Below are 57,529 nucleotides of genomic sequence, written 5' to 3' on the forward strand. Positions count from 1 at the left end.
AGCCCATCCATTGCTCGTTCCACCACATTTTGTCCATGCGGTTATCGTGGCACCCCGAAGAAGATACGGCTACCTTGTAGAATTCAGGATGAAACAAAAGAGCGCCCGCAGAACTTTGTCCTCCGGCAGAGTTTCCGAAAATCCCGACACGGCTTGTATCCATATAAGGATACTTCCGGGCGGCTTCTTTTATCCAGGAGATCCTGTCCGGGAAACCTGCATCCTTAAGATTCTTCCAGCAAACGTCATGAAATGCTTTTGAACGGTTAGAGGTACCCATCCCATCCATTTGCACTACAATAAAACCCAGTTCCGCCAATTCGTGCAAAAACTGGTACCGGAAATCAGGATTGAATGTTTTCGGCACAAACGAGTCCTGCGGGCCGGCATAGATGTACTCAATCACCGGGTATGTTTTAGAAGCATCAAAGTTTGTGGGCCTGATGATGATTCCCCAAATGTCGGTTTTACCATCTCTGCCTTTCGCCGTGAATACCTCCGGCTTTTTCCAACCGGCACCTTCCAGCTTTGTGATATCTGCCCTTTCCAGTTCCATCAGCACCTTACCGTCGGCGGCACTTCTCAGAACCGTAACCGGCGCCATATCCACCCGCGAATAATTATCTACAAAGTATTTATTATCCGGGGAGTAGGTAGCCGTATGATTCGCGTTTTCAGTAGTTAAGGGGGTAAGTCCGGTGCCATCAAAGTTTACCTTGTAATACTGGATCAGGTATGGGTCCTGCCCCTGTTCCCGGCCGCTGCCTTCAAAAACAATCGTTCTGGAAGGTTCATCCACCTGCACCACGTCACGTACTACCCAATCGCCTTTTGTAATTTGGTTCTTTACTTTCCCGGTTTCACCATTGTACAGGTACAGGTGGTTCCAGCCATCTCTCTCCGAGGCCCATATAATTTCTTTGCCATCTGCTACATCGTAGCGATACTTTTTGCCACTGTAGTCGATAAAAGTTTTGCTGGTTTCTTCTACCAGGTCTTTTACTGCGCCTGTAACAGCATCAACCTCCAGCACTTTGTAAACCTGGTGCCCACGCTGGTTATACTCCACCGTAAAAGCACGGCTGTCTTCCCGCCAGTCTGGGTTTGATATACTATATTGATTCGGAATTAAAGAAGGATCTATACTTATGTGTTTCTTAGTATCAACTAGAAAAAGCTGGGGTGTCTTCTGTGGCAGCGCATCTCCCGGTTTAAGATAATTGCGTGAGTGAAGTTTAGGCTGGAGTTGGTCGTCCGGCGAAGATTCAATCAAATAGACAAGATGCGGCTTATTGGGGCGAACCTTGTTTGTCGCCAATTTCTTGGAATCTGGCGACCAGTTTATAAAAGCGGAGTAATATTCACCTGCTGATCCATCATAACTCAACTGATATTCTTCATTCTTATCAGTGGCAGATTGTATATAGACGTCATAGTTTTTAATATAGGCAATCCACTTGCCGTCAGGTGAAGGCACAGGTTTATTGTTGAGCTCATCAAAACCGTCCCCCCAATATCTGTTGGACCGCTGCCCCGCCGACGCTTTGCCCTTATCCTGAATTTTGTATGAGTTTAAGGTGCTGCGCCACTCTTTCCCGTCTACAGTAAACTCTATGGCTTTACCGTTATCTGCAAAAGTGATAACAGAAAAAGGGAGATTGTACGGTTCTACTTGCCTGTTCAGTGCGGAGGATAAGCTCCTGGCTAATTTCACCTGGTCAAAAGCCGGTTTGCGTGTCTGCTTGTGTGCATCTACCAGAATGAACTCCTTTCCTCTTGGCGTAGGATTCAGATACCAGAATTTGCTATCCTTTTCCAGCCAATGAAAATTGCGGGGGGCATAGAAGACTTTATCTTTTAAGACCTCCTTTAAATCCTCGGCTCTTTGATAATCAGCTTTGGTGCCTTGTGCCTGGATAGTATTTGAAACACCAAGAAGTATAGCTACAATATAGGCGGCTACAACTGCATAGGCCGGCTTATATTGCCAGGCAGTTTCCCTGTTAGGGTTATTAGGACTAGGCATAAAAGATTGTTTTGGATTTCTAATTCATGCAAAAGACGCCTTAAACATTAAAAGCAGCTTGTCATATCATTAAAGTATGGCATTCCCGAGCGAGGCGAAATATTAAGTATAAACAGCTTAAAGCTAAGGCATGCTCAAAAGCTACATGTTTTATACTTTATCTGTTTTCTTCTTATATTCAGCTAACAAAAATCTTTACTCAGGACAAGTATAAAATATAATTATCAGTGCATGTATAAACCTATAAATAATATCTGGCTCGACATGTACACCTTTATACAAGGAAGTCTGCTCACCGCCTCTGTAGTGCGCAGAAGCAAATGAGCAGAAACCAACCATCAACAACAATTAATAACCTGGATTTTGAGTTAAGTTAGGGTTCTTGCTTATTTCACCCTCCGGTATTGGGAACAAGGTTTTTGTTGGATCGCTCGGCCTGTGGTTGAACCATGCTTTAGTTGAAAATACACCAAAACGAATCAGATCCTGCCGGCGATGTGCTTCTGCCGCAAACTCCCAGCCCAGTTCATCCAGAAACCGGCCATACTTAATATCGGCTCCCCCCTGTTTATCCGTAATGCTGCCATCTTCTTCCTGATAGCCATACTCATAAGTGCTTCCCTGCATCAGTTCATCACCCGTTACCACTGCTTTATCAGGGTTGGTAGCCCTGAATGCTCGCTCACGCACCTGGCTTACCAGTTCAGCGGCTTCAGCAGCTCTTCCGGTTCGCAAGAGGCTCTCCGCTTTCATCATGAGCACATCGGCATACCGGAACATGGGATAGTCATTATCAAGGCCGCCTGTTGCACCCATTTTGATAGCATACTTGCCAATGCGGTAGCCATCATTAGACTCTGTTCCGGCCATACTTGGCACATCTTTCTGATAGTCAATCACTACTTCGCCGGTTGTAGCACTTTTTTGCGGGCCCATAATCCAGGTATCCCCTAGCCGGCCATCTTCCTCATCGTAGGTATCGATAAACTGTGGTACGGCACAATTACCACCCCAGGGGCCTGCCTGCATGGCATACACAAACCGGCTCAGCGGGTCCAGCGTTTTCATATGAACCTGGTTCTGAGGACCGTAAATTTCGTCATAAGGTACCGCGAAAATAATCTCTTTTGAATTCTGATTAGTCCAGGTAAATACGTCCGAGTAGTTCGGGTCAAGCACATACTTGCCACTGCTGATAATGTCATTACATTCCTGTATGCATTTTTCCCATTGTGGCGTACCGGTATATACTTCCGCATTCAGATAAATTTTTGCCAGCAGGGCTTTAACTCCCCACTTGTTAAGCTGGCCGTAAGTACTGGATGGATCGTCGCTCAAGAGTGGCAATGCATCTGTCAGCTCCTTTATCACAAAGTCATATACCTCCTGCCGTGTACTCTGCTTAGGAAGGCTTGCATCTCTGTAATCTGTCACGATAGGCACATTGCCGTGGTTATCCAACAAAAGATAATAAGCAAAAGCCCTGGCAGCTTTCAGTTCCGCCATTAAGCTCTCTTTGCCATTTTCGATGGCAATGTCGCCATCTTCAATCTGTGATATCACCCGGTTAGCCGTTGTTATACTGCGATAAGCGCTCTGCCAGGTGTTTTCGGGTTGCCATTGCAAAGGGTCCCACCTGTGCTCGTGCATTCGCAGGTACGTACCGCCATCGTACCATCCGTTGGGGCGGGCAGGAGTTATAATGGCATCCGCACTTTCTTCCTGCAAATCAAAATATCCCTGCCAGCCCATCATTAATCCCCGGAACGACGCATAAACCGGTGCAACAATAGCGGGAATATCTTTTTCGGTGGGGTGAAAGCTACTGGCAAGTACTTCTGAGTATACTTCCTCGTCCAGGTCAGTACAAGAGCTTATCAGGCCTGTTGCCCCTATCGAAGCAACCAGCATATATAAAGTAAGTTTCTTTTTCATAAATATGCATTAAAATTAAAACCTTAAAATCTTACACTCAGACCAGCTGTAAACGTGCGGGTTGTAGGATATTTATCACGTTCATCGTTGCCAGGGTTGAAGCCTGTATAATTTACGCCTTCCGGATCGATGCCCTTATATCCTGTGATAGTAACCAGATTGAGGCCGGATACATAAATTCTGGCATTCTTGACAAAACTTAGCAGATCAGATGGCAAGGTGTACCCCAGGGTCACATTATCTATTTTCCAGTAATCGCCTTTCTCAATGTACTCGCTTACGTACACCAAATCGCTATTGAGTCGCTGGCCATAAACCGGATCATAGGCGGTTTTAAGCATATTGTAGGCTGGGTTCTTAGGGTTTTCGTAAAACATTCGCTGGAAGTTGAGGATTTCATATCCAAATGCACCACGCATGTTTACAGCCAAATCGAAGCTCTTAATTGTGAAGGAGTTATTCCAACCTACTATGTGTTTGGGTATGCCGTTGCCATAGTATTGTCTGTCTTCCTGCTTGGCATCGTTGATAGGAATTACTTCCCCGTCTTTGCTTTCAATTAACCAGCCTCCGTTCTCGTCAACGCCGACAGTTTTCCATACATAAAAGTTCCCGATAGGCTCCCCAACTTCTACCCGGTGTGTATAATCCTGAATAGGTTCTCCTGTGTAGCCTGAAGTAAAGAAATCGTTCGTAGCTTCGAATTGGTCGTTTGAAAGTGAAACCAGTTTGTTACGGTTTGTGGAGTAGGTCACATTAGAGTTCCAAGTAAAATCAGTATTCTGAACCGGTACAAAATTTACTAATACTTCCAAACCTTCATTTTGCAGCGTACCGGCGTTAATCAGCATGGAACCAATTAAGTAAGGAGGAGTAGGCACTTCGAAGTTGTACAGCAGGTCATTTACATGTCTGCGATAAACATCTACTGAACCACTGATCCTATTGTTCAAGAATGCAAAATCCAGACCTGCATTATACTCTTCTTTCTTTTCCCAGCGAAGATCGGGGTTGAAATTCCGGGCCGGCACAAAGCCTGGCACCCACTGCCCGCCAATATAAGCTCCGTTGCCCCTCGTAAAATTGTAGCTGATTTGCGACTGGTAAGGATTGCTGGCGATAGTACCTGTTACACCATAGCCTGCTCTTAACTTCAGGTCAGTAATGGCAGAGACATTTTGTAAAAAAGGCTCTTTACTGATGCGCCATCCGGCAGAAACAGCAGGGAAGTTACCCCATTGGCTGTTAACGCCAAACTTTGAGGAGCCTTCACGCCGTAAACTTGCCATAAAGAGGTATTTATCGTCCCAGCTATAGGTAAGCCGGCCAAACACCCCCGCCAACTGCCATTTTTCCTTATAGCTATCCATATCTGCCTGACCAGCCTGAAGTGCCTGTCCGGCTCCCAGGTTGTTCCAGCCATAGGCATCTGTAGGGAAATTCCAGTTACTTGACGAAAAACCCTCGCTTATCTCGTCCTGCCAGCTATAGCCACCCAGGATTGTGAAGCGGTTCCGGCCAATGGATTTAGAGTAGTTGCCTGTTAGTTCCAGCAGGTTTTGCCTGTTTGCGCTAGTTCCCCTTGACGCATTACTGTTTCTGTTATTTAACCAGGTATCGGTATGGTTGAAAGTTGTGGCATAACCACTTAATGAGCTATACTCGTTATGAGAAACCAGCAGCTTTAAATCCAGATCCTTTATGAGTGTATAATCCAAACTACCGCTCATCCTCATTTCTCTGACAACATTCTCCGAATTTGCTTCATAAATCCTGGACACAGGATTTTCGTAGAAGTATCCGTCTCTCTGCTGCCATCCGCCTTCTTCGTTTCTGACATAATCGGTAGGGTTACGAATAATTGCCTGCCGGTATGCATAACCATCTGCGCCGCCCTGTTTGGCCGATGTAATACGATTTATAATCTGAATATTTGCTCTCAGTTTATCATCAAACATAGAGTGATTTAAATCTACCCGCCCTGTGAATCTTTCCTGCCCGGATCTCAGCAGAATACCTTCCCACTTCCGGTAATTAAGGGATGCCGTTAGGTTTGTGTTTGCATTCCCGCCAAAGAACGTTAAATTATGGTTCTGGCTTACAGGAGTTTGCATGATCTCATCCAGCCAGTCCGTATTTCCGCCATAATCTGTATAGTCGATTCCTTCTTCTTGTATAAGCCGGCGGTAGTCATCTCCTGTCAGCAATTCCGGTCTCCTGGCAATTGTCTGCACATTTACATAGGTATTATACTCTATGGAACTACGCTCACCCCGGTTTTTACGGGTAGTAATTAATATTACGCCCCCGGTGGCTCGTGTTCCATAAATAGCAGCTGCGGAACCGTCTTTCAGCACATCCATCGATTCTATGTCTTCGGGCGCTACTGTGTTAAGGCTGCCTGGTATGCCGTCTATCAGCACCAACGGATCTGAGGAACCATTGATAGATGTTATGCCTCTCAGGTTAATCTGGGTGTTAGCGGTAGGGTCTCCACTTGGGGTAGTTACGCGCAAGCCTGCTACTTTTCCCTGTATCAGTTGCGCAGCATCGCGCACAGCCCCTTTTGTAAATTCATCACGTTTTACACTAGCTACCGAACTGGTTACATCGCCTTTCTTCTGCGTACCATAACCTATCACAACTATCTCCTGCAGTTGCTTTTGATCTGGAAGTAACTTTATGTCAAGCTGAGTCCGGCCATTGAGCGGCACTTCCTGGGGAGTAAAGCCAATATAACTAAAAACCAACGTAGCACTTTCAGGAACAGAAATCTCATACCGGCCTTCCGCATCTGTAGCAGTAGCGGTAGTAGAACCTTTTACCAGTACTGTTACTCCCGGCAGGGGATTACCATCTTCAGAAGAGGTAACTACTCCTGAAACCTGTACATCTGCTACTGCGACAAACCGGCTGCCGCCACTGTTAGCCAGAGCTGTTCCGCTCCAAATGCAAGGAACTACGTTATACAATAGTACATAGCTCGACATTGCAAAGATTTGTTTAACCAATTTCCATTTCATATTGTCTTAAAATAAATAATGTTAAAATCTATTTTGAAAAATTACTGAAACAATAGCTTACCCAATGAAAAGAGTATAATACACCCCTTGTTAAACATGCTTAGAAACTGCGGGAAATATGGTGTATATATGTTCAAATAAGGCCGAAGCCACGATAGAAACTAAACAGAAAACCAATGCTTACTATCAGGGGCACAGGCGGCACATACCATATCCTGGCTTGTTTAGTATGTTATCTCTATATAGCTTGCGCCTTGTCCTTCGGTTCTGTTGCCTTTTATAAGCCTGCACTCATCACTTGAGGGCAGTTAAAAGTCAGATGAATATCTTACGGAATAAGTGTTATTGTAACCCTTATTAACTTATGCTAAAGTAGTAAAGAAAATTACCAGCAAATTCATTAATGTTAGCTATTCCTAATACTATATTAACATTTTGGTCATTTTGTAGCTACTTTTAATCTATGAAGTATAAAACAGGGAACAAAAGGCTGGATAATGGCCTTCAAAGCATCAAGGAGGCACTCTTTCAATTATATTCGTTCAGCTGCATCCGGAATACATGATAGTGTTTGCAGAAAAAGCAGGCATCAGGCTGTGTTAATAATTGACGGAATAACATCATTGTTGCAACAATTTACAAGAAGCCTCCATGTAGCCGGAGGATGTTTTACGCCTATCGTTTAAGGTACAGAGACAGCGTTTTATTAATTTAATAAGCTCGTTGCCGTATTATAATTTTTGTAAAGATCTCGTCGATATGGCGGGGTGCCCGGGCGATATTGGAAGAAACCAGCTTCTTTAGCACCAAATTGCCGGATAAGTATAACAAAGGAATTGCTGACAGCTATAAACTTCTACTATGATTGTTGCTTTATAATCATAGTAGAAGTTTCGGTTAACCTCATGGGCATATCATGTACTACCGCAACGTGTTCTTTATTTTTTTATCCATACAATTGAGCTTGGAGTTTTATCAGTTGAATATTGAGGTAACGCAGTCGGTTCGATGCGGTTGAGACGAGTATAATTAGGTATTGCCACAAGTGGGGTTCCGTCGGCCCACGTTCCCTTAATAGTCATAACGCCTCTCAATAAATCGCCGCGCCATTCCAGAGATAGTGGCGTAGTGCCAATGGACTTACTAATATCCTGGTGATCAGCTGTTTCAACATTATACACCAACGGACCATAACGCAGGGCAACCCTATCTTTATCTGCCTCAATTTTATTGCTGGCTGTAATTTTCTGAATTTCCATTGGCAATACCAGATCAATCTTATCGCCCTTCTTCCATTTACGCCTGATGATGGCATATCCTTTTTCAATTTCCGGAGTTACAGGCTTCCCGTTCACTTCCAGTGATGTAAGCCCGCTAACTTGTGGAGTAGGAGTATACAATTCACTCGTCATACGGTTAGGAACACGAACATAAATGGTGAATTCCTTCGATTCCTCAGGATTTACAGTCATAGAAATGTTACCGCTCCACGGGTAGTTGGTTTTTTGAACCATTTCAACGGTTGTGCCTGCAACTTTATCAACTTTGATTGTACTGCCAATAAACATATTTACATACAAGCCATCATTCCCTCTCACATATGTCCAGGTAGGCATCATTAGCAGCGTTCTCGGGATGTTACCTACGCAGCATGGGCAAACATGCCATTTGTAGCGCGCCTGCGAAGAAGAGAGCGGGTTGGTATAAAAGAAATTTTCACCTTCAAGATCCAATGAGCCCAAGAGCGCATTATACATGGTCTCTTCATACAAATCGGCATATTTCGCATCATGGTAAGCGAGGTTCATTTTGTACTGGAAAAAAATCAAACCAGCGCTCGAACACGACTCAGCGTATGCATTGTTACGAAGAGAATAGTTTGGCCCGAAGCCTTCAGAAGTTTCACCGCTTCCGATACCACCTGTTAAATAATATTTTTTGTTCACCATATTATTCCACAGCGACATTACCGCACTTTGGTAATCTATATCACCTGTTTCTGCCGCAACGTCAGCCATACCCGAGTAGTTATAGGTAGCCCGCACCGCATGCCCTACTGCTTCGTACTGCTGCTGTACCGGTACCTGGCTTTGATCATATTCACTGCCATTGTCGCGGTTATCGAGCAGGAACTTGGCAAGGCTTATGTAACTGTCTCCGTGGCTGCCTTTGCCTTCCATGTCGTTCACAAAACGGCCGAAGCGCACCAGCGCCTGCTCCATTTCCTGATGACCGTCATACCACGCTTTCTTAACCGGGCCAGGTCCTATGTTGGCAACCCAGCAGTCGGCCAGCTTCTTTGCAGCATTATATAGCCGCTTATCCTTGCCCTCTGTAAGGGTGTAGTGGTTGATCGCCGATTCTATGAAATAACCTGCAGTATAGCCTTCATGATTGCCACGGTTTTCCGGCGACCACTTGTCATGCCACCGGGCTGTATCGCGAAGCGTATAGGCTGTCTGCAAATAACCATCAGGCTCCTGAGCAGCCAGAATGATGGGAATCCACTCGTCAATGGTCTTCTTCATTTTTTCCTGCGCCGCAATTATTTCCTTATCTCCCTGCGGATCAACCATCAGCGCCTCGCACATGGATTCAACGGTCTGATGAACCCAGGCATTAGAAAAAACATACCCTTTATGCGAAGCGTGTGGTTCCCCGCGCAAGGCTTTACCCGCTTCGATGAAATTATCAATACCGCCTTCTCCTGTCGTAAGATCAGTCCGGTTAATCATATCGATGCAATGAGGTATCCAGTTTACGATCATGGTCTTAGCCCTGTCACTCCACAATTTGCTATCGATTTTATAACGCCTGGTGTATACTACATCAAGACGTGGGGCCGTAGGCGGCTGATGCACCCTGACTTTTAAGGTAGACGAAGAACTCCGTTTACCTTCTGTTGCGGCTAATGTGAGAACATAATCGCCGGGTGTGGAAAACAGAGCGGTAGTTTCTTTCAGACTGGAATTATTGAATTCGACTTCTCCGGGCCCTGATGCTTTGCTCCATAATACTTTATCGACCGGTGTTACAGACTTAACCTCGCCCGTGAGATATGTTCTTCCGCCTGCCATCACGTCGCGATCAACTCCGGCGGTAACCACCGGTGGGTAAGCCGGCGAATTATCAGTTTTTAACACGACCCATTCAAGAACCGCAGCCGATCCCCTGTCAGCTGAATCTAATTGCAATCGCAGCTTTGTTGTTTTTATTTCATCAAAAGTTGTTGTGTTTAACTGTTTATTAATCAAGCCAAGCCCCGCGGCATTTCTAACCGGCACAAAACTTTTACCATCCCAATACTGCACCCCATATGCTTCGGGCAGGCGAATGCCGTTGTTGTAATTCCACCAATATACTGCAATCTCTTTTGTGCTGACAGGCTGAGTCCATTCATATTGCACCCACAGCATCGTGCGCTTTCTGGGCTTGCGACCTCCGCGCATATTTTCAGTATTCGTTTCCATAAGGCCGTCATTCAGCGCATCTAAAGATGGACCGTAGCGGGCAGAACTCGAAGGAGTGGCAACAACAGCAAGGTTCTGATAAGAAGTATGCGTTGCTTTCTTCTGGCCGAATGCAGGTAAAAATGCGCTCACAATCATATAAGCAACGGCAGTGACACGCAAAAGGCGGGATGCTTTCATATGAAAAACCTTTGAAGTAACTGTTATAACTTTCAGTGAGCAAAGTACTTAATAACATTTAGCCGGTTTTTCATTAGCTTACCTAATTGTAATAGTATATTAACAAAAGAGACTGATTGGTAAAGCAAACCCGGTAGATTTTAAAACCTACCGGGTTTAGAAATACTTACGTCTTCTTTATTTCAATTTAGTATAAGTATGGCAGCAAGAGTGTTTTGAGGGCATTATATGCGAAATAACTATCTTGAAGAGGTGAAGGAAAAAGAAACAGAAGAATGGCCCGAAAACGGTTTGCTTTACCCCAAAAGAACAAAACCGTCAAAATGCGATAGGGCGCCTGCCCCTAGCCCTTGAAGCAGCTCAGCACAAAGATGTTGAAGAACTTCAATCTGGAGTCCACAAACGGCCCATTACCATACTTAAGTATGGTAATGGGCCGTTTTTTTGAGAAGACCACATAAAATGCGGCAGTGCATCAATATTGTTCAGCGTCAGTTTTTAGCTACATAGCGATACATCTCAGAGGCTGCCAAAAGGAACGCACCCACACCGAACCCTGATGTAGAGTTAACATCCACTACCTGTCCCGGAATAGCTCTTTCCCCGATTGGTTGCACGTAGCCTATTTTGCCGCTAGGCTGCAAAGCTACTGTAGTCAGGTAACTATATCCTTTGGCAGCAACTGGCAGGTATTTCTCTTCGTCCAGGTAGCCGTTATTGATGCCCCAAAGCAGGCCATAGGTAAAGAAAGCTGTGCCACTTGTTTCCGGTCCCGGAGCATGCGCCGGATCTAAAATGCTTCTGGTCCAGTAGCCCTCCGGCTGCTGAGATTTGGCAATGGCTTCTGCCATACCTTTGTATCTCTCAACAAAGAACTCCCGGTGCGGGGCATTCTTCGGCAAGTCCTGCAGCACTTTGGCCAGGCCGGCAAACACCCAGCCATCGCCACGCGCCCAGAAATCCTTTTTACCGTTGGCGCTTTTGTGCTTCGGGTAAATATATTTTGCATCGCGGTAATAGAGCTGTTCTTCCGGGTCATACATCACAGAGTCGGCATAGCTGTAGTACACATATAGTTTCTCCAGGTACTGCTCGTTGCCTGTTACTTTATAGAGCTTCGTCATCACGGGCATTACCATGTACAGGCCGTCGGCCCACCACCAGTAGTCGTTGTTGGGTGTGCTCATCTGGTACTCCATCACCTCTCTGGCGCGGGCTATCTTTTTCTTATCCTTCACTTTGTCCAGGTTGTACAAGTCTATGTACGTCTGGAAGGCGATTTGCCAGTCGCCAAACAGCACGTGCTCGTCATCCTCACCATAGGAGTACTTCCAGTTTGCCTTGTCGTTAGACTTGGCTCCCATCCATTGGTTTTGCTCCGCCCATGCTTCAGAGTAGTCTTTGTACTCCTCGTTCTTCGTTACTTTGTAAGCTTCCATGTTGCCGGTATGGTAGGCGGCAACATCCCAAAAGGCCCGTCCGGGGTTTGGGTTCGTTTTCTGCCAGTAGGTATTGGCTTTGTTGATGACGTTGATAACAGCCTCTTTCGATTCGGGTATCAGCGGATTCCTGGATTTGGTTACTGTGGGGGTTGCGCATGCATTGAGTAACACCATCCATAGCATGAAATAAGCAGACGTTTTGATCTTCATGTGCAAGTATAATACTGAGGTTATCGTTTTCTTTTATCTTGATCTATAGTATAAGTATAGCATTTCTTTCATCAAAAGGTAGGTTTCCACTCCACCACCTGTATGGGCTGGGGTGGAATATTGGCCTGGCCTTCGCCGTCTACCTGCTCGACTTTTTGCACGAACAGGTTTAGTATCCCCTTTTGTTTCCAGAGCTCTGTATCATACGTTGGCTCCCAGGAGCCCAGCGACTCCTGCGTCAGGTCAACAATATTCCACTTCGGGTTTGCCAGCTTATCAATAACAACTGCAGAAGCTTTGTTGCCTCTTTCCACATCCCGGAAAAGCATCAGCACAGATGTTGCGGCTCCGGCATTCTTTACCAGCACCTGCGGCCTTGCAATAGGTATGCGCTTGGTGCCCGCCCCGCTCAGGCTGAAAGGCGTTGTGCGGAAGTCCAGTTGAAGCGATTGCCAGGCATTGCTGTTGTGGTACACCAGATGATATTGCGGCACCTCAGAACCAGCCTCCCGCCAGTAGGTGGCGATAAAAGGGTTTCCCTTTTCATCGGCTCCCATAGAGGTCTGGTTAATCAGTTCGCTGTTTTGCGGAATAGCCCAGGCTTTTTCTGCGGTAGCTTCTGTGATAGGCAGCGTATACTTTTCCCCATTGGATTTTTCCCAGGTTTTGCCTCCATCCCTGGAGCGGGCGTAGCTCAGGTCGTGGTTGCTGGCTACATCGGGGCTCTCGCGCCACACCCACGATACATGTATGGTGCCCAGCCGGTCGATGTACGCCTGCCAGTAAGCATTACGCTTTCCCTCGCCGTCAATGAGGTTGCTGTGCAGTTGAGTCCACTGTTGTGTTTTGGTGTCGTAGCTATTGATGACCATATTGCCCTGGCCGGAGCCGCCATCGCGGTAAAAGAACATGAGGTTGCCGTTCTGCAGCTTGTAAAACTCCGGGTAAGACACGACATTCTCATTCTGGCCCGTCATGGGCATTTTACCCGTCATCTGCAAAGAGCCGGGGCTCACACTGCGGGCGTAGTTCAGCTTGTTGTTGTGGTGGTCCCAGGAAAGATGCAGGTAGCCGGCTCCATCCACCATCATACTGATGGTATTGTGGGCGTCCGCTGCATTGCCTCTGAAATCTGTCTTCCGGATCTCCCAATTATCGGAGCCGCTTTTTCTTTTGGCTAGCACAACAAACCGGTCGGCATCATACCAGGCAGCGTACTGCGTGTCCTGAAAGGTGACCAGGGAATTCTTACGGAACACCACCACGTTCACAGAATTATTTGCCCAGCCATCCGCCACCGTGGTAATAGTCGGCTCCGACAGGCGGGCTGTTGTGCAGGCTGTAACGAGTAAGCAGGCGCAGCATAATAGCCTCACCAACTGCGGCATCTTATAAAAATCCTTGTGAGTCATGTAATAGATTGTGTTCAAATACCTGTCGCAGTAGTAGCTCCTAAGTTGGTAAAATCACTGAAAGGAAGCTGCTGATCTGAGCACAAATCAGCACCACTTGTAAGCCTATACTATCCTGCAATTACTGTTTTATACTGATAGCTTCTATACCCTGATGGGTAGGCTTCACCTGCTTTATACTACCATCGGGGTTAAACTCCAGTTTGTCTATACTTACCTCACGGTTGTAACCGGCTGCGTCTCCCATGGTAATCCCTTTCGGGTAGTTAAAGCGATGGTAAACAATGTACCATTCATCTTTGCCAGGAATTTGAATTACGGAGTTGTGGCCGGTGGCATAAATGCCTGCCGCTTTGTCCTTGGCTATAACTAAATTATTCTCCGGAACCTTTATCTTCCCCAGTGGAGCATCAGAAGTGCCATAACGTACCCGGTAGTTCTCACTGCGCGTATCGTCTTCAGACCACATGAAATAATAAGTGCCATTCCTGTAAAATACCGTGGTGCCCTCCCGAAAAGTGGCATCAGGCGTGAGAATTTTGGTTGTGCCTGGTTTAATGGAAGTCATATCTTCATTCAGCTCGGCGCCGGCCATATATCCGTTTCCCCAGTACAGATAACTTTTGCCTGTTTCCGGATCAGTAAACACATCCGGGTCTATCTGCTGCCCGTTGTCAATGCCTTCCGGAAACTTATCGATTAATGGCTTTCCGGAATCCACAAAAGGACCGGTGGGATCGTCTGCCACGGCAACGCCAATTTTCTGGGCAGCCGTGAAGTAATAGAAGTATTTATACTTACCGTTAATTTTCTTTTCGATGATGGCGGGAGCCCAGGCATTTCTCTTGGCCCAGCTTACATCTTCGGGCAGGTCCAGAATCACGCCTTCATCTTTCCAGTTCACCAGGTCTTCGGAAGAAAAGGTTTTGAAATAAGTGCCCGACCAGTTGTCAAAACCATCGCTGGTGGGATAGATATAAAACTTACCTGTTTTTTCGGAATACATTACATCGGGGTCGGCGTAAAAGCCTTCCAGCAACGGGTTATGGGCTTCTTTTGCAATTACCTGATATGTATGAGGTTCCTGCCCCTGTATGGCTACCGTATAGTTGACCGACCCCGAGGTAAAATCCTGCGTGCCCTTCGGCGTAACGGATACACCGGGCAGAACAGTGAATTCCGGATCAAACGCCCGCAGGTTAGTTCCGTCTTTTACGGGCAGGTATAATGTATGTGCAGCAGTGTCGAAAGCAATATTTGTCTTTTTCAGTTCGCTCGCCCCGGCCGACTGTATTACATCGTCTGCAGTGCCCCACTTGCTCATCAGCCTGGCCGCTTCCGCTGCGGTTATAGGTAGTACTGTACCGTGCCGGGGATGAAAGTTCATACTTACATCTTCGTCAATGACGCTGAAATTCTGTAGATCTTTGCTCCTCGTAAACTGGTACTTTCCTTTTGTATACACATCATACATCAGGATATAATCTTCGCTGTTGTTAAGCTTAAACACGCCGGACCCTTCTACCGGGTCCTTTGTCTGCTGTACATATTTGTCCTGCAGCACATACCCTCCTGTCAGTTGGTCAGAAGTCGCTACTTTTATTCCGGAGCCACTGCCCTCTGTTTTAAAGAACAAATGATATTTACCGTCTTTGAAAATAATATCGCCATCAATAGCAGCTCCGTTGGTGGGACTATAGAAGAGTTGCCTGGGAGTGGTTTCGAGGCCGGTGAAGTCTTTGTTGGCATACGCATAATAGATCTTGTCCGGCTCTTCGCCATGTTTCATCGAAAAGTAGATCATATACTTTCCGGCTTCCGGATCATAAATTGTTTGCGGCGCCCACACCCGGAGCAGCTTTTCGTTGCCGGGGAACTGCTCCTGAATGTTCACCACACTGGAAGTCCAGTTGATGAGGTCGGTAGACTTTAGCAGTACCATGGCCCTGTTAGAATTCCAGCCATTGGCCGACACCATGTCAGTCACCACCATATAAAAGGTTTCTCCATCTGCACCCCGCAGAATATGCGGGTCGCGCACGCCGCCTGTCGAGCTGATGTCTTTTGAATCAACAACCGGATTGTTGTTATTCAGCGCTCTGAAGGTATACCCGTCATTGCTTAGGGCAAACCGGATTGCTTCTTCGCTTTTTGTGTTGCCGGTGAAGTAAGTAAATAAGTATGCGCTATACTTCCCGTCACCCTTCTTAACTTCAGCGCTGCTGGTCTTGCTATTAAGGGAAGAGTTGCCCGTTAGCTGCTGTCCACAAGCTGACATGAGTATACTTAAAGCTATACAAAGACATTTCTGCTTGTATTGGTAGCTGTTATCCAAAATGCTGTACGCCATCTCTATGTTTTTTATCCGATGTAAGTTCTGAAGCTTTATTGTAACTATCAAAATTTCACAGCCCGAACCCTGTGTAATGCCTGTTGAGCACCATCAATGCAAATCCAGCGCATGATCTGCAGGAAAATCCTGTCCTGTCCAGGCCTTTACCGCTGTCCAGGGAGCAGCTGGCGCTGACCAGAAGGTATCGGTTTCCGGTAAGCCAAGCGGCAGGAAGATAGTGGCGCAGAGGTATAAGCTCCCAGTTGTGATATAAAAGTCTGCCGCATCCGGCTGGTAACCATACAAACCGATATTCAGCCAGCCCTTCTTTGTGAAGGAGGAAGGCGCAGTGAGTGTCTTGTTAATAACTGCTGTTAAGGCGCTCCGAACCTGAGCCGGGCTCAAAGATTCCGGCAGTTGTTGCCTCATTGCCATATCCGCCAGGTGATGAAAAGCGCCGCCCCGATAAGCTATAGAACGGCCAATGACAGGATAAGAGCCGTCTGTATTGATTAGCCGTTCCTGTATCTCCGCATAGCGCTTAGTGATCTTATCGAATTCAGGCGCATAGCCCTTATACCTGTTGCTCTTCTTGCCGGCAACCTCCAGGATGGTAGCCAGGTATGGCTGGATAACGTAGCTGTTGTAATAATCCAGAGCGAAGTTCATCCCATCAGAATACATCCCATCTCCCACATACCAGTGCTCCGAGAATTCCCTGATGCCGTACTCTATCCGGACTGGATCATAGTCCATTCCATAGTTAGCGAAAAAGGCTTCTATCATACCTGAAAACAGAATCCAGTTGCTGTAAACCGGAACTGTGTTTCGCGTAATCTTAAAAGCCGTTATCACCTGTTCCTGCACTTTCCTATCCAGGTGCTCCCACAGCCAGGGGCATTTTATCAAACCCAAAGCAAGGAAAGAAGCATCCACCAAAGGCTGCCCTCCTTCCCACTGCATGTAATCTTTAGCTGACGGGTTCACCGCATTGGCAACAGCTTTTAAAGCCCACTGCCGATACTGGTTCCGCAGGGCCACTTCTTCTTTCGAACCGCCCTCCAGGTTAAGCCAGGGCCCGATGCCACTCATCACCCTGCCAAAAGCCTCCAGGTAAGCGACTTTCTCCCGTGAAGCCTTGTTGTCAATCTTTTCAGACAAGGCTACGGGCATTGTCTCTTTCAGCTGATCCGCAGCCAGGTTAGACAAAACCGGCCTGGCTACTTTATCCATGTAGTGCAGCCATAACTCCCTGTCGCTGCTGCCAGGTTGTTTCTTTTTTTGCGCCACTACCACAGGCACCAGGCTGTCTGGCACACAGAATAAAAGGAGCAGTAAAATAGTGGTTAATAATTTCGCCTTTTCTTTAAAGAACATCATTGTTGCTTAATCAACTAAAAAGTACTGACTCTGTGTTCAGGAAATACTTCTAAACAATCTTCAGAGGCACTTCCCGGACACAGAGTCAGGTTATAGATTTATATACCCTGGAATAGCCAGAATTTAGTAACCCGGGTTCTGCTCCAGCACCGCGTCCTTGTTCAGGTCAATTTCGTTTTGCGGAATAGGCAGCAACAGGTTATTTTCAGTCAATCCTGTAATCGGATTGATGGGAGCGTCGTTGTTCAGCCGCGTCGCACGATCTATCAAAGTACCGGTACGCATAAGGGTGAAACGGCGGTTCTCTTCAGCCAGCAATTCACGTGCTCTTTCATCCAGGATAAAGTCTAACGTAATATCCGCGGCACTTACGTGTGGCGCATGGGCTCTGTCGCGCAGCACGTTAATGGATTCGGCGGCTTCCTCCAGCTTGCCCTGCTTAAACTCCGCCTCTGTGCGGAACAAGTAGGTTTCGCCTAGGCGCATCAGGATAAAGTCCTTCCACATGCCGTAGCCGAACACGTCCAGCGGGTCAAACTGGCCCCATTTCATGGTGTAAGGGCAGATGATATAAAGAGTGTCCGGGCCTTCATAAGGCACTTCCGTTTTATAGATGTTGCTGTATTTTGGGGCTGGGTCATTGTACCAGAGATGCCTGTTGATGTTATACTCTGAATTGCGCATATCGCCCTCCGGATACAGGTCATACAGCACCCAATTGTTCAGCCTGATGCGGGCCACGCCCCTGCCACCGAGTGAATCAGCAGGTACCATGCCAGCCCTGTTGTGGTAAGCAGCCTGCCAGACACGGCGCTGCTGCGGGTTATCCGTCATGCCGCCGGGCACATTTCGGGGGTTCTCCGCCTCCATAACCCAGATAGCCTCGGTGTTGCCCTGGCTTCGGCGCTCGTTGCCATAGATAAACATGTCAGAGAAAGGGTCACCCGGCTGGTTAGCCTTGAGACCATAACGCTGGGTGATGAGGCTGAACCGGCCGCTGTTGATCACAACATCAGCCTGCTCTTCCGCCTTGGCGTTATCGCCGGTGCGAAGGTATACTTCGGACAGCAAGTGGTTGGCCATGTACTTGTTGGCCCGGGCCTGCCTGTCAGCAGGCAAATCAGCTATGTCCGGCAGGTTCTCGGCTGCAAACTGCAGGTCCGACACAATAAGGCTGTTCACATCCTCCAGCGGCGCCCGCACAAAATCTGTCTTTGGGGCGGTAAGCGGCTCGGTAACGATTGGCACCCCGCCAAAGGCGGTAGCCAAAACGTTGTAGGCTAAGCCCCTGAAAAACCGTGCCTCGGCTTCAATACGGCTCTTGTTCTCGTCTGTGATGCTGGTAATGTCTGGATTTTTGATGTTCTGGATGATGATGTTGGCATTGTTGATCATCGTATAGGACCAGTTCCAGGTATAATCTGCGGCACCGTCTGTGGAGTTCAAACGGCCGTAATCAAAGTATGGCGCCTCAATGCCCTGCGGCTGTACGGGCCACACAATGTCGGTGCCCACCTGCCACACAGCCGGCCAGCCCTGCGCCCAGCTCACGGAATAGAACGTGCTGTTGTGATTGTAAAGACCTATAAGCGAGGCCTCAAAGCCCGCCTCATCTGTCAGGGTGGAAGGGGCGTAGTTGCTGAGTACCTCTTCGTCCAGGAAAGAATCATCACAGGCTGTAAACAGTTGCAGCCCCATGCAAGCGCAGACGAATATCTTTATATGCTTTTTCATTTTCGCTATTTTATAACAGTAGTGATTACAGGGCCAGGTTAAGTCCGAAAGAAATGGATCTGACCAGCGGATAGTTGTTTGTCCAATCGCCGGAGCCCCTGGAAGACTGGTTGCTCTCCGGATCCCAGCCGATCCAGTCGGTGAAAGTATACAGGTTACGACCGGCTGCATAAAGCGTCAGCCCCTGCACGTTATACTTGTCCAGGAAAGAGGCCGGAACGGTATAACTCAGCCTGGCATCTTTGATGCGGACATAGCTGGCGTCTCTCGGGAATCCGTAGCCGATGTTGCGATAGCTAAGCGACGGCCACTCGTTGCTTCGGTTTTCCGGGGTCCAGTAACCGATCTCTGCGGGGATGTTTCTGCGGCCGGCCTCATCACCGTAGAAGATGTCCGGGTCGTTTTTCAATGATCCGTGCGACGCCTGCAGGAACACGCTCAGATGGAAGTTGCCATAGTTAAAGGTGTTGGTCAGGCCGCCATACCACTTGGGCAGCGTAGAACCCAGAATCATCTCGTCATCGCTGTTGATCACGCCGTCGCCGTTCACGTCCTCAAACTTCAGGTCGCCCGGCTTGGCGCTCATCGTAGACGGAATGTCATCGCCCTCCTGCCACACACCCAGCCAGTTATAGTCGTATATAATGCCAACAGGTTCGCCTATAAACCATCTGTTGCCCACGTCGCTTTTCTTGTCTCCGTACAGATCCACAATCTCGTTTTTGTTGGAACTGATGTTAAAGTTGGTTTCCCAGGAGAACTTGCCCGACTGTATGTTTATAGTATTAAGCGTCAGCTCAATGCCTTTGTTCTTCAGTTCACCCAGATTGTCCCACACTTGTGAGTAGCCTGTAATGTTAGGGATACCTCTCAGCAACAACAGATCCTCGGTTCTGGCCTTGTACACCTCAATCGTACCATTAATCCTGTTGTTCAGGAAGCCGAAGTCCAGGCCCAGGTTGGCGGAGGTGGTCGTCTCCCAGTTCAGATCCGCATTTCCAAGCCTTCCGGCCAGCACCCCAATAGAGCTGGAACCGCCAAATGGAAAGCGAACGGTGTTTTCCAGAGTAGAAGTCTGGTTAGGCGAAATGGCCTGGTTGCCGGACTGTCCATAAGAGAACCGCAGCTTCAGCTGTGTGATATAGCTGGCGTCCTTCAGGAAATCTTCGTTGGCAATGTTCCAGCCCAACGCCATGGACGGGAAGGTGGCATACTTGTTTGTGTTGACACCGAAGGCGGAATAACCGTCTCTTCGCGCAGTTAAAGTTAGCAAATAGCGGCTGTCATAAGAGTAGTTGATTCTTCCCATCTGAGAAAGCAGGCTTGTTCTGTCACTTCTGGAAGAAGAGGACCTGTTCTCGCCGGCGCCCAGGTTGTAGAAGGACAGCTGGTCGTTGATGAACGTGTTAGCAGAAGCTCCTGACTCAAAATAATCGGTCGCCTGTGCGCTGTAAAGCCCGGTAAAGAAGATGTGGTGCTTGCCGAAGTCTCTCTCATAAGAGAGGATGTTCTCCAGCACCCACTCGTTGGTTTCGTTGTTGTTGGCGTAAGCAGAACCTACCAAATCGTTTGCCTGCCGGCCCGTGTAGCCGTCCTGGCGCCCAATCTCATAAGTATAAGAGGCGTTCAACCGATATTTCAGACCCTTCAGGAAGTTAGGGGCAACCTCTACATAGCCCGTGCCGCTAATGTACTTTCTCCTGTCCACCCGGTCCGTCGTCAGGCCCAGCAGCGGGTTGGCAAACAGCAATTCCGGGTACATCGGGTAAATCTCATACTTGCCAAATTCGTCATATACTTGCCCGTAGGGGCTCATGGCGGTGGCGAGCAGCATGTTGGCGCGGCCGCCGTCGGAGTTGTGGTCTGCAAAGTATAGCGAGGTACCGGCTTTCAGGTAGTCGGTCAATGTTGCGTCGATGTTAGAGCGGATACTCGCCCGCTGAAACTCATACCCTTTGATAACACCCTTTTGGTTCAGGTAGCCGCCTGTTACATAATACTGCAGGTTGTCCGTCCCGCCGGAGATGCTCAGGTTGTGCTCTGTAATCCTGCCGGGTTGGGTGGCCATATCCAGCCAGTCAGTTGTTTTGCCCGCATTGTAGTTTTCCACCTCGTTGGTGTTTGGCAATACCTGCGTCTGCGTCAGCCCCTGGGCAATCAGGTAGTCCTTATACTTCTGCACGTATGCTTCTGCGGTGCCCGGCGTCAGTTCGTGCGAGATATCCTCCACCCCATAGTAGCCGCTGTAGCTGATCCTCGGTTTGCCAGTTGTTCCTCTTTTTGTGGTTATCAGGATCACACCGTTTGATCCCCTGGTTCCGTAAATGGCCACAGCAGAGGCGTCTTTCAGGATCTCGATAGAGGCAATGTCGTTGGCGTTAATGTCATTGATTTCCCCTAAAAACGGTGCCCCATCTACCACAATAAACGGCGATGTATTCGCACTAAGCGAGTTTATCCCTCTTATTCTCATCGAACCGGAACTGCCCGGCACAGAGGAACCCTGCGAGATGTTCAGACCTGCCGTGGTGCCCTGAATGGCTTGTGTCAGGTCTGTTACCGGAAGGTTAGAGAGCCTGTCTTTTGGCACTGAGGCTACCGAGCCGGTGATATCGGATCGCTTCTGCGTGCCGTAGCCCACCACCACTACCTCGTCCAGCGCCTCAGCGTCAGCCCCCATCTGTACATCAATGGTTGCTCTGTTGTTGATGGGTACTTCCTGTGTTTCAAACCCGATATAAGAAAAGCTTAAGGTGCCATTACCGGATGGCACATTGATGGAATACATGCCGTCTGCTCCTGTAGGGGCAGCAATGGTGGTTCCTTTCAGCAGAACAGTTACTCCCGGCAGGCCGGTGCCATTCTCATCCGTTACCTTGCCCTGCACTGTCAGCCCCTGCGCGAATGCCGCAGCAACAGTGAAAAACAATAGCGGTAGAACCAAAAAGTATTTCAGTTCTTTAAGTAAGTAGTGTTGCATAGGTTATTATTGGTTTTGGTTAGTTGATTTTTCAGTAGTAGTGAGTTTAGAATGCTGATTGGTTTGCCTTTAAATGCTTTGCCATAGTATAGAATTACCTTATTTATAAAAGCCCTGTTTAAAGGTCCTGCCCATCCAGAATGGTTAAGCTGCCGAAAGTAGTTTCCTGCTGCTTGTGTCAATTATACCGGCGGCAGTTTATCCGCCCGGCAGCTAACAGGCTGAAGTCTGTGCCTGTCGTCTGCGCCATACTTTCTTCTCAGCTCCAGCCACGCATATCTACAAAGAGATCTTATTCTTAAGGTTTGGACAGACTTATCTGCTTTTTTAATAAAAAATCTGTAGCGCATGAGATCAGCCGCGCTGTAGAAATTGCAAAGCCGCTAAAAAGGGCCTTGCAATTTCTACAGCGCGGGCAAGTCACTACTTTTCTAAGTATAAATGAGTTGCTGTAAAAGTGAAGCTGGAGAAGCTTTAAGAGCAAAGCTATCGGCAAATAGCCTTAGACTGAGAACCTTGCCTTTCTGATCCCGGATTACAAAGGATGCCTCCTTGTCAGAGCTAAACAAGTATAACGCTCTTACTTAAGAAGCTTTCAGGGACTGGCCGGAGGAGTAAATGCAGCAGAAGTATACGCTCAATTAACCAGGAGTTTGCCTGCGCTGTCTGAATGAAATGAAGCTGCTGTAGCAGAGAATAATATACCTTTGTTATAGTGAGAGATGTTTAACTGAATACGTCCTGACTGCTTATCTTTAATCGTCTGATTCATTTTTCTGCATCAGCGTGTCCAATGTCCATTCTTCCTGCCATTTCAGAACAGGTTTGCCGTCCTCAAAAATAAGGGGTAACCAGATATAGCGGCCGTCTATAGGGTTTTTCGGGCGCCATCTATCAGCCATAAAAATAAAGGCATTCTTCTTTCCCTGAACCGGAAGCACGAAGGTGCTTTGAGACGAGAAGGTAGTATTTTTTTCTTCTTCAGTTCCCCGAACAGGATTTCCGAGTTGCTTCCATCCCTCCATCATATGCTCACTTACTGCCGAGCGTGCCGCATTAGGTGCCCACCCCGTTAAACCTGAAGTTATCATGAAGTATTTACCGCCTTTTTTGAAAATAGCCGGGGCTTCATTTCTTCCTCCGGGGAATACACGAACATACTCATCCGTAAATCCTGTATAATCATCCGTCAGCTTGCTGATGTGAAGGGTCCTGTTTTCCTCAGACGCAGCAATATGATAGGCTGTACCGTCGTCGTCCACAAACAGCGTCATATCCCTGGACATTTGCCCGCCTTCAAAATCCCTTTGTAAAAGGGCACCATCCGCCACCTTCTGTTCCCATGCCGGATCATTATCTTTAACTATAACAGGCACCGTTTTATGTGCCTCGGTGGCATTGGCAGGCCATACTCCGGCATGCGGGCGGAAACTTTTCAGATAGGTATAGGGCCCTGTTACTTTGTCTGCAACGGCAACGGCTGTCCGGGCAGCATTATACCCCTGCCCTTTCAGCTCCAGGTGAAACCACATCACAAACTTTTTGGTTTTCTCGTTGTAAATAACCTTCGGGCGCTCAATCACTGCTCCCTTTTCTATTTCGGAGCCGCTGTTTTCTGCCGCAACAGCAAGCGCAATGCCTTCGTTTTTCCAGTTATAGAGGTCTTTTGAGGAGTAGCAGCTAACACCGGCCATGGCTTTGTTACCGTCAGGGCCTGCTACTTTGTGTTCCCCGAACCAGTAGTATTTGCCCTTGTGGAATAAAATTCCGCCGCCATGCGCATTAATGTGTTTGCCATCGGTATCGAGCCAGAGTTCGCCCGGCCTGAACGATTTTTTTACGCTCAGGTGCTGAGCAGTTATTGGTGCAGTCATCCAAAGCAGCATTATCAGTATACAGCTTAGTCTTTTCATCCTCATTAACTTTGTTATTAGCTATGTTGATTTCCTTTGAGTTTAGCTGCAACCATATACGGCTTAGCATAAGCATCTGCTCTCCGGGGTAACCTGCCTTGCTGCCGTATTCTTATTTTGCCGGAATACCGGTAAACACCTGAAGCACAGCAAAACTGAGGTTTTACTCCGGCCGGTTTAATCATTATCCGGGGCTGCATGCGAACATGAGGCAGTATGGCTTTTGTATATCGGAAACAGGCTGGCTTAATCCAGTTTTTTGATTTTTATATTCCGGAACTCTATTCCCTGCCCCTCACTCTGGAGGGCTATATACCCTTGAGTCAGGCGTTTGCCATCCTGCTTTATGGCCGGATCATAGTTATTGGCTACTCCTCCCCCGATTTGTGGATGTGTGTATTGTAACACAGTGTCTCCATTGATAATGTGGGTCACCAGAGAGTCACCGTACACGATAAGTTCTCCCTTTACCCACTGATTCCACGCATACGTGTCTGAAGAAGAATCAATGCAGTGCCGGGGATCCATTTCCCCCTTATAAAACACCTCCGTTCCCGGAGAGCACATATTGCCTGTCGGGCGGGGTTTGCCATCTCCCATACCTGCCAGCAGTTGAAACTCAACGGAAATAGGCCAATCCTGCTCTTTCAGAATCGTCTTCGGGTCTTGGGAATGAAACATAATGCCACTGTTTCTATACGTATAATCAGGCGCATCCTTCAGCCACTGGTCTGTAAACCGATACTCCCAGACGAGGTGGTAAGAGGAAAAAGGTTCTTTGTAAAACAAGTGCCCATAGCGTTCGTCAAATGTTTTATACCCGTCATAGTTTACCTGCAGCACACCATCCTGCACGCGGAAGGTCTGGGCATAGTTATCGCCAACTGCATGATGGTGAATTTTCACAATCCAGTCATCAATGTCTTTGCCATTAAAAAGCGTCTGCCACTCACTTTCCTGCCGCTTCTCCTTGCCCGTGTAACCGGATGAACAGGACATAACAGGCAGCAAAATGACAGCCAACAAAACAACATGTAAATACCTTCGGAATCCGATTTTGAGCGCTGGGATCATGAGTTTCTCATTTTAATTATTGCTACAGACACTATAGCCGACCGGATAGCAGAATCAGTCAACCCATAGAATTAGATAATCATCAAGCCGCCGGAAAGAGAAGCATACAGTATTCACAACAGGCGATTAACAGACTATCTGTATCTCCGCGGTTCTGAACTACTTGCTTTCAGGGTCTTCCATACGGCATCCCTGCTATTTACTTTCGTTGATATACCCTCACGTAATCTACTTCATATTTCCTGGGAAAGTCTGTAGTGGAAGGGTCGCCGCCATTCGCGCCAATAGCAAGATTCAGCAGCACATAATGTGGCTGGTGAAAGGGGTTAAAACCGTCCGGGTTGTGTATCTGGCTCAGATCCACCTCGTTCAGCAGTTCATCATCCAGGTACAACCGGATGTAACCGGCTGTCCAATCCATTTTCCAGACATGAAACTTTTCCGGCCAATCAGGGTCCTTCTTCAGGAAGTGAGAAAGAGAAACCTTGTGCTCATCCCAGGCAGCCCTTTTGCTTTCATGTGCCCAGGCGGCATTCGCCAGGATGGTGGGTTGCCCTTCTACGCGGTAGTACTCCATGATGTCCACCTCTCCATTGGCTGGCCATGCTCTCGATTCGCCCAATGTCCAGATGGCCGGCCATAAGCCCATGGCCGTATCTATCCTGGCTCTGACTTCTATGATACCATACAAGAATGCCTGTTTGCCACTGGTGTTGATACTGGCAGAAGTATATCCGGCATATTCCGTATTCTTTCTCCAGTCTTTACTGGAGGAGTCAAAAAACTCGTTCTTCACCTTCTCCCGCTTTCCCGCTATCACCAACACCCCGTCCCGGATACTGGCGTTCTCCGGCTGGTACCATTGCAGTTCCTGGTTTCGCCTGAATCCCCGTTCATACGACCAATCAGTTTCATCCGGCTTGCCATCCTTGTCAAATTCGTCATGCCAAACCAGGTTAAATCCTTCCGGTGCTGAAGGTGGTACCGCTGTGGGAAAGTAGGGAACCTGTCTCCTGCTACAAGCCAGCATACTTACCAGAAACAGCAGTACCCATTTATTTTTCATCTGTTAGATCAAGTGAATCATATGTGATAATGCTGCGCACGTATAACTGTTTGTTTAATGGCAAGGTACTGATAGTTTATTAATTTTTCACCTGCAGGAATCCGGTAGGCAACGTTCTGCAGTTTTAGTAGCTTCTACCGATTTTTGTATTCTTTCCCAAAGCGCCTCTGTTTGCTTGTTCTGCATCTTAAACTCTTCAGCATTTAACTCCAACACTATCTTTTTTGCACGCGCAATTACCTCCGCTTTATCCGGATTCTCTCTGATAAAATTTTCCCAGAATGCGTCTTGAACCGTGCCTTCTTTAAGAACCCAGGACCAGAAATCTTTGTCCTCTGAAAACTCTTCCGATGAATAGTGTTTGTATTTTAGGTTATTCATTTCCGGCTTACCTCATACTTTCATGTTTCCTACAACCAAAGAGACACTTTGGTTGCTGTTTGGACACCCCTTCCGGGTTTATTTCCATGAAACACGATACTATCTCCGGGAATATATACTTAACCCATTCTATCTCTGATAGAATTTTGCCAGGTTAAAGGCCTTATTGCGTCACGTGCAGGTTTTTAACATTTCTCTTAAGAATTGCCAGTCCCCTGCTGACAAGCTTGTAGATATTGTCCGTGCTCATGTTCATGACACCGGATATCTCCTGGAAGGAAAGGTTCTTGTAAAACTTCAGGAGTATGGCTTGTCGCTGGTTTTCGGAAAGCATATGTAGCCCCTGCTTCAGATAGTCCTCTTGTTGCGCTTTTGCCTGCTTGCTAATGAGTTGCTCCTCGGCAGTGGCGCCGGTTTCTTTCAGGGCCGCCTCCAGAGAGGAATCGTCCGCAAACAGCATATCCTTTCTTTTTGAAAGCTCTTTGTAAAGCCGTCTCTTCACCGACGCATACAAGTAGAAGCGGACAGAGGCAGGCAGCGACAGGTTTTCCTTATTCTTCCATATATCCAGGAAAAGGCTATGGATGCAATCTTCAATCAGCACTTCGTCTGCGGTGAATTTTCTGCAATAGTTGTAGATTACCTGCACGTAGTTTTTGTAAAGAGAAGCAAAAGCATCCTGATCGCCCGACTGGAACAGCTTCCACAATTCTCTTTCTGCCTCGCTCCCGGTGTTATTTGCGGCTACTTTTGCTTCGTTTTCTGCCTGGGCTGCTACTCTCATTTCACTGTCTGCTTTTATGAATCGATCGAAACCTTAAATCACACTCTAAAATGTTGTTATAACACTTAACTGGTACGGCAAATTTTTTAGCTATTCTCCTCTATAGGAGCTTTGTATTTATCCTTCTCCGTGTGGTTTACCGATAGTAGCCAGTATACCCCCGTCCACATACAGTATCTGGCCATTCACAAAATCACTAGCCCTGGATGCCAGAAACACAGTGGCACCTCCCAGCTCATCCGGATCACCCCATTTGCCTGCCGGTGTTCTGTCGAGAATAAATTCATGAAAGGCATTGCCCGCTACGCGCAGAGGCGCTGTCTGGCTGGTGGCAAAATAACCTGGCCCGATGCCGTTTACCTGGATGTTGTATTTTGCCCACTCCGTTGCCATGTTTTTTGTCAGCATTTTAAGGCCTCCTTTGGCTGCGGCATAAGCGCCTACATTCTGGCGCCCTAACTCACTCATCATGGAGCAAACATTGATAATTTTGCCTTGCCTGCGTGCAATCATCCCTTTCACCACTGCCTGCGACACGATAAAAGGGGAAGTCAGGTCCACGTCTATCACTTCCTGCCAGTCTGCCAGTTCCATCTCCACCAAAGGGGTGCGCTTGATAATGCCTGCATTGTTCACCAGAATATCTACCGGGCCAATCTCCCGTTCTATCCTGCCTGCCTCACTTCTTACCTGCTCCTGATCCGTTACATTGCACATAAACCCATATGCCTTGATGCCCAGATCTTCATAGGCTTTCACAGCCTGATTTACTTTTTCCTGAGAGGAGTTCCCGTTCACCACAACGGTTGCGCCTGCCTCTCCAAGCGCCTTCGCCATGGCCATGCCCAAGCCATGCGTGCCTCCCGTTACCCATGCTGTCTTTCCTGTAAGGTCGAATTGCTGTAATATCATCTTCGCGTCTTTTATTTATCTTAATTTAGTTACCTGGCAGTTGTCCATATCATTATAACCGGGGTTCTGCTTTGTTTCAGCGGCACTTAGCACGTACCGTATACTTTTCCCTATGCGTATGCAGCAATCCTGAGAGTCTGTTCACAACAGCATGCAAACGTTTGCATACATAAAGAATAAAAAGCCTGCAAACGTTTGCATGTAGCTGGAAAAAAATTTGCGCTCAGTTCCTTCTTTATACATGCTGTCTGGTCTTGTGAAGCATTCCCGGGTGTTCTATGATAACTCAACAGATGAGTGCTTACTTTTCAATCAGAAAATGTTGATTCTCTGATTGTATTATTTCTAAAAGTATAAAATGTTTTATTGACACCAAAAATATCCGACATTTTTTCAAAAATGATTATCCTGCAACAGCAGCTACCAAACGCACCTTCAGCTCACCGCTTTTATCTGCCTTCCTGGTGATACGGCTTTGTCGTCGGGAACTACTTTTGTTTCGGCCGTGCCGCTGGAGGCCCTTCTGATTAACTCAACCGGGGTAGTTATGGAAACATAGTTGTCTTCCTGCTTTATCTTGTGCCGGAGCAGGTTCATCATCAGGGTGGCCGCCTGGTCGCCTACTTCGTAAGGAAACTGCTCTACAGAAGTTACTGCAGGCTCAGTAATCTCCGAGCGGGGATCATTGGAGTAGCCCGTTAGCATCACATCTTGTGGTATGCGGATGTGATGCTTTCTGGCATATTCCAGCACTGCTATCGCCGTGGTATCGTTGCAGGCAAAAATGGCGTCGGGCAAGGAGGAGCCGGAAAAAATAACCTCACACGTTTTCAGGGCATTTTCCCTTGTAAGCTCATGAAAAAAAACTATTCCTTCGTTTAATGGCACCTCATACTTTTTCAGCGCATCCAGGTATCCATTATATCTGTCCTCGTAAATGTTACAGGTCAAAGGGCCGCTGATATGCGCTATCCTGCGGCAGCCTTGCTGCAGCAGGTGCAGCGTGTTCTGGTATCCGCCGGTATAATCATCCCCCTGCACTTTATGCGCTTCATAATTTTTAGGAAATCTGTCGTAGAAGACCAGGGGTATTTTGCTTTTCGCGAAGATGTCGAAATGAGAAAAATCTGAGGTATACAAGGTAGAAGAAACAATAAGCCCCTCCACCCTTGAAGCATACAGCACATTTACCAGCTCCTTCTCCAGCGCCGGGGAGTCGTTTGACTGACAGATCATGAGGTTGTATCCATACTCATGCAACTTGTTCTGTATGGCAGTGGCTACCGTGGATGGGAAATACTGTGACAGCCGTGGCAGGATCAGCCCGATAGTGTTAGACCTGCTGTTGCGCAGGCTGGCGGCCAGGGCGTTATGCCTGTAGTCATACTTCTCCGCTAGCTCCCGCACCCTCCCCTTTGTCTCCTCGCTTATGTGTGGATGGTCGCTCAACGCCCTCGAAACAGTAGACACAGACACTCCCATCTCAGTTGCTATGTCCTTTATCGTGTACTGTGGCTGTTTGCTCATTAACGTGAAGTTATACTTTTCTTAAACTAAGATCATTTTGCCCGACTGCATGCTACTCCTACGATATTACGATTTTGAAACCGTAACGTGGTGGCGAATCCCTGTTTTTACCTCCTGCTTATAACCGGTATATGCATGCTTTGTTGATTTTCAGAACCTGACCTCTAAAGGTGTAGCTATCCGTTTTGCAAAGTCAGCCAGATACAGATCCCACGCTTCCTTTGATTTGAACTGTCCACTCTTTTCCCAGCCAAAGCCGGCATAGTAGGTCAGGGTGTTGTTATCCGGATTTGTGATGACATAGAGATGACTCTGGTCTTCTGTGTCCACACGGTAATCTTTGTAATCCTCTACAACACCAGGGGCAAGCACAATGCCTGTACCAAGGCTAGAGTCATCCATAGGCTCCCAATAGCGGAACCAACCCTGCTCCGGCTTAGCTTTCACCTCCCCTTTCTTGTCGTGCAGCGTGATGCCTATAGTTACATTTGGCAGGGGCTGATTGGTCTCAAGATGTTCCTCGAAACGCGTAAGATTGCTGCCCAAATCGAGACTGATACGCTTTTTTTCAGTTATAGTGCGTCCGTTTGCCTGCCATGGCGCATACGTAAGCTCAAAAACTGTTCGGATGGGCCCTTCTGCAATAGTTTTATACTTGGTAAAGTTTTTAGATACATACAGCGTATCCTCTTCTAGCACGCCAATACCGCCAATGCCCCTGCTCTTACCCACATGATAAGGATCATAGCCTTCGCCGCGGTCTTTATGATAATAATACGGGTCGTCTTTGTAGCCCTTATACCACTTATTAATGATTGGGTAGTTAACCCGCTTTAACCAGGCATCCATGCCGCTGGTAAGGGTGCCGCCGCTTTTGCCCTCCTCTGCCATTTTCTGCGCCACAGGACCGTAGGTACGAAAAGCTACCCGATCGTTTTCCCAGGTATAGTCGTCCGTACGCTCCGGCACAAAACGCGAGTAAGTTGTCAGTTTGCTTTTCGGCTGCTTTGCTGCGCCATCTTTGGCGCCTGTTATGGCAAACTTTTTTTCGGCCTTTGCTGCAATGTCTGTCTGGAAAAGAATTTCATCAACCGTACCGTTCGCATCACTATCCAGTGCCTGTGTCACGAGCAGGCTGTCTGTTTCCTCGTCCCTGATCAGTAAGTTTTCAGCACCATACTCTTTTACCAAAGCTTCTATCTCATGCACAGGCACGCTCACGGTCTCCGCGTTGCGGTCTATAGCCAGGTTATTTGTTACTGTAAAGGACTTGCTGCTATTGCCTTCCTGCTGGCAGGAGCAGAGCAGAGTTATAGCAAGCACAAAGCTTGCGCACGTTAGTCTTCCTTTTCTCAAGGTATGAATTATCATTTCTGTAAATTTATTTAAGTTAATCTTCCATAAGCAGTGAAAAGCTTAAGATTTCACCTTTAAACCGAACTACTACAGTCAGTACATTATCATCTCAAATCTTCTCATAGCTGTCCTGCGCTTTTCCAGCTTCCGGTTAGCATCCAAAACAGGAATTTTGCGTGTTGTCCCACGGCAAAGCTATAAGTGTTGATACTTTGGGAAAAATAAAGCCGTACAATAGCTGGCAAAAACGCAGCATGTTGCGCCGGCTATACCTATCCTCAGGTATAGAGCAGCAGCAGCGCCGTATTGGACAGAAATGATAAAATTTGTAGCGCAGGCGCTGGCAAGCCGGACAGGGATATTACAGATTGGAAGGTACCTATGGTTATAGCGGCAATTGCGATACACCGCGCTGCCGCTTTTGTTGCATGCCACTACATGCCTGGTACGCTGAGGCGAAGAAACTTCTTCCTGCTTTATTTCTAACAGGCAATATTTAAGCTGATGATGTTAGCAGGCAGGTAAATTTCCCCACAACCACCTCATCAATGTTCATGCTGATAAAATAATGCGGATCAGAAGCGCCGTATGCCACCAGCCAACCATCTTTTACTGAAGCTTAGAGCCTGAAACACTGCCGCCATAAAGTCTTCTTTCCGAATATCGCAGGCAGGGCCGTTGTATGTCAAAAGCTTTTGAAGGAATTGCCTGCTGTGATATCAGGCAATTCATCGCCATACTTTTCGTCATACATCATAAAGCAGCTTTACCAGGCAGCAGCCAGGATGAAACAAACTGCCCAGAAGAAAATAAAGCGGCCTCTCTAAAATTCCCAGTCGTTGTTCAGCCTGCCGATGGCGTGATGCGCGGTCATATCATACTGGCAGGGCACAATAGAAACGTAGTTGTTTACCAGGGCCCACTCATCGGTATCCTCCCCCTTGTCGTAATTCATGAAGCTGCCGGTCATCCAGTAGTATTTGCGGTTGTGCGGGTCCAGGCGCTCATCAAACTCCTCCTGCCACTTGGCCTGCGCCTGCCGGCAGATTTTAATGCCTTTGATTGGCTCCTCGCTCCTCTTTGGGAAGTTTACGTTTAAAGCAATGTTCTGCGGTATCTGGTGCGCAATGGCCTGGCGGATAATCTGCTCCACAAATTCAGGTATATGCGAGAAATCAGCTCCGTGGCCATAGTCGCAGAGCGAAAAGCCAATGGCAGGCAGGCCCTCGATGGCCGCCTCGATGGCCGCCGACATGGTACCGGAATAGAGCACGCTGATGCTGGAGTTTGATCCATGGTTGATGCCGCTCACCACCAAATCCGGCCGCCGGTCTTTCAGGACGTGGTGCTTGGCCAGCTTTACACAGTCGGCGGGCGTGCCGGAGCACTCGTAAGCCTCCACATCCAGGTCGTCCAGCGCGATAGATTTATCCAGCCGCAGCGTGTTGCCAATCGTAATGGCATGCCCCATACCCGACTGCGGGCTGTCAGGTGCCACGACTACCACCTCCCCTACTTTCATTGCCACTTCTACCAGTATCCGGATGCCGGGTGCTGTAATACCATCGTCATTAGAGACCAGGATCAATGGTTTTGCCATTATTATTTTTTGTTGATGTAATGCAGCGGACAAAATTATCCATATAATTTAAACATCAGCAGGCAAGTATAAATACCTGATTACTAATATTTAGAAAGCGGAGAAGCCTTTTACCTGATGTATTACCAGCTGTGCCGTTATACCTACAGCAAAATAAAAGCTTCGGCTTTTCGTGCTAATATACTACAACCTGCGCCTACATAGCAAGGTGTAAAGCCAAAATAACAACCATGAAAAAAAGAACATCCATAGTAAAGCATATACTTTTTGCGATTCTGCTTGGGGTAAGTATGGCCGCCTGCCTGTCGCAAACCGATACGGATACGCCACAAACAGAAGTGCAGGAAACAGCGCCCGCCGAAGCTGTTGCCGAGGAAGCGGTGCCTGTACCCAATCTTGCCAGCTTTGTAATAGCGAAAGGGCGCGTAGGCAATGTCCGCATCGGCATGCCGATAGAAGATATGCGCAGCCGGGTAGCCAAAGGAATCGCCATCGCCGACACCACCCTGACGCAGGAAGGAACACAGGCAACAGCCTACCTGCTGCATCCGCAAAACGAACAAAAGGGCATTCTGGTAGAGCAAACCTGCGAGCCGGCCTGCCGCGTGTGGCGCATTTCGGTGCACAATGCCAGGTATAAAACTATGGCTGGCATTGGCATCGGCTCCAAGTATGGCGAAGTACAGCAGGCGTACCCGATTACGTACTTAGGTATGGGCGAAGGCAATTTTGTGGCTGTGTCGGAGGAGGCAGGCTTGTCGTTTATACTTGACGTGAGCCAGCTGCCCCGAGAAAAATTAGCGCAACTTAAACCTACCGATGTACCTGCCAATACGCAGGTAAAAGGTATGCTGATCTATTGAGGTTTTGCAATACTAAGTATAAATACCTATAATTGTTTCCATGAGTATACTTCGTTCCCGTTACAGGTACCGAGACACGGGCCTTTTGCTGCTACGATTGGGAGTCGGCATTGCATTTATCCTGCATGGCTGGCCCAAACTGGCGGGCGGCCCGGAGAGCTGGGCGCAGATTGGCCAAAGCATGCAATTTCTGGGGATAGGGTTTGCACCCGTTTTCTGGGGATTTATGGCCGGTTTTGCCGAGGCCGTAGGTGGACTGATGCTGCTGCTGGGTTTGTTTTTCCGGCCCTTCTGCGTACTACTGCTATGCACCATGCTGATAGCCATTACCAGCCATATTTCGCGGGGAGATGATTTTGGCGGCTATTCGCACGCTTTGGAGGCTGCGGTACTTTTCTGTTCGCTGCTCTTGATCGGTCCCGGCAAGTATAGCCTCGATGCGGTTATATTCCCTAAAAAGAAAGACCGAAGTACCTTTATAGTTTAGTTGCTGCCGCCTGAACCTTTCATTGAAGCTGGATGGTATGATTTGAGATACTGCTGAAACAGCAGCAAAGCGCCTGCAACATGCTTCGTATCATTTTACCATCTATCAGTAAAATCGCTTTAATCATAAAATCAAAGGTGCAGACGATGTTTTGCGTTCTTACAGCCTGCTTGCCTGATACAATCCCATACTATGTTCACCACGCTACTTCTCTCCGCGCTGCTCGTTACGGCCGGGCCTGCTAAACCCGATCTGAAAACGCCTTTTGAAAAAGGCAATGGCAACCAGACAGCCACCTACGCCGAAGCCATTGACTGGTACCAGAAATTTGATGCGGCTTACGACGAGGTGAAAATGGTGCCCTATGGCATGACGGACGCAGGCCGCCCGCTACACCTGGTGATTGTATCTACGGACAAGGATTTTGATCCCGCATCTATTCATCGGAAAAACAAGCGCATCCTGCTTATCCAGAACGGCATCCACCCGGGCGAGCCGGAAGGGATAGACGCCACTATGATGCTGGCTCGTGATTATCTGCAAAACAAAAAGCTACGCAAACAGCTCGACAACGTGGTACTGATCATCATACCGGTGTACAACATCGGCGGGGCCCTGAACCGGAACAGCCATACCCGCACCAACCAGAACGGGCCGGAAAGCTACGGCTTCAGGGGCAATGCCCGCAACCTGGATCTGAACCGCGATTATATCAAAACAGATTCCCGCAACGCCCAGACTTTTCATGACATTTTCAGGGAGTGGAACCCGGATGTGTTTATGGACAATCATACTTCCAACGGCGCCGATTACCAGCACGTAATGACGCTCATCCCGACACAGCACAACAAAATGAACCCGACGCTGGCCACGTATACCACCGGCAAAATGCTGCCCGCACTTTACGAAGGAATGAAGCAGGACAAATACCCGATGGTGCCTTACATGAACACCAAAGACGAAACCCCGGACAACGGCATCATTGGGTTTATGGAATCGCCGCGCTACGACACGGGCTATACTACATTGTACAACACCATCGGTTTTGTGCCCGAAACGCACATGCTCAAGCCGTTTAACCAGCGTGTGGATGCTACCTATAAGCTGATGGAGAATATGATTGAAACCATACACCGCGATGCCGACGAGATTGGCGAAGCGCGGGCAAAAGCTAATCAGCAGACACTGGTGCAGCAGCAGTTTCCGCTGGGCTGGAAGCTGGACACGACGCAGGTAAAGCAGATTCCGTTTCTGGGCTACGAGGCAAAGTATAAGCCAAGCGAGGTGAGCGGCGCCGAGCGCCTGTACTACGACCGCAAGTCGCCCTATAGTAAAATGATTGACTACTACGATGAGTTTGTGCCGACTGTAACGGTACAGAAACCGGTAGCTTACATTGTGCCGCAGGCATGGCACGAGGTAATTGACCGCCTGAAACAAGACAAAGTAGAGCTAAAACAACTGACCAAAGACACCACCATCGCCCTCGACAGCTATTATATTACCGACTATAAAACCGTACCGCGCGCTTACGAAGGCCATTATTTACACTCGGATGTGCAGTTGCGCACGGAGCACATGCCGCGCCATTTTTTTAAAGGCGACTACGTGGTATACCTCAACCAGCCCACAAACCGCTTTGTGGTAGAAGTGCTGGAGCCCCAGGCCACCGATTCCTACTTTAACTGGAACTTCTTCGACTCTATCCTGATGCAGAAGGAATATTATTCGAGTTATGTGTTTGAGGATTTGGCAGCAGAGATACTGAAGCAGAATCCGGCCCTGCGGAAGCAACTGGAGGAAAAGAAAAAAGCGGATGCCGGCTTTGCCAAAGATCCGCGTGCCCAACTCGACTTTGTATACCGCCATTCCCCGCATTACGAGCCCACGCACATGCTGTATCCAGTTGCCAGGCTGATGCAGGACATGGAGCTGCCACTTTAAAGTATAAATGCCACCTTTCCAGGTGGCATTTATACTTTAAAAGTAATCTCAGTCGTTCGCCCCTCCACCATTAAAAGGCTTCGACATTCTCCGGAATAAAATTTACAACCCCAGGCAACTGATCCTGATTTTTGTTCGTGGTGGCTAAAAAGAGGCTGGCTTTAGCGCAGTTTCTTTTTAGCCACTGCTGCATTTTACCCGGCAGAGACTTTGTACAAGCAGGCAGTTAAATACATTGCCCTTTAGTTCTCCTATATCAGCCAAGGCCGACACCCCTTAACGCCGAAGCGCCCGATTACATACCCCCGTTTGCCCCTTGCAGGCTTTTAAGGCACCTGTTTTTGTTCTGACATATTTAAAGATTGGAAAGGAGGGTTCATTAGTTAGAAAAGAAGTCCGTTCACTACTGCAGGTTTCAGACATACTTAATCAGTTTTAATTAATTTAAACTATCAATCCTATGAAAAGAATCTATTATCACGCGCTTAGCCCCCGCCTGGCCAGGGCTGCCATTCTTTCGCTTATACTTCCTTTGACTTTGATAAGCACAGGTTGTGACCAAATTGATGACTTTTTCTCTGATGACCCGAAAGTCCTGAAGGATTACAAGCAGGTAAACCTGGTGGCCAACACAAGCGAGGAGTATGATGCCGCCAGAGTTGACCCGAAACTGGTAAATGCCTGGGGCATTGCCTTCAGCCCTACCGGAATCGCCTGGGTAAATGCCGCAGGCACAGGGCTTAGCTTCGTTTACGACAAAGACGGTAACGAACTAAGGCCGGCGGTGGCTGTTCCTTCAGCCGATGGATCATCCCCCAGCCCTATCACCGGTATTATTTTTAATGGCTCTACAGATTTTAAGCTTCCCAATGGCGACCCGGCGCGGTTTATATTTGATGGCGTAGATGGCGTTATCACCGGCTGGAACACCGGCAACGAGGCTGTAGTAGTAGTGGACAACTCTGCCACGGCAGCTTACACTGGCCTGGCGTCTGCCACCGCTGGCGGCGCAAGTTTTCTGTATGCAGCCAATTTCAGGTCCGGAAAAATTGATGTCTTTGACGCAAACTTTGCCCCGGTAACAGACAAGCCGTTCACTGACTCCAACCTTCCCGCAGGCTATGCTCCTTTCAACATCCAGAACATAGACAACGAATTGTATGTGCTTTATGCCAAAGTGGGCGCAAATGGCAGAGACGAAGCAGGAGCCGGCCAGGGCTATGTTAGTGTCTTTAACCCTGATGGTCATCTGTTAAAGCGGTTTGCTTCCAAAGGACAACTGAATGCACCTTGGGGCATCGCCAAAGCTCCTGCAGGTTTTATTGGAAATTCCGATGGCGCCATCCTGGTTGGGAATTTCGGGGATGGACGTATCAATGCTTATGCGATGGACGGGGAATTTATCGGGCAAATCAACGACCAGGACGGTCCTATCACGATTGAGGGTTTATGGGCAATTTCGTTTGTACCTGGTACAGCAACAAACATCGACCCCAACCGGCTTTACTTTGCCGCAGGACCAGATGATGAGGAACATGGTTTGTTTGGCTATATTACCAAGTAATTAAGTAGCACCTGCCTCGCGGATCTGGCCATATAGCTTTATCCGCCAGGCAGGTGCTTTTTATACTTATCCGCGTCGGTGTTTTGGAAGCTCCTTGAGCCAATGCCTTCTCTATTTATACAGACGGTATACGTTACAGATCCCGCAATTTCAGGCTATAGTAGGCCAGCAGCAGAAACAAGCCGATATAGCAAAGCGCGGGCAGTGTGGCCCAGGCAGGTGTAAGCAGTTCCGTAGGCGTGGTCATCTGGTCCAGTAGTTCCTGCCCCGGCATGGGCGTCAGGCTTTTAAATACCTTGATAGGCAGATACTGATCAATGACATCACTTAAGCTAAACTGAAGTATAGGTTCCAGCACCTGCGCATACAGTATAAAAACGATAATGGACATGCCGCTGCGCTTCACCAGAAAGCCGCACAGCATCGCCAGCGTCATGTAGCCCACCGCCTGCAAAAAAAAGTAAGAAAGGTGATCTATCTGCCCCAGAATGGCATCTGTACCGGTGTCGGTGCTGTAGCGGAAACCAAAGTATAGCCCCACCAGCAGCAAGAAAAGCGTTGTAACTGCGCCGATACCCAGAATCACGTAAAACTTTGCCAGCACCAGCTCCAACCGCGACATGCCGTCTATTACCTGCTGGCGCAGCGTGCGGTAGCTGTACTCGTCCGTTACCAGCACAATCACCAGTATGCCGAGCAGCAGGTTAAAAAAGCTCGCAATATAAGTAAGCAACTGCCACAATTTTGGGAACTGGTATACCTGTGTGCCGAGCTGGCCGCCGTTGATGGAAATATTGCTGGCTGCCATCATCACCAGCACCAGCAACCCTGCATACACAGCCAGGATAATCCAGAAAGTATAGTAGGGCACTATCTTCTTAAGTTCGATTCGGAGTAAATTCATCAGGATGGCTGTTTAATAATCTCCAGAAACTGCGCTTCCAGGCTTTTGCGCCGTACGACCAGTTGCGTGAGCACAATGCCTGCCGCAAACATGGCCTGGTTTACATCAGCGCTGTTAAAACCATCCTGCAGCGTAAGCACTATGTTTTCTTTTTCAGGATGATACGAGGCAATAAACGGCAGCTGCGCCAACACGTCCAAAGCTTTTTGCTGATTGGCAGCGCTGATGACGATGCTGTCTTTGGCTGAGAGTATCGCGCCTACAGGCCCTTCAGCTTTCAGTACGCCACGTTGAAGTACCGCCACATGCGTGCATACTTTCTCTACCTCATCCAACAGGTGGCTGGCCAGTATAATTGTTTTGCCCTCGGCGGCAATGCGCAGTATAATTTCCCGCACTTCGGCAATGCCTTCCGGGTCCAGGCCATTGGTGGGTTCATCCAGCACCAGCACTTCCGGGTCGTTGAGCATGGCGGAGGCCAGCGCCAGCCGCTGTTTCATACCCAGCGAAAAGCCCTTAAAGGCGGAATTCTTTCGCTGTTCCAGTCCTACCAAATGCAGCACGCGGCTTATCTGGGAAGGCGGCGCACCTTTTATTTCGGCTGCTACTTCCAGGTTGCGTTGGGCGGTGAGGTATGGGTAGAAGTTTGGGGTTTCGAGCAGCGCCCCAATACGCCGCTTGGTGCTGCGGCTCACGGGCTGCCCAAACCAGCTGAAACTACCGGAAGTGGGCTTGATAACATCCAGCGCCATACCCAGCGTGGTAGTTTTGCCACTTCCATTGGGGCCCAGCAAGCCATAGATGCTGCCCTGCTGCACCTGCACGCTGAGCTGGTTCAGCGCCAGCAGGGAGCCGTACTTTTTGGTCAAGCTGTTTGTTTCGAGAATTACTGCCACATGTATAGGATTAGGAGGCAAGGCCCCGGTAGCTGCTGATGTATACTGCCTCACCGGAATATAGAGAACAGCTGATGCAAATAAAAGAAATCTCCTGTAAATTACTATTGCCGCCGGTTTCCGTATGGCTTAAACTATGGCATCTACAGAAAAACTATACATCGGCACTTCCGGCTGGAGTTATCGCTGGCAGGGCATCCTCTATCCCGAAGATATGAAATCGGCGGATTTTTTAAGCTATTATGCTACCCGCTTCAACACCACCGAACTGAACAGGAGCTTTTACCATTTCACGATGCTCAAAACCATCGAAAAATGGCTTGCTACCACACCTGCATCTTTTCGGTTTGCCGCCAAGCTGCACCAGGAAGTAACACATAAACGCCGCCTGGTAGATGCGGAAGAGCCACTAGAGAAATTTATGAGCCGCTTTCTGGCAATGGGCGAACGGTTGGGGCCGGTACTGGTGCAACTGCCCGGCAGCCTGCACTTCGACTTTGGGGTGGCAGCTCCCTTCTTCCGGATGTTGCGCGAAAAATACCTGGCGCCTGTTTTTGCGCTGGAGGCGCGGCACAAGTCATGGTTTACGGATCAGGCCCAGGATCTGCTGCGCGAGTATGACATCAGTTGGGTGATTTCGAGCGCGGGCAAACGTTTTCCCAAACTCGAAACTACCACCACCGACACCGTATACCTGCGCCTGCACGGCGATGAGAAGATGTATGCGGCAGCCTATTCGGAAGAGCAACTGGAGCGCTATGCCTTTATGATTCACGACTGGCTGCTGGCGGACAAAGAAGTATGGGTATACTTTAACAACACCATTCTGGGCCATGCCGTAACCGATGCGCAGAAACTGCGGGAACTGCTGGAGAACATGTAAATTCTTTGTCTTCCCAATTCTGTTATCCTGAAAAGATCTTTATATGATTAGCGGGCAACGCACAAAATCGCCGCAACAAGCGCGGGATTTATACTTGCAGGATAACAGGTTGTAATAAATGTTCCCTTACTTTTGCCTCATCATTTAATACAGAATTAAAGAAAACATCCTGTATTCTGCTACGAACGTCATTTTAATTAAAACCGAACCAACAAATGTTTGAAAATACCGACAGCCTTATATTCGACCTGGATGGCACCCTCTGGAATGCCTCCGCAGTAGTTGCAAAAGGAGTACAGACCGCTACAAAAGAAGCCGGCTATACGCATAAAATTACTGCCGATGACATCAGCAGCCTGGCCGGCCTGCCCCACGACGAAGTATACCGGAAGTTGTTCCCCGACCTAAGCAACGAGCAGCGGGCCGAATTGATGGAAAAGTGTGCGAAAGCCGAGATCGATTTCCTGGAAGCAGAAGGCGGCCAGTTGTACGACAAGCTGGAAGAAACACTGCGCTACCTGCATGGCAAGTATAAACTCTTTATTGTAAGCAACTGCCAGGATGGCTATATCGAGATTTTCCTGCACTACCATCAACTACAGCGTTATTTCGACGGTCACGCCTGCTACGGCGCTGCCGGCAAACCCAAGGCCGATAACATCAAAGCAGTGGTAAAAGACAACGGGCTGCAATCTGCTATATACATAGGCGATACCAAAGGCGATTACGATGCCAGCCAGAAAGCCGGTCTGCCCTTTATTTTTGCCCGCTATGGTTTTGGCCAGGTAGAAGCAGATGTAGCAAGTATAGACAGCTTTTCGGATTTGCAGGAAATATTCTGAGGCAATTTTGCTATACTTTAGTAAATTAGGCTGAACCCGGAATTTCAGCCGGAACAAGCATTCTCTAAAACAACATGAAAAACCTTTTACCTGTACGAAGTATCCTGCTTGCGCTGCTCCTTTTGATGAGCGCCTTAAAAGCTTACAGCCAGGGCTACCTGAAAGCCGACGGGCAAAAGATTGTAAACGGTAAGGGCGAGGAAGTTATACTTCGGGGCATGGGCCTGAGTGGCTGGATGCTGCAGGAAGGCTACATGTTGCGCACCGGCGGCGTGGCCGGCACACAACACCAAATCAGGGCAAAAATAGAGGAACTGGTAGGCCCCGGGCGGACACAGGAATTCTATGATGCCTGGCTGGCCAACCACATGCGCAAAATTGATGTAGATTCGCTGGCTGCCTGGGGCTTTAATTCCATCCGGCTGCCGATACACTACAACCTGTACACTTTGCCCGTAGATCAGGAGCCGGTAAAAGGGAAAAATACCTGGCTCGAAAAAGGCTTTGCCTTAACCGACAGCCTGCTGGCCTGGTGCAAAGCGAATAATATGTACCTCATCCTGGACCTGCACGCCGCCCCTGGCGGACAAGGCAACGACCTCAACATTTCGGACCGTGATCCGGCCAAGCCGTCGTTGTGGGAGAGCGAGGCCAACCAGCAGAAAACCATTGCCCTGTGGCGAAAACTGGCCGAGCGTTACAAAGACGAGCCCTGGATTGGCGGCTACGACATCATCAACGAACCGAACTGGGGCTTCACAAACAAAAATGACAAAAACGGCTGCAATGAAAAGCTGAATGCTCCGCTCAAAAAGCTGATGGTGGATATTACCCAGGCCATCCGCGAAGTAGACAAGAAGCATATCATTGTGATAGAGGGCAATTGCTGGGGCAACAACTACAGCGGCGTGCTGCCATCCTGGGACGATAACATGGTGCTCAGCTTTCACAAATACTGGAACTACAACGACCAGGCTTCCATCAAAAATATACTGGATGCCCGGGCCAAGTATAATATGCCAGTGTGGCTGGGCGAAACAGGCGAAAACTCAAACCTGTGGTTCCGCGATGCCATTTATCTGCTGGAAAACAACCACATTGGCTGGAGCTGGTGGCCCCTCAAAAAGCTGGGCTTCAACAATCCACTGGAAATAAAAGTTAACCCCGGTTATCAGCAGTTATTGAATTACTGGGAAGGCAAAGGCCCGAAACCAACCGCTGACGAAGCATACACCGCCCTGATGCAGTTAGCAGAAAACACCAGGCTCGAAAACTGTATTTACCACAAAGACGTGATTGATGCGATGTTCCGGCAGGTGCATTCGGCGGCTACAGAGCCTTTTGTGCCGCACGATGTATTTGCCGGCGCAGACATACAGGCCGTAGACTATGACCTGGGCCGCAACCGCTATGCCTACTTCGACAAAGACACGGCCAACTACTATATCTCTACCGGCGGCGAGCGCACCTCCTGGAACAAAGGCCATGTGTACCGCAACGACGGCGTAGATATAGCGGTGAACCTGGACGAAAGGGACTTTTACGTGAGCAGCATCGAAGATGGCGAATGGCTGCAATATACGGTGCAGGTGGCCCATAAAGGAAAGTATAAAATATTGCTTAAGGTAGCTTCAGATAATGATAAAGGCCGTGTTGCGCTGCTCCTGAACGGAAAGCCCGTGGCGCCACCTGTAGCCGTGCCAAATACCGGCGGTCCTGTAAACTGGGAGCCGGTACAGGTAGCTACTGTGCAACTCTATAAAGGGCCGACCATACTGCGGGTGCGAGCCGGGAAAGGCGGCTTTAACTTCAGCGCAATTCAGTTCGAGAAAGGCAGCAAAAACACCGCTGGGCGCCAATTTGGCAAAAACAAGTAAGTAAACAGAATATCATACCGATGCCTGGTCAGGAACATCAACGAACGTATGGTGCAGTATAAACTTGTTTTTTATACATTGTAAACTAATAGGCTGGCAGCAACATCGTGGCCGCTTCATGCAACATCAACCATACTTATACTTTAAACATGAGAAAACTCACAGTACTGGCGCTGCTGCTTATGCTGGTGGTTCTTCCGCTGGCAGCACAGCGCCGTGCCATCCCCTTCGATTCCACAGTTATCACCAAACATGAAGTTACCATTAAAGGGCAGCGGGTACCCTATGTGGCCACCACAGGCACACAGCCTGTCTGGGACGAAGACGGCAAGCCTATCGCCGGTTTGTTTTATACTTACTATGAGCGCTCTGATGTAAAAGATCGTGCCGCCCGTCCACTGGTTATCTCCTTTAACGGCGGCCCGGGTTCCGCTTCGGTCTGGATGCACATTGCCTACACCGGCCCGCGCCTGCTCAACATTGATGACGAAGGCTACCCGATACAGCCCTACGGCATCAAAGAAAACCCGTATTCCATTCTCGACATAGCCGATATCGTGTATGTGAACCCGGTCAATACAGCTTATTCAAGAGCAGCCGATACACTGGATCAGGAAAAAGCACGTAAAAATTTTTTTGGCGTAAATGCCGATATCGAGTACCTGGCCGAATGGCTGAATACGTTTGTAACGCGCAAAGGCCGCTGGGCTTCACCCAAGTACCTGATTGGCGAAAGTTATGGCACTACGCGCGTATCAGGGCTGGCGCTGGCACTGCAGGATGCCCAGTGGATGTACCTGAACGGCGTTATATTAGTGTCGCCTACGGATTTGGGTATAGACAGGAGCGGCCCCGTGGATGCAGCCCTGCGCCTGCCCTACTATGCCGCTACCGCCTGGTACCATAAAAAGCTACCCCAGGATCTGCAACAGAAAGACCTGACAGCGGTGTTACCCGAGGTAGAAGCATTTACCATAGATAAGCTGATTCCGGCCATCGTGAAAGGCGGTTTCCTGGAGGAGGACCAAAAGAAACAGATTGCCGCACAGATGGCGCGCTATTCGGGCCTCTCCGAAGAAGTGATACTACAGCACAACCTGGATGTACCTACCAGCTTTTTCTGGAAGGAACTGCTGCGCGACGAGGGCTTTACGGTTGGCCGCCTCGACTCCCGCTACAAAGGCATAGACCGCGAAGATGCCGGCGTGAGGCCGGATTTCAACGCCGAACTTACTGCCTGGCTGCATGCCTTTACACCTGCCATTAATATTTACCTGCGCGACGAGCTCAGGTATAAAACCGACGTGAAGTATAATATGTTCGGCCCCGTGCATCCCTGGGATAACAGCAACGACCAGACCGGCGAAAACCTGCGACAGGCCATGGCCCAGAACCCCTACCTGCACGTGATGATACAATCCGGCTACTACGACGGCGCCTGCGATTACTTTAACGCCAAGTATAGCATATGGCAGATGGACCCGAGCGGCAGGCTGCAAGACCGGCTGAGTTGGAAAGGCTACCGCAGCGGCCACATGATGTACCTCCGCACCGAAGATCTAAAAACGGGCAATGAAGATATCCGCGATTTTATCCGCGCCTCTCTGCCCAAAAAAGGAGAGCCGGCTAAGTATTAAGCTGAAGTATAAAAGATGCTTATAAAGATATTTTACACCTTCTGGTATTTACAACCTTTTATAGAAAGGGATGCCTAAACCAGAATTAAAGTAAACCTGGCAGGTTTTAAAACCTGCCGGGTTTAACCCAATGGAAGTATATGTAGGTGACTTGGTATCTTATTCCGGGTGAGTTCTTGCAGAGTAATAACAGCAAGTATAATATACCTGGCTGATGCCGCTTATTCCGGATATTACCTGAATGAAGCACAAAAATAAAGAAACCCTGCACCGGAAATCTGTTATCCGGTGCAGGGTTTCTTAAGTATAAAACAGCATGCCGTGAGTTATCAGGAATAAGCAAGTATAGATTCCTGTTTTACAGCTGGCTTCTATTTATTCAAAGTAGCGGATTTCAGGATTTCATGGCCCAACTTGTCGCGTTTGGTGGTCAGGTACTTTTGGTTGTGCTCGTTAGGCTTTATCTCAATCGGCACACACGCTACCACTTCCAGCCCATAGCCCATCAGCCCGGAGCGTTTTTTCGGATTATTGGAGATAAGTTTCATTTTGGTTACACCCAAATCACGCAGAATCTGAGCTCCTACGCCATAATCCCTTTCATCCATCCCAAAGCCCAGTTCTAAGTTTGCCTCTACCGTGTCGCGGCCCTGCTCCTGCAGCTTGTAAGCTTTTAGCTTGTTAAGCAGCCCGATGCCGCGCCCTTCCTGGTTCATGTATACGATAACGCCTTTGCCGGCTTCCTCCACCATGCGCATGGCTTCGTGCAGTTGCGGGCCGCAATCGCAGCGGCACGACCCGAAAATATCGCCCGTTACGCAGGACGAATGCACACGCACCAGTACAGGTTCGCCTTCCTCCCAGGTGCCTTTTACCAGGGCGAGGTGCTGGGCGCCGTTGCTGCGCTGTGTAAAAGCATATAAATCGAACGTACCGAAGTCGGTTGGCAGTTGTACCACTATTTCGCGATCTATCAGGCTTTCCTTCTGCAAACGGTACGCAATCAGATCTTTAATGGAGATCAGCTTCAGGTCGAACCGCTCTGCTACTTTTATCAGATCCGGCAGGCGCGCCATACTTCCGTCTTCGTTCATAATCTCAACCAGCACACCGGCAGGCGCCAGTCCGGCCAGCAAGGCCAGATCTACAGCTGCCTCGGTGTGGCCTGTGCGGCGCAGCACGCCTTCTTTCTTGGATTTCAGCGGAAAAATATGCCCCGGCTTGCCCAACGATTGGGGATCAGTATTGGGGTTTACCAGCGCCTGAATAGTTTTGGCCCGATCGGAAGCGGAGATACCTGTGGTGCAGCCATGCCCGATTAAATCTACTGATACCGTGAACGGGGTGCCGTGCAGTGCCGTGTTGCGGCCCACCATCAGCTCCAGTCCCAGCTCGTCACAGCGCTCTTCAGTCAGGGGTACGCAAATCAGGCCACGGCCGTGCGTTGCCATAAAGTTTACTATTTCCGGCGTTATTTTCTCGGCAGCGCAAATAAAATCGCCCTCATTTTCACGATCATCGTCATCTACCACAATCACCACTTTGCCCTGGCGTATATCTTCGATGGCAGATGCGATGGTGTCTAAAGGCCTTAATGCCTCCGTTGTATTGCTTTCCATACTTTTCTTATTTGATTCCTGCTCCGCACCTAAGCGCCGGCAGCAGGCTGTTGTTCTTTTCTAAAGCGGCACAAAATTAAAGCTTTTACACCGCAATCCTGTTTTTATTTGAATAACACTTTTAGCAAGCATTTAGTTGAAGATGAGGTGAGATTTGAAAATTTGAAGATATGTGAATTCAAAGATGCAGTGCTGGTATTGATACTTTACTAAACAAAGGAACTGCCGTAAATAGAAAAACTCTGCTGGTGCGAGCTTGTAGCTCGTACTTTTTCCCTGTAGATGTATAAAGGTACGAGCTGCAAGCTCGCACCAGCAGAAGCCTCTCAGTTTAGGCATAAGTTTCCTCTCCTACCTAGGTATGGCTCCCGAAAAATGAAAGAAAAGATAAAGATTTACTTATTTACCACAATGCCGAGCATATCGCCCAGTTGGCTGTGCAGGGATTTCAGCATCATAATATTGCCTAACTGCCTGTCCTGCTCCTGCGGGTCTGTTACCAGGCGCAGCTTCTCTATTTCTCCTTTCAGCAGCAGTTCTACGTTGCGCCACTTCAGCCGCAGCACCGCCCGTTCAGCGCCATAGGGCAGCAAATCAGTTTCGCGTGGCACAAAAATATGATGGGTTTCCCAGTTGTGGCTTAGCTCATGCTGCTCCGAGAGCAGGTTGGTGGCTGCAGTGCGTATTTCCTGGTCCGGATAATTGATAAAATCTTCGGCTGTGGGCAGCACGCCGGTGCAGAGTTTTTCTTTAACCAGCTCCAGCAGGCGTGCATAAAGCGGTGTTCTGAATTCCACATCTTCCAGTTGCTCCGACATATACTGGCAGGTAGTAATGCCTTCTTCCAGTATGTTATCAGGGTAATTGAGCAGCATCCGCACAATCTCCCGCTCATAACGCGCCAGTATGTCGGCATCAGAAGCAGGCTTTTCAGGTTGGGGGGCAGCAACAGGCATCTCATGGAATGAGGCCGTTCCGCCGGACCTTTGCTGCTGCCGCCCCTCCAGGTGCATTTTATTGTACTCCGAGATGAGCACCTGCTCGTCGATATCAAAAATCAGACTGCAACTGCGGAAGAAAACCGTCCGCTTAATGGCATCCGGAATTTTAGCAATAGAGGCCACTACTTCCTTTATCGCCTCTGCCTTTTTCACCGGGTTGCCTTTGGCCTCTTCGGCAAACAAGCTGGTTTTAAAGGAGATAAAATCCTGCGATTTTTCTTTGATGTAAGCTTTGAAGGCGGTATCGCCTACCTTTTGAATGTATGAATCAGGATCTTCTCCTTCCGGAAACGTGATTACATCCACGTTCAGCCCGTTTTCCAGGATCAGGTCGATGCCGCGCAGCGAGGCTTTGATACCTGCAGCATCGCCATCGTAAAGCACCGCAATGTTCTGGGTATAACGCGAGATAAGCTTGATCTGGCCTTCGGTAAGCGAGGTACCCGACGAAGCTACCACGTTTTCCACCCCGCCCTGGTGCAGCGAGAGCACATCCAGGTAGCCTTCCACCAGGTAGCACATGTCCTGCATGCGCATGGCCTGCTTCGCCTGAAACAAACCATACAGCACATTGCTCTTGTGGTAAATGTCCGACTCTGGCGAGTTGAGGTACTTGGGGCTTTTCTTGTCGTTAGGCTTCAGCGTTCTCGCACCAAAACCCACCACGCGGCCCGAAATATTATGAATCGGGAACATGACACGGCCTCGGAAACGATCGTAGCGCTTGCCGTCTTCCTTTACGACCGTAAGGCCGGCTGCTTCCAGGTACTTCTGCTGATAACCTGCTTTCAGGGCCGTATCGGTCAGGTCAGCCCATGCATCCAGGCTGTAGCCCAGTTCATACTTGCGGATGGTGGCGCTGCTCAGACCCCGCTGCTTCAGGTATGACTGCCCTATACTTCCCTGTTCGTGTGCATGCAGGTTGTGCTGAAAGTGCTTGTTGGCAAAATCAGAAACGATAAAGAGGCTGTCGCGCTCACTTTGCTCCCGGGCCAGTTCGGGGGTTTGTTCCTCTTCCGGAATCTCGATGCCATACTTGCGGGCCAGGTACCTGATAGCCTCCGGAAAGCCGGTGCCCTCCACATCCATGATAAACTGCACTGCATTGCCCGCCTTGCCGCAGCCAAAACACTTGTAAATGCCTTTGGCCGGCGAAACAGAAAAGGAAGGCGATTTCTCGTGGTGGAAGGGGCAGCAAGCCCACATGTTCTGTCCCTTTTTCTTCAAAGACACAAAGTCGCCCACCACCTCCGTGATATCAGCCTGGGCAATTACCTGGTCAACGGTTTCTTTGGGTATCAGCGACATGAGCAAAAACAATAGCGGATAACAAAGATAAGAATTAATTGCTGGTTGTTGCCTGCTGATTGCTTATTGTCAGCACCCGCGCGGACAGGTCGCGATCTGTCCCTATAAAGTATACCTGCCAAGATTCACTTATGCAGGATAGTCCTGTATAGCCGGTAATTCTCCTCATCAAAACAGACAAACACAACCTGCTTTATACTTGTTTCGCGCTCCTGCAAGTATGAATTTACCGCCTGCAACGCCACCTCAGCCGCTTTCTGTTTCGGATAGCCGTATACGCCCGTGCTGATGTTGGGGAAAGCTATACTTTGCAGTTGCTGCTCTGAAGCAATACGCAGGCTGTTGCGGTAGCAGCTGGCCAGCAGTTCTGGCTCGCCCTCGCGGCCACCATGCCACACCGGCCCAACCGTATGAATAACGTACTTTGCCGGCAGATTGCCACCGGTTGTGATTACGGCTTCCCCGGCTGGACAGCCGCCTTGCCGCGCCCTGATTTCTTTACATGCTGCAAGTATTGCCGGGCCTCCTGCCCTGTGGATAGCGCCATCTACGCCACCGCCACCCAGCAAACTGCTGTTTGCCGCATTCACTACAGCATCTACTTTTTGTATGGTAATGTCGCCTTTCACCACTTCTATTGCTGTTCCTTTCATTATTATACTTTTTTACCCATACGCGAAAGTATTGTAAGAAGCCTGCAGGCAAAATATTTCACAGCCGCTGGCAAGCCGGAAGTATGTTTTCAGTTCCGGCACAAAATCCTGTTTTCATTGCTTACTTTCAGGAATCCTGGAGTCTAAAGATCATTGTTCAAACTTATACTACCTATTCTGTGTTGCTCTCTAAAGGCATTGCGTGCGATTGGGGAATTTTGTTTGTATCTTTGCAAAGCATCAGTGCAAGCTTTTTATACTATGGCTATTACTAAAGAAGATATATTAAAAGCACTCAGTTATGTGGAGGAACCGGATCTGGGCAAAGATCTGGTTACGCTGAACATGGTTGACAACGTGCAGGTAGATGGTAAAAACATCAGCTTCACGGTTATCCTGACGACGCCTGCCTGCCCGCTGAAAGATTTGATCCGCAACGCCTGCGTTACCGCCATTCATACGATGGTAGATAAGGAGGCTGACGTGACGGTGAACATGACCTCGCGTGTAACCTCAGGCCGTGGCGATACATCCGAAGTGCTGACCGGTGTGAAAAACATCATTGCCGTGGCTTCAGGCAAAGGGGGCGTAGGCAAATCTACCGTTACCACCAACCTGGCTATTGCTTTGGCGCAGTCGGGTGCCCGGGTAGGATTGATTGACGCTGATATTTCCGGACCTTCTATCCCTACCATGTTCGGCACCGAAGACGAGCATCCGCGCATGATCCAGGGCGATCATGGCAAAAACTACATTGTGCCGGTAGAGAAGTATGGCGTTAAGATGATGTCCATTGGTTTTCTGACACCTGCAGATGGCGCTGTGGTCTGGCGTGGCCCGATGGCCAGCTCTGCGCTGCGCCAGTTTATTTCTGACGTTGACTGGGGCGAGCTGGATTACCTGCTGCTCGATCTGCCGCCCGGAACCTCCGACATCCACCTGACGATGGTGCAGGCTTTGCCTGTAACCGGCGCTGTGATTGTAACTACTCCGCAGAAGGTAGCCCTGGCCGATGCGGTGAGAGGGCTGCAGATGTTCCGCCAGCCACAAATTAACGTACCGGTATTAGGTGTGGTAGAAAATATGGCTTATTTTACGCCTGCTGAGCTTCCGGAGAACAAATATTATATATTCGGAGAAGGTGGCGGAAAAGCGCTGGCTGCCAAGTATGATGTCGCTTTGCTGGGCCAGGTACCCCTGGTGCAGGGCATCCGCGAAAGCGGTGATGACGGCATACCGGTAGTGTTGCAGAACGATTCTCCGGCTTCCGGTGTTTTCAGGGAACTGGCACAGGCTGTGGCACAGCAGGTATCGCTTCGGAATGCCACACTGGCACAAACCAAACCTGTACAAATTAAAAGCTAAGACAGATGACAGCCGCAAACATAGATCAAGACTTTTTGCTCCGCATTGAGAGCGCCCTCGACCAGATCAGGCCTTACCTTGAAGCTGATGGCGGCAACGTGAAAGTACTGGAGGTAACCGATGAGATGGTGCTGAAACTGGAACTGCTGGGCGCCTGCGGCTCCTGCCCCATGTCTACCATGACGCTGAAAGCGGGCGTAGAGCAGTCGGTACTAAAGGCTGTACCGGAAATAAAGGCTGTGGAAGCCATTAACGTGACTTCTTTCCCATCCTGAGAATAAAATACTTATCTTATATCTACCTGAAGCGGGCATGGCTGGTAAAACAGCATGCCCGCTATGCTTTTCAGGGCTGCTGTATGGTGACTTACTTTGTTGAGGCGCACGTGCCCTGGTGTTGTTTATAGTATAGAACTGCTGACAGGCGCCCTTCTAAACCTGGCAGATGATTTTGATGCAGTACGTGTAGGTTACATTAACCCGGCTTATACTTTCTGGTTAAGGCAAAAAAGCTATATTTGTATACAGAACCTGTACTACATCCAACATGCTAAAAGCCAACGACCCCGGTCTGCACTCCTGGATTGAGATTGCTGCAGATAGCGACTTTCCGATACAGAACCTGCCCTTTGGCATATTTACAACGCCCGATCGCGATCCACGTGTAGGTGTAGCCATCGGCGAGTATATCCTGGATCTTTGCGTGGTGGCGCAGCACAACATGTTTGAGCTAATCGATCTGGACCCGAATGTTTTCCACCGCCCCTATCTGAACGAGTTTATCGCACTGGGCAAGCCTATCTGGCGTGCTGTCCGGAACCGCGTGTCGGAGCTGCTGCGCAACCATAACGAAGAAATCAGCGGCAACAGCGACCTGATCCGGGAGTGCCTGGTAGAGCAGTACAAAGCCCAAATGCTGATACCGGTTCAGGTTCCCAACTATACTGACTTTTACAGCAGCATAGAACACGCCACCAATGTAGGCACGATGTTCCGCGATCCTGCAAACGCCTTGTCCCCCAACTGGAAGCATCTTCCTGTCGGCTATCATGGCCGGGCCTCCTCTATTGTTGTTTCAGGCACCAACATCCACCGGCCCAAAGGGCAAACCAAAGCTCCGCAGGCCGACGCGCCAGCCTTTGGCTCCTGCAGGCAGCTGGACTTTGAACTGGAGGTAGCTTTTATTACCGGCCGAGAAACAGCGCTGGGGCAAAGTATCACCCCGGATCAGGCAGACGATTATATTTTCGGCCTGGTGCTTTTTAACGACTGGTCGGCACGTGACATACAAACATGGGAATACGTGCCTTTGGGCCCCTTCCTGGCTAAAAGCTTTGGATCTTCTATTTCGCCGTGGGTAGTTACCCTGGATGCTTTGGAGCCTTTCAAAGTTAAAGGCCCCGAACAAGACCCAAGGCCACTTTCATACCTGGAATTCACCGGAAATCATCACTATGATATCAACCTGGAGGTGCTGCTACAACCGGCAGGCGGACGGGCAAACTGCATCAGTCGCTCCAATTACAAATATATGTACTGGAACATGAACCAACAGCTGGCGCACCAGAGCAGCAATGGCTGCAACATACAGGTAGGCGATGTGTATGCCTCCGGCACGATTAGCGGGTCTACAAGAGAATCTTACGGATCTATGCTGGAACTAACCTGGGGCGGCACGCAGCCCATCACCTTGCCGGATGGAACACAGCGCAGGTTCATCAACGATCATGACACGATTATCATGCGCGGCTATGCCGGGCGCAACGGCACCCGCATCGGTTTTGGAGAAGTGAGAACGAAAATTTTACCGGCGATTTAGTATATATGGGTCATCGCACCATAAAGTAGTCAGGCAGGAAATATACCTTTCTGACAGGCCCCTAAGGTATATGATATAATAAAAGAAACAGTGCCAAATGTTAAAGCAAAAGCCCCGGACTAGCATAAACTGCACATCCGGGGCTTTTGGCTTAAATAATTTTAATATTCTAAATCAGTTCTTAATTAGCTATCAGGCAAACTTATCGCTCTTATGCAGCAGCCTACAAGCTATCCAGGGTAAATACCACCCGAATGGTCTGAAGAATAATCTTAAAGTCTAAAGAATGAGAAGCATTTTTAACATAAAACAAATCATACTCTAATTTTTGAAGACTTTGCTCAGGCGTAGCAGTTGGGTAGTTAACCTGGGCCCAACCCGTTACACCAGGCCGGATGGAATGCCGGAGGTTATAATATGGCGCATCTTCGACAAGCTTTGCCACAATTTCTTCTTTTTCCGGCCTTGGCCCTATCAGGCTCATGTCTCCATTCAGGATGTTAAACAACTGCGGCAGCTCATCTATTTTAGTCTTCCGTAATATGTGGCCTATCGGCGTTATTCTGGCATCATTCTTAACAGTGTGGCTGGCATTAACATTATCAGGCATGTGCCTCATGGTACGCAACTTAAAAATTTTGAAGGTGCGTCCTTTAATTCCTACCCTTTTTTGAATAAAGAAAACAGGGCCCCTGGAAGTACACATAATACCTAATATGGCCAGTAAAACCAGCATTAGAGCAAAAGGCGCAAGCATCAGGCTGACCAAAATATCAATCATGCGCTTCTGAAACAGGAACACTGTTCGTGAATTCACAAAAAACATGTCACTGTTTATAAGCCACGACTGGAAATGCGCAAGCGGGATACGCTTTGAAAAATTTTCATGGAAAGAAGCCAGATTATACACTGAAACCTGGTTTACCCGCAGATTATTTATATGTTTTAACTGAACTTTATCTAAAGAAATGGTGGAACTAGGGTCCAGCAGTACCACGTCATAATTATTAGTCGCTAAAGTTGTTGCCAAATCCTTCTGGCTTGTTCCGTCCCAGAAGTCTACTGTATAGAAATTTGATAAACCAGGTTCTTTCACAAATTCTGATGCCATTTCGCCAGGGTGAACGATCAGGCATTTCTTAAGCTTTACATTGTAATCTTTAAATACCTTAAGAGTGGTACGATTGGAAACAAGTTTATTAGGTAAAGATATTTGCATACCCATAAGATTAACTACTTTATTAGGTTATTAGAATCACACAAGACAAAAATCAATATTATTCAAAACGATAAATCTATATACGCCTTCAGTTCTTTTAGGTATGTGTTTTATCGTTTATTAATTAATTATCTTTCTTTTACATTTAGCTAAGGCTATTATTATTTGGCAAATAATTATTAAGCCTGTTGAGTGTCTTATACATTTGCTGCTAGAGCGTTTTTATTGTATAATGTTGTAATAATATTTTGAAGAATAAACTCTTTCATTATATTGCCGGCTCTCTGCCTCTCTTACCGTTCACGATAGAGAACATTATGTTATCACAAAGATACAGTTTACTTAGCCGCATTGCACATATCAACCTATTCTTTAACGTACAATACCCAATTTTTTATCCATAAAAGCTTATTTCGGGATAAAAAGGTATAAATTGGGGGCGAATGTTCCTAATCTATAAGTTAACCCCTTAAAAACGCCAGGTGAACTACTCATGATAGATGAAACTGTACGAAGCTATTGATGATAACGTTTAATAAACAGCCCTATAATAGGGATATAAAAAAGAAAAATTTTAACGAATCGTATAGAAAACAGGTATTTTCAGCAACAACATACTTGTAAATTACACTCCCTGCGGCTGCCCCTCCTTGCTATAAAATAGGGCATGTTAGCTCCTAGAGCCATGACACAGGTATGGGCTTTTAAGTTATATTATTGCTACACAAATCTATTTAGACGCGTGTACCTCTTCCAGAATTTTCAGCATTTTATCAGCCAAGTAATCCTTGTCAAAAAATCTGGTGGCTACATTCAACGCATTTGTTCCCATGTGCTGCACTTGGCCAGGATTGTCCTTCATCCAGATGAGCGTTTCCGCCAATTCCTTTGGATCATTCGGATCCAACGTAAATCCAACCTCATGCTCCACCATAAATTCTTTTATCCAACCCCGTGTATTTTGAATTATTGGCACACCAGCTGCAAGCGACTCATAAAATTTATTCGGAGAACATGTGTCTAGCACCAGTGATTCCCTGGTAGAACTTATTGAAACAAGTGATTTCTGCAAATAGCCTATTAAGTCTTTTTTGGGCATCAAACCTAAACAGATGAAGTTCGTCACACCTTCTGTTTTTGCTTTCTCTTCTAACTCTTCCCGCTGTTGTCCTTCACCTATCATCAATATAACTATGTCCGATCTTCCCATGTCTTTCAAGGCTTTCGCAGCATTGTAAAGCCAATAAGCATTATTAACCATACCTATATTTCCAGTATGTATCGCATATTGATAGGGTTCAACAACGCTGTTAGGAAAAGGTGCCGGTGTAGAGAAAAGCTGAATATTGGCAGCGTTTGTTACATCATCAATTTTATTAACATTAACACCAACGCGCTTAATGATATCTTGTGTCATCCCTGGCGACAAAGTCACAATGTAAGAGGCGGCGCTATAACATTGCTTTTCAAACCAATAGCACATCTTCTTCAGCAATGGGTTTTTTATAAATCCAAACTCAATAGCTCCTGACGGCCATAAATCTCTTACCTCAAATACTAATTTACGCCCTCGTATATAGCGGGCTATTAGTCCCGGAATGCCCACTGTCAGTGGGCCTGACGAGGCAATAACAATATCTGCTTTTAAGGTCAATGCATAATAAGATGACAATAGGCTATACTTTAGGAATGACCAGATCCTTTTATAAAACGATTGCTTATTATCTAACAGAACGTTTAAAACCTTTACATGAATGCCATCAAAATACTGGTCTTCGATGAGCTTAGTGGCTTTTAAATCTGATTTGGAATAAATACTGGAAACTACAGTTACTTCATGTCCCTGCTCAACCCACTGACGTGTAAACTCATATACACGTGTTCCCCATGCGCCTTTTGGTGTCGAAAATAACTGATAGAAGTATACTATTTTCATCTTTAAATTTTATTAAATTTTATTATACTGATATATTAATGTTCAAGAGCAATTGTTGATACGCTACTACCTGGAATTAGTTACTCTAGTATAAATAATTATTTATTTATTATGATGTTAAGAAGGTTAATAAAAGCATCAGCTACTTATCGGTAAAAGTATAAGCCTTATAAATAAGCAGAAGTAAACCCCACTCATTCATAAAGCTTACCAATAGTTAGCACCAGATATGAATTTCTTGCTCAGGAATGCGCAACTGCGTACAGTGAGTTAAAAGGTTGTAGTATACTATACAGATGCAAGGGTTGTTTCTTTATTGACATAACTGTTTCAACATACCTTATTTACCGTCATTATTCATTCAGTTCTTCCACCACCGCAGTGGCATACTTCACCATTAGTGCATCGTAAGAATCATAATCCGTTACCAGACCTTTTGCCCATCCTCCCAATCCATTTGCTTTACTAAGGTTCTGCTTTTTGCTTAACGCTTCCCACCAATATACACCATCAGCTTTGTAGCCCTTGTATGTATAGGTAGAAATGAACTTCATGTACGCTGCGAAAACATCAATCTGCATCAGTTCATATCCGTTTTTTTTATTATAGTCGTGAATCCTGTGCCAGAAAAAAGGATAAACCGGCTTGTTAAGTCTTTTACCATAGTTCAGGGCCACATCCATATTTTCGCGTATGTACTGCAGGTTACGCGCATGCCCCACCTCTTCATCTGCAAAAGCCAAGTACAATGAAGGGGCCAAGAAGTCTGTTAAAGACAATAATTCATCATATTTCCCGGGTGGATTGTACTTGTCAATGTTAGTTTCGTACCATGAATTAAAAGGTATACCATAGATACCTATCTTTACGTTTGGCCGCATTTCTCTGATGATACCTATAAGTTTTCGCCACTCCGCCTCAGCACGCTTATAGCGGCTATCTGTTACAGGATAATCCCGCAAGGCTTTAAAAATATCCTTATCCTCCCAGTCAAGCACTAGTCTTCCGTCGCTGTCAGCATGGTGGAATAGCTTCTGCAGTGTATTTCGTACCTTAGCCTCGTCTACTCTGTTTTCACTACCGTCCTCCACTATTGCATTTTCAGCAAAAAGATTCGTTACCACAATATTATTAACCTTAAAGTAATCCAGCGACTTTGGTCCGAACCGATAGTTCATCACATACACCTCAAACGGGGAATCAGCCACCTGCCCGAGTGATTGCAGGGATAAAAGTAATAAAGCAAATAATAGAAACTGATTTCTTTTCATATTAAATAGAATGCAACCTAAAACTCATTAAAAACCCTGTAATAACCGCACTGCAAACCTTCTATTTACATACTATAACTAGTTCGTGCATCTGCTTACATAAAAGTATCTATTGCTGATGTATTATAAGGTACCTTATTTAAAATTGGTTGTCCGGATTTGGTTCGTTAGAAGGTTAAGTCCTTGTTCATACCGGTATTTGCCTTATAAAGGAGGTAATTAGATACTGTATTATAAGCAACAGTTATATAGTTATAGCAACCAAATACTTGTTAAGTGTGCAAGATCTATACCGTTTATTGCCTGTTAATGATCTGGCCCGGACATGGGAATGCAGATGCCAATGTGTCTAAAAATAGACAGGCTAAGTTATTTATGCTTTAAAATGCTAAAGTGTCCCCGTTGTTGGCTGTGCTCTGATTACTTCCCTGCTATTTTATAAGTAAGTTACATTCTTCTCCACTTAGATATATATTATACTTGTACACCCGCATACCTTCCTATTTATTCTTAATACGAAAGAAAGATGAGTAAAAAGAGCAGGTTGGACTTATCTGCTCCTTTTACTCATCTTTTCTTATAAAGATACCCTCCTGCCAGGAAAGATCATCTTAATTACTCAATAACGACTCTTTTGGTAGTACGCCCTGCAGCAGAAGAAACAGCAAGCACATACATGCCTTCCTCTACACCGCTTACATCAAG

38 protein-coding genes (1 of these 38 cut by a window edge) are annotated in these 57,529 nt (G+C 47.8%); 11 read left to right on the forward strand and 27 right to left on the reverse strand.

The window, feature by feature from the left end; genetic code table 11:
- The 19 genes from I2I11_RS12285 to surE form a co-directional block, all read right to left on the reverse strand.
- On the reverse strand, window positions 1-2,026 hold the 5' portion of the coding sequence (locus I2I11_RS12285) for a S9 family peptidase (protein ID WP_196267995.1). Its footprint begins 302 nt before the window's first position; 2,026 of the gene's 2,328 nt are visible here — the first part of the coding sequence; its start codon is at window positions 2,024-2,026; its stop codon lies beyond the left edge, outside the window.
- A gap of 348 nt (window positions 2,027-2,374) precedes the next feature.
- Window positions 2,375-3,961: a RagB/SusD family nutrient uptake outer membrane protein gene (locus tag I2I11_RS12290; protein ID WP_196267996.1), complete on the reverse strand. Its 1,587-nt coding sequence runs from the start codon at window positions 3,959-3,961 to the stop codon at window positions 2,375-2,377.
- Window positions 3,962-3,984: 23 nt separating this feature from the next.
- Window positions 3,985-6,951, reverse strand: a complete 2,967-nt coding sequence (locus tag I2I11_RS12295) for a SusC/RagA family TonB-linked outer membrane protein (protein WP_196267997.1) — start codon at window positions 6,949-6,951, stop codon at window positions 3,985-3,987.
- Window positions 6,952-7,922: 971 nt separating this feature from the next.
- Window positions 7,923-10,634, reverse strand: coding sequence for a glycoside hydrolase family 127 protein (locus I2I11_RS12300; protein WP_196267998.1), 2,712 nt, complete (start codon window positions 10,632-10,634; stop codon window positions 7,923-7,925).
- A gap of 491 nt (window positions 10,635-11,125) precedes the next feature.
- On the reverse strand, window positions 11,126-12,286 hold the full coding sequence (locus I2I11_RS12305; protein ID WP_230680186.1) for a glycoside hydrolase family 88/105 protein: 1,161 nt from the start codon (window positions 12,284-12,286) through the stop codon (window positions 11,126-11,128).
- A gap of 71 nt (window positions 12,287-12,357) precedes the next feature.
- Window positions 12,358-13,698 carry a BNR repeat-containing protein gene (locus tag I2I11_RS12310; protein ID WP_230680189.1) on the reverse strand — a complete coding sequence of 447 codons (1,341 nt, stop codon included), beginning with the start codon at window positions 13,696-13,698 and terminating at the stop codon, window positions 12,358-12,360.
- Between the two features lie 121 nt (window positions 13,699-13,819).
- Complete coding sequence (locus tag I2I11_RS12315) at window positions 13,820-15,976, reverse strand: glycoside hydrolase family 43 protein (protein WP_196267999.1); 2,157 nt, start codon at window positions 15,974-15,976, stop codon at window positions 13,820-13,822.
- A gap of 165 nt (window positions 15,977-16,141) precedes the next feature.
- Window positions 16,142-17,410, reverse strand: coding sequence for a DUF2264 domain-containing protein (locus tag I2I11_RS12320; protein WP_230680193.1), 1,269 nt, complete (start codon window positions 17,408-17,410; stop codon window positions 16,142-16,144).
- 123 nt (window positions 17,411-17,533) lie between these two features.
- Window positions 17,534-19,144, reverse strand: a complete 1,611-nt coding sequence (locus I2I11_RS12325) for a RagB/SusD family nutrient uptake outer membrane protein (protein WP_196268000.1) — start codon at window positions 19,142-19,144, stop codon at window positions 17,534-17,536.
- Between the two features lie 25 nt (window positions 19,145-19,169).
- On the reverse strand, window positions 19,170-22,124 hold the full coding sequence (locus I2I11_RS12330) for a SusC/RagA family TonB-linked outer membrane protein (protein WP_196268001.1): 2,955 nt from the start codon (window positions 22,122-22,124) through the stop codon (window positions 19,170-19,172).
- Window positions 22,125-22,879: 755 nt separating this feature from the next.
- Window positions 22,880-23,998: a glycoside hydrolase family 43 protein gene (locus I2I11_RS12335; protein ID WP_230680196.1), complete on the reverse strand. Its 1,119-nt coding sequence runs from the start codon at window positions 23,996-23,998 to the stop codon at window positions 22,880-22,882.
- 285 nt (window positions 23,999-24,283) lie between these two features.
- Window positions 24,284-25,036, reverse strand: coding sequence for a 3-keto-disaccharide hydrolase (locus I2I11_RS12340; RefSeq protein ID WP_230680199.1), 753 nt, complete (start codon window positions 25,034-25,036; stop codon window positions 24,284-24,286).
- 274 nt (window positions 25,037-25,310) lie between these two features.
- On the reverse strand, window positions 25,311-26,177 hold the full coding sequence (locus tag I2I11_RS12345) for a glycoside hydrolase family 16 protein (RefSeq protein ID WP_196268004.1): 867 nt from the start codon (window positions 26,175-26,177) through the stop codon (window positions 25,311-25,313).
- Between the two features lie 87 nt (window positions 26,178-26,264).
- Window positions 26,265-26,558 (reverse strand): hypothetical protein, encoded by a 294-nt coding sequence (locus I2I11_RS12350; protein ID WP_196268005.1) that lies wholly within the window; start codon window positions 26,556-26,558, stop codon window positions 26,265-26,267.
- A gap of 163 nt (window positions 26,559-26,721) precedes the next feature.
- Entirely contained in the window at window positions 26,722-27,342 is a 621-nt protein-coding gene (locus I2I11_RS12355; RefSeq protein WP_196268006.1) for an RNA polymerase sigma factor, read from the reverse strand.
- 117 nt (window positions 27,343-27,459) lie between these two features.
- The gene (locus tag I2I11_RS12360) at window positions 27,460-28,251 is read right to left on the reverse strand and encodes a gluconate 5-dehydrogenase (protein ID WP_425474770.1); all 792 of its coding nucleotides are present in this window, start codon (window positions 28,249-28,251) and stop codon (window positions 27,460-27,462) included.
- Between the two features lie 438 nt (window positions 28,252-28,689).
- Complete coding sequence (locus I2I11_RS12365) at window positions 28,690-29,781, reverse strand: LacI family DNA-binding transcriptional regulator (protein ID WP_196268008.1); 1,092 nt, start codon at window positions 29,779-29,781, stop codon at window positions 28,690-28,692.
- Window positions 29,782-29,931: 150 nt separating this feature from the next.
- Window positions 29,932-31,104, reverse strand: coding sequence for a DUF4861 domain-containing protein (locus I2I11_RS12370; RefSeq protein WP_196268009.1), 1,173 nt, complete (start codon window positions 31,102-31,104; stop codon window positions 29,932-29,934).
- Window positions 31,105-31,960: 856 nt separating this feature from the next.
- A complete protein-coding gene (gene surE, locus I2I11_RS12375; RefSeq protein ID WP_196268010.1) occupies window positions 31,961-32,737 on the reverse strand; it encodes a 5'/3'-nucleotidase SurE in 777 nt (258 codons plus the stop codon).
- 230 nt (window positions 32,738-32,967) lie between these two features.
- On the opposite strand from surE, the gene I2I11_RS12380 reads away from it, so the two are divergent.
- From I2I11_RS12380 to I2I11_RS12395, 4 genes are all read left to right on the forward strand, one after another.
- On the forward strand, window positions 32,968-33,600 hold the full coding sequence (locus I2I11_RS12380) for a mechanosensitive ion channel protein MscS (RefSeq protein ID WP_230680205.1): 633 nt from the start codon (window positions 32,968-32,970) through the stop codon (window positions 33,598-33,600).
- 40 nt (window positions 33,601-33,640) lie between these two features.
- Window positions 33,641-34,087, forward strand: a complete 447-nt coding sequence (locus tag I2I11_RS12385; RefSeq protein WP_196268011.1) for a DoxX family protein — start codon at window positions 33,641-33,643, stop codon at window positions 34,085-34,087.
- A gap of 192 nt (window positions 34,088-34,279) precedes the next feature.
- Entirely contained in the window at window positions 34,280-36,031 is a 1,752-nt protein-coding gene (locus tag I2I11_RS12390; protein ID WP_196268012.1) for a M14 family metallopeptidase, read from the forward strand.
- 460 nt (window positions 36,032-36,491) lie between these two features.
- Complete coding sequence (locus I2I11_RS12395; RefSeq protein WP_196268013.1) at window positions 36,492-37,595, forward strand: TIGR03118 family protein; 1,104 nt, start codon at window positions 36,492-36,494, stop codon at window positions 37,593-37,595.
- Between the two features lie 133 nt (window positions 37,596-37,728).
- On the opposite strand, the gene I2I11_RS12400 is transcribed toward I2I11_RS12395, so the two are convergent.
- Both I2I11_RS12400 and I2I11_RS12405 read right to left on the reverse strand, forming a co-directional pair.
- The gene (locus tag I2I11_RS12400) at window positions 37,729-38,499 is read right to left on the reverse strand and encodes an ABC transporter permease (RefSeq protein ID WP_196268014.1); all 771 of its coding nucleotides are present in this window, start codon (window positions 38,497-38,499) and stop codon (window positions 37,729-37,731) included.
- Entirely contained in the window at window positions 38,499-39,368 is an 870-nt protein-coding gene (locus I2I11_RS12405) for an ABC transporter ATP-binding protein (RefSeq protein ID WP_230680208.1), read from the reverse strand. The genes I2I11_RS12400 and I2I11_RS12405 overlap by 1 nt, the downstream gene beginning before the upstream one ends.
- 163 nt (window positions 39,369-39,531) lie before the next feature.
- Here I2I11_RS12405 and I2I11_RS12410 point away from each other — a divergent pair, with 163 nt between their 5' ends.
- From I2I11_RS12410 to I2I11_RS12425, 4 genes are all read left to right on the forward strand, one after another.
- Window positions 39,532-40,278 (forward strand): DUF72 domain-containing protein, encoded by a 747-nt coding sequence (locus I2I11_RS12410; RefSeq protein ID WP_196268016.1) that lies wholly within the window; start codon window positions 39,532-39,534, stop codon window positions 40,276-40,278.
- Window positions 40,279-40,493: 215 nt separating this feature from the next.
- The gene (locus I2I11_RS12415) at window positions 40,494-41,120 is read left to right on the forward strand and encodes an HAD family hydrolase (protein WP_196268017.1); all 627 of its coding nucleotides are present in this window, start codon (window positions 40,494-40,496) and stop codon (window positions 41,118-41,120) included.
- 74 nt (window positions 41,121-41,194) lie between these two features.
- Window positions 41,195-42,997, forward strand: a complete 1,803-nt coding sequence (locus tag I2I11_RS12420) for a cellulase family glycosylhydrolase (RefSeq protein WP_196268018.1) — start codon at window positions 41,195-41,197, stop codon at window positions 42,995-42,997.
- Between the two features lie 149 nt (window positions 42,998-43,146).
- Window positions 43,147-44,634, forward strand: coding sequence for a S10 family peptidase (locus tag I2I11_RS12425; RefSeq protein WP_196268019.1), 1,488 nt, complete (start codon window positions 43,147-43,149; stop codon window positions 44,632-44,634).
- Between the two features lie 371 nt (window positions 44,635-45,005).
- Here I2I11_RS12425 and I2I11_RS12430 read toward each other — a convergent pair whose 3' ends face one another.
- The 3 genes from I2I11_RS12430 to I2I11_RS12440 form a co-directional block, all read right to left on the reverse strand.
- Window positions 45,006-46,253, reverse strand: coding sequence for a bifunctional 3,4-dihydroxy-2-butanone-4-phosphate synthase/GTP cyclohydrolase II (locus tag I2I11_RS12430; RefSeq protein WP_196268020.1), 1,248 nt, complete (start codon window positions 46,251-46,253; stop codon window positions 45,006-45,008).
- Window positions 46,254-46,648: 395 nt separating this feature from the next.
- Entirely contained in the window at window positions 46,649-48,562 is a 1,914-nt protein-coding gene (gene dnaG, locus I2I11_RS12435) for a DNA primase (protein WP_196268021.1), read from the reverse strand.
- A 125-nt stretch (window positions 48,563-48,687) separates the two neighbouring features.
- Complete coding sequence (locus tag I2I11_RS12440) at window positions 48,688-49,215, reverse strand: O-acetyl-ADP-ribose deacetylase (protein ID WP_196268022.1); 528 nt, start codon at window positions 49,213-49,215, stop codon at window positions 48,688-48,690.
- 261 nt (window positions 49,216-49,476) lie between these two features.
- Here I2I11_RS12440 and I2I11_RS12445 point away from each other — a divergent pair, with 261 nt between their 5' ends.
- The 3 genes from I2I11_RS12445 (at window position 49,477) to fahA (ending at window position 52,398) form a co-directional block, all read left to right on the forward strand.
- The gene (locus tag I2I11_RS12445; RefSeq protein WP_196268023.1) at window positions 49,477-50,580 is read left to right on the forward strand and encodes an Mrp/NBP35 family ATP-binding protein; all 1,104 of its coding nucleotides are present in this window, start codon (window positions 49,477-49,479) and stop codon (window positions 50,578-50,580) included.
- A gap of 5 nt (window positions 50,581-50,585) precedes the next feature.
- On the forward strand, window positions 50,586-50,855 hold the full coding sequence (locus I2I11_RS12450; protein ID WP_196268024.1) for a NifU family protein: 270 nt from the start codon (window positions 50,586-50,588) through the stop codon (window positions 50,853-50,855).
- Window positions 50,856-51,126: 271 nt separating this feature from the next.
- Window positions 51,127-52,398, forward strand: a complete 1,272-nt coding sequence (gene fahA / locus I2I11_RS12455) for a fumarylacetoacetase (RefSeq protein ID WP_196268025.1) — start codon at window positions 51,127-51,129, stop codon at window positions 52,396-52,398.
- 223 nt (window positions 52,399-52,621) lie between these two features.
- Here the strand turns inward: fahA and I2I11_RS12460 are convergent, their stop codons facing one another.
- From I2I11_RS12460 to I2I11_RS12470, 3 genes are all read right to left on the reverse strand, one after another.
- Complete coding sequence (locus I2I11_RS12460; RefSeq protein ID WP_196268026.1) at window positions 52,622-53,617, reverse strand: sugar transferase; 996 nt, start codon at window positions 53,615-53,617, stop codon at window positions 52,622-52,624.
- 730 nt (window positions 53,618-54,347) lie between these two features.
- Window positions 54,348-55,553: a glycosyltransferase family 4 protein gene (locus I2I11_RS12465; protein WP_196268027.1), complete on the reverse strand. Its 1,206-nt coding sequence runs from the start codon at window positions 55,551-55,553 to the stop codon at window positions 54,348-54,350.
- A 353-nt stretch (window positions 55,554-55,906) separates the two neighbouring features.
- Window positions 55,907-56,824 carry a hypothetical protein gene (locus tag I2I11_RS12470; protein WP_196268028.1) on the reverse strand — a complete coding sequence of 306 codons (918 nt, stop codon included), beginning with the start codon at window positions 56,822-56,824 and terminating at the stop codon, window positions 55,907-55,909.
- Between the last annotated feature and the right edge of the window lie 705 nt (window positions 56,825-57,529).

It is taken from the genome of Pontibacter rufus, assembly GCF_015694705.1.
Lineage (GTDB): Bacteria > Bacteroidota > Bacteroidia > Cytophagales > Hymenobacteraceae > Pontibacter > Pontibacter rufus.

What these genes read in the sequence shown, in the direction of transcription:
- I2I11_RS12290 (WP_196267996.1), bottom strand. Translation starts at nt 3,961, where the DNA reads ATGAAAAAGAAACTTACTTTATATATGCTGGTTGCTTCGATAGGGGCA.
- I2I11_RS12295 (WP_196267997.1), bottom strand. Translation starts at nt 6,951, where the DNA reads ATGTCGAGCTATGTACTATTGTATAACGTAGTTCCTTGCATTTGGAGC.
- I2I11_RS12300 (WP_196267998.1), bottom strand. Translation starts at nt 10,634, where the DNA reads ATGAAAGCATCCCGCCTTTTGCGTGTCACTGCCGTTGCTTATATGATT.
- I2I11_RS12305 (WP_230680186.1), bottom strand. Translation starts at nt 12,286, where the DNA reads ATGAAGATCAAAACGTCTGCTTATTTCATGCTATGGATGGTGTTACTC.
- I2I11_RS12310 (WP_230680189.1), bottom strand. Translation starts at nt 13,698, where the DNA reads ATGACTCACAAGGATTTTTATAAGATGCCGCAGTTGGTGAGGCTATTA.
- I2I11_RS12315 (WP_196267999.1), bottom strand. Translation starts at nt 15,976, where the DNA reads ATGTCAGCTTGTGGACAGCAGCTAACGGGCAACTCTTCCCTTAATAGC.
- I2I11_RS12320 (WP_230680193.1), bottom strand. Translation starts at nt 17,410, where the DNA reads ATGATGTTCTTTAAAGAAAAGGCGAAATTATTAACCACTATTTTACTG.
- I2I11_RS12325 (WP_196268000.1), bottom strand. Translation starts at nt 19,144, where the DNA reads ATGAAAAAGCATATAAAGATATTCGTCTGCGCTTGCATGGGGCTGCAA.
- I2I11_RS12330 (WP_196268001.1), bottom strand. Translation starts at nt 22,124, where the DNA reads ATGCAACACTACTTACTTAAAGAACTGAAATACTTTTTGGTTCTACCG.
- I2I11_RS12335 (WP_230680196.1), bottom strand. Translation starts at nt 23,998, where the DNA reads ATGACTGCACCAATAACTGCTCAGCACCTGAGCGTAAAAAAATCGTTC.
- I2I11_RS12340 (WP_230680199.1), bottom strand. Translation starts at nt 25,036, where the DNA reads ATGTCCTGTTCATCCGGTTACACGGGCAAGGAGAAGCGGCAGGAAAGT.
- I2I11_RS12345 (WP_196268004.1), bottom strand. Translation starts at nt 26,177, where the DNA reads ATGAAAAATAAATGGGTACTGCTGTTTCTGGTAAGTATGCTGGCTTGT.
- I2I11_RS12350 (WP_196268005.1), bottom strand. Translation starts at nt 26,558, where the DNA reads ATGAATAACCTAAAATACAAACACTATTCATCGGAAGAGTTTTCAGAG.
- I2I11_RS12355 (WP_196268006.1), bottom strand. Translation starts at nt 27,342, where the DNA reads ATGAGAGTAGCAGCCCAGGCAGAAAACGAAGCAAAAGTAGCCGCAAAT.
- I2I11_RS12365 (WP_196268008.1), bottom strand. Translation starts at nt 29,781, where the DNA reads ATGAGCAAACAGCCACAGTACACGATAAAGGACATAGCAACTGAGATG.
- surE (WP_196268010.1), bottom strand. Translation starts at nt 32,737, where the DNA reads ATGGCAAAACCATTGATCCTGGTCTCTAATGACGATGGTATTACAGCA.
- I2I11_RS12380 (WP_230680205.1), top strand. Translation starts at nt 32,968, where the DNA reads ATGAAAAAAAGAACATCCATAGTAAAGCATATACTTTTTGCGATTCTG.
- I2I11_RS12385 (WP_196268011.1), top strand. Translation starts at nt 33,641, where the DNA reads ATGAGTATACTTCGTTCCCGTTACAGGTACCGAGACACGGGCCTTTTG.
- I2I11_RS12390 (WP_196268012.1), top strand. Translation starts at nt 34,280, where the DNA reads ATGTTCACCACGCTACTTCTCTCCGCGCTGCTCGTTACGGCCGGGCCT.
- I2I11_RS12395 (WP_196268013.1), top strand. Translation starts at nt 36,492, where the DNA reads ATGAAAAGAATCTATTATCACGCGCTTAGCCCCCGCCTGGCCAGGGCT.
- I2I11_RS12400 (WP_196268014.1), bottom strand. Translation starts at nt 38,499, where the DNA reads ATGAATTTACTCCGAATCGAACTTAAGAAGATAGTGCCCTACTATACT.
- I2I11_RS12410 (WP_196268016.1), top strand. Translation starts at nt 39,532, where the DNA reads ATGGCATCTACAGAAAAACTATACATCGGCACTTCCGGCTGGAGTTAT.
- I2I11_RS12415 (WP_196268017.1), top strand. Translation starts at nt 40,494, where the DNA reads ATGTTTGAAAATACCGACAGCCTTATATTCGACCTGGATGGCACCCTC.
- I2I11_RS12420 (WP_196268018.1), top strand. Translation starts at nt 41,195, where the DNA reads ATGAAAAACCTTTTACCTGTACGAAGTATCCTGCTTGCGCTGCTCCTT.
- I2I11_RS12425 (WP_196268019.1), top strand. Translation starts at nt 43,147, where the DNA reads ATGAGAAAACTCACAGTACTGGCGCTGCTGCTTATGCTGGTGGTTCTT.
- I2I11_RS12430 (WP_196268020.1), bottom strand. Translation starts at nt 46,253, where the DNA reads ATGGAAAGCAATACAACGGAGGCATTAAGGCCTTTAGACACCATCGCA.
- dnaG (WP_196268021.1), bottom strand. Translation starts at nt 48,562, where the DNA reads ATGTCGCTGATACCCAAAGAAACCGTTGACCAGGTAATTGCCCAGGCT.
- I2I11_RS12440 (WP_196268022.1), bottom strand. Translation starts at nt 49,215, where the DNA reads ATGAAAGGAACAGCAATAGAAGTGGTGAAAGGCGACATTACCATACAA.
- I2I11_RS12445 (WP_196268023.1), top strand. Translation starts at nt 49,477, where the DNA reads ATGGCTATTACTAAAGAAGATATATTAAAAGCACTCAGTTATGTGGAG.
- I2I11_RS12450 (WP_196268024.1), top strand. Translation starts at nt 50,586, where the DNA reads ATGACAGCCGCAAACATAGATCAAGACTTTTTGCTCCGCATTGAGAGC.
- fahA (WP_196268025.1), top strand. Translation starts at nt 51,127, where the DNA reads ATGCTAAAAGCCAACGACCCCGGTCTGCACTCCTGGATTGAGATTGCT.
- I2I11_RS12460 (WP_196268026.1), bottom strand. Translation starts at nt 53,617, where the DNA reads ATGCAAATATCTTTACCTAATAAACTTGTTTCCAATCGTACCACTCTT.
- I2I11_RS12465 (WP_196268027.1), bottom strand. Translation starts at nt 55,553, where the DNA reads ATGAAAATAGTATACTTCTATCAGTTATTTTCGACACCAAAAGGCGCA.
- I2I11_RS12470 (WP_196268028.1), bottom strand. Translation starts at nt 56,824, where the DNA reads ATGAAAAGAAATCAGTTTCTATTATTTGCTTTATTACTTTTATCCCTG.